This window comes from Nocardiopsis gilva YIM 90087 (assembly GCF_002263495.1).
GTDB lineage: Bacteria > Actinomycetota > Actinomycetes > Streptosporangiales > Streptosporangiaceae > Nocardiopsis_C > Nocardiopsis_C gilva.
Window position 1 is genome coordinate 4,908,757 of sequence record NZ_CP022753.1, and the last position, 57,671, is coordinate 4,966,427.

The following is a 57,671-nucleotide window of genomic DNA, read 5'->3' on the forward strand; positions in this document are numbered from 1 at the left end:
CGAGGCCATCCGCACCTTCACCTTCGGCCCCGAGTCGCTCCATCTCCACCTGTCGGTCGAGGCATGGGCCTCCGACGCCCTCCTGGCGATCTTCTTCTTCATCGTCGGCAACGAGCTCAAGCAGGAGTTCGTCCACGGCGAGCTGCGCAATCCCCGGCGCGCGATGCTGCCCATCGTCGCGGCCGTCTGCGGCATGGTGGTCCCGGCGCTGATCTACGTCGCCGTCAACATCGGCGAGGGCCCGGCGATCAAAGGCTGGGGCATCCCGATGGCCACCGACATCGCCTTCGCCGTCGCGATCCTCGCGGTGGTGGGCCGCTACCTCCCCCCGGCGCTGCGCACCTTCCTGCTGACGCTCGCCATCGTCGACGACCTCGGCGCCATCGTCGTCATCGCCATCTTCTACACGAGCGACATCTCGTTCGTGCCGCTGGTGATCGCCTTCGCCCTGCTCGCCGTCTTCGGCTACCTGCAGAACGGCCGCGGGCTCGCCCGCGCCCTGGACCGCTCGCCCCTCCCGAACTGGCTCATCTACGTCCCGCTCGCGGTCGCGATCTGGGCGCTCATGCACGCCAGCGGCGTGCACGCCACCATCGCGGGTGTCGCCATGGGCCTGCTCATGCGCACGACGCCGCTGCCGCACGAGTCGACCTCCCCCAGCGAGCGCGTGGAGCACATCATCCGCCCCTGGTCCTCCAGCCTGGTGCTGCCCTTCTTCGCGCTCATGTCGGCCGGTGTCGTCTTCACCGGGTTCGGCACGCTGTTCTCCGACTCCGCCGCGCTCGGCGTCGTCCTCGGCCTGGTCGTGGGCAAGCTGATCGGCATCTCCGGCGGCGCCTGGGTCACCACCAAGATCACCAGCGCCGAACTCAACCCGTCGCTGAGCTGGATCGACATCATCGGCATGTCGATGCTCGCCGGGATCGGGTTCACCGTCTCCCTACTCATCAGCGAGCTGTCGTTCCCCGGCGCCCCGCAGATGATGAGCGACGCCAAGGGCGGCGTGCTGTTCGCCTCACTCGCGGCCACCGTCCTGGCCTCCATCGTGCTCTCGGCGCGCAATGCCCACTACCGCAAGATCGGTCCGGAGCACGCCGAGGCAAAGGAGCCCAACGGCCAGAGCGCCCAATAACGCCATGGCGCCGCGCTCGGCGCGCCGTGGCGCGCCGAGCGCTCCCGCCCATGACAGCATCACCATTGATCACCGTTGACGACGACATAGCGGACCAACCATGCGCATGAGCCCCCTGGCTACCCTCGGCAGCATGCTTCCGCGCCTCCGCCCCCGACTCCGGAGAGAGGACGCCGCGCAGGACATCCCCCGGGCACCCTGGGGCCGCCCCGCCCGGATCTTCGTGACGCTCTTCGTCATCGTCGACCTGACCGGGGCCGGACTGCTTCTGCTCCCCGTCGCCCACGCCGACGGCGCGCGGCTCACCGTCGTCGAGGCGGTGTTCACCTCCACCACGGCGCTCGCTGTCTGCGGGCTGTCGGTCATCGGCCTGGGGTCGGAGCTCTCCCTGTTCGGCCAGCTCGTGGTCATGGTGCTGATCCAGATCGGCGGTATCGGCATCATGGTGCTGGCGTCCATGCTGGGGGCGGTGGTGATCCGCCGGTTCGGGCTGCGCATGCAGCTCAGCACGCAGGCCGAGACCCGCAGCCTCAGCGTCGGCGACGTGCGCGGCATGGTCACCCGGATCGTCGCCGCGAGCCTCACCTGCGAGGGCGTGGTCGCCGTGATCATCATCCCGCGGATGTGGTTCACCCAGGACGTCTCCGCCGCCGGGGCCGTCTACCACGGCGCCTTCCACGCGGTGTCGGCCTTCAACAACGCGGGCCTCTCGCTCTACGACGACAGCCTGACCCGCTTCTCCGGCGACCCCTTCATCCTCTTCCCCATCGCCGCCGCGACCATCCTGGGCGGGCTGGGCTTCCCCGTGCTCCTGGAGCTGCGACGGCAGTTCCGCACACCGCACACCTGGACCCTGCACGCCAAGCTCACCATCGTCACCACGGTGCTCCTGTTCGCCGCGGGGGCCGTCATCGTGACCGCGCTGGAGTGGACCAACCCCGCCACGCTGGGCCCGCTGGGCTGGCAGGGCAAGCTGGTCGACGGCACGTTCCACGGGATCATGCCGCGCAGTGGCGGGTTCAACGTCACCGACGTCGGCGCCATGGACCAGTCCACGCTGCTGGTCGTCATCATGCTGATGTTCGTCGGCGGCGGGAGCGCCGGGACGGCCGGCGGCATCAAGGTCGCCACGCTCGCGGTGCTCTTCCTGGTGGTCTGGACGGAGGTCCGCGGCCACCCCCAGGTGCACGTCTTCGGGCGGCGCCTGTCCAGCGGGGCGATCCGCCAGGCGCTGAGCCTGACGTTCCTGTCGATGACCGTGGTGGTCGTCTCCACCGTTGTCCTGCTCGTCACCACGCCGTTCCAGCTCACCGAGGTCCTGTTCGAGGTAGTGTCCGCTTCCGGGGTGGTCGGGCTGTCCACCGGAATCACCCCCGAGTTGCATCCGGCGGCACAGACGCTGCTGATCGTGCTGATGATCGCCGGCCGGATCGGACCCGTCACGTTCGCCTCGGCGCTCGCGCTGCGCGAGCGGACCCGCCGCTATGACCTGGCCGAATCGCGGCCCATCATTGGTTAAGAAGACTTTGAGGAGAAAGTAAGTGCAGCGGAGCAAGACCAATGACAAACGGGTGCTCGTCATCGGGCTGGGCCGGTTCGGCAGTTCCCTGGCCCTGGAACTGGTGGCACACGGCTGGGAGGTCCTTGGCATGGACTCCAGTCCGCGGCTGGTCCAGGCCTACGCCGACGCCCTGACCCACACCGTGGTCGCCGACGCCACCGACGACGAGGCCCTGCGGCAGATCGGCGCGCAGGAGTTCACGCGGGCCGTGGTCGCGATCGGCACCCACCTGGAGGAGAGCATCCTGGCCACCTCCCTCCTGGTCGACATGGGTGTGCCGCACATCTGGGCCAAGGCGGTCAGCCGCCGGCACGGCCGCATCCTGCAGCAGATCGGCGCCCACCACGTGGTACTGCCCGAGCACGACATGGGTGAGCGCGTGGCCCACCTGGTGTCCGGGCGGATGCTGGACTTCGTGGAGCTGGAGGAGGACTTCGCGCTCGGCAAGACGCGCGCTCCGCGCGAGCTGATCGGGCTCAAGCTGGGGGAGTCCGGGATCCGCTCCAAGCACGGCATCACCGTGGTCTGCATCAAGCGGCACGGCGAGCAGTTCACCTACGCGACCGCCGAGACCGTCCCGCAGAAGGGCGACGTCATCGTGGTCGCCGGAAAGACGAACGACGTGGAGCGGTTCGCCGAGATCAGCTGAGCCCCGCGGTCGTCCGGCCTGGGGGATCCGGGCATGCCGCTACCCCGCCTGAGATGTCCGTTACGCCCGGATAAATTGACAATCATTTTCATTTTCCTCATCATAGAGGACATGCGATCAGGGAGAGTGGCCGCGCGCGTCGCGGCGGGTGTTGCGATCAGTGCGATCGCGGCCGGATGCGGCACCGCGTCCGACAGCGGGAGCGACGGAGACGGAAGCGCGGTCAGTGTGATCACCGGCGTCTACCCGCTGGAGTGGCTGGCCACGCAGGTTGGCGGCGATCGCGTCGAGGTCACCAACCTGACCGAGCCCGGCGCCGAGCCGCACGACCTGGAGCTGAGCCCGCCCCAGATCCGCAAGATCAACGACGCGGACGTCAACTTCTACGTCCACGGCCTGCAACCCGCGATCGACGACGCCCTGGAGCAGCAGCCCAGTGAGCGCGTGTTGGACGTCGGCGACCTGGTCGAGCTCCTTCCCTCCGAGGTTGCGGCCGGGGAGGACAAGGGCCATGACCACGAGGGCGAGGACGCCGAGGAGCACGGCAACGACGAGGAGTCGGGCGACGGCCACGACCACGGCGGCACCGACCCGCACATGTGGCAGGACCCCCAGTTGATGGCCGAGGCCGCCACCGGCCTGGCCAAGCGGCTGGCCGAGGTCGACCCGGACCACGCCGACACCTACACGGCCAACGCCGAGAAGGTCGGCTCCGAGCTCGACGCGATCGACGACGAGTACTCCACCGGCCTCGCCGAGTGCACGAGCCGCGATCTGCTCACCAACCACAGCGCGTTCGGCTATCTGGCCCACCGCTACGATCTCCACCAGGTCGGTATCAGCGGACTCAACCCCGAGACCGAGCCATCCCCGGCCCGCATCGCCGAGATCTCCGACCTGGTGAAGGACGAGGGGATCACCACGGTCTTCACCGAGACCCTGGCGAGCCCCGCGGTCGCCGAGACCATCGCCTCCGAGACGGGAGCGAAAACTGCCGTGCTCGACCCCATCGAGGGCATCACCGACCAGTCGCCGGGCGACGATTACCCGTCGGTCATGCGCGCCAACCTGAAGGCGATTTCGAAGGGACTCGGCTGCTCCTGAGCCCCCACCGCCTCTGGCGTTTCCCCGGCCCCGTCGCCGCCGCGACGGGGCCGGTTTTGTGCAATCTCAGCTGCGCAATTGCACCCGCTTGCATCACGCCTACAAACCGCGAAAGAGCCCGGCGCGCTGGGTGCACGTTCGCTATCATGTTCAAAGTACGGTGCTAATGCACGTGCATAATCCAATGCATTCGCAGGCATCGCACGTCTGTCGCACATACAAGAGTGAAGGAGCTTCTACCCCCGTGACTGCTTACAACGGCATCAAGGCGTCCGAACTCACCAACGTCTCCTGGCAGAAGAGCCAGCGCAGCAACTCTCGCGGCACGTGCGTCGAGATGGCCCGGCTGACCGATGGCCGGATCGCGATGCGCAACTCCAACTTCCCCGAGGGCCCGGCCCTGGTCTACACCCAGGCCGAGATCGACGCCCTGATCATGGGCGCCAAGGACGGTGACTTCGACAACCTGCTGGGCTGAGGCGCTGACACCAGCGCATCAGCGGATCGCGCCGCACCGGTCACGGCGCGAGGGAGGGGCTCCCACCGGATGTCGGGGGGTGGGGCTCCTCCCCCTTTGTCGTGATTGCCGTGCGCCTTCCGCGCACACGTCAGCGGCCCCGGTCGAAAGCGACCGGAACTCCAACGCCGTGTCTAGAGATCGTCGATCATGCCCTTGATCAGGCTCTGCGTCTGGGACGGCGGGTCGGCGATCACGCTCAGCCGTTCCATCGCCATGGTGTAGGCGTCGATCTCACTCCGTCGGTCCAGGCACATCGAGCCGGTGAGCTGTTCGAGGTAGATGATGTCCGACAGCTCGAAGTCGGGGTAGCGCAGAATCGTGAAGGACCCCGCCTCGGCCGCGACGGCGCCCGCCGCGAACGGGATCACCTGCAACGTGATGTTCGGGTGGTCGCAGGCGTCGAGCAGGGTCTGGAGCTGTCTTCGCATGATGTCCGCGGGACCGACCGGACGGCGGAGCGCGGCCTCGTCGAGGATCGCCCACAGTCGCACGTCCGGCCCCTCGTAGATGTGGCGCTGCCGCTTCATGCGCACCTCGACGCGGTGCTCGACCTCCAGGCTGGGCGTCAGCACACCGGACGAGACCACGGCGCGGGCGTACTCTTCGGTCTGCAGCAGACCGTGGACGAACTGCGCCTCATACACGCGGATCCGGCTGGCGGCCTCTTCCAGGCCGACATAGGACTGGAACCAGTTGGGCAGCGACTCGCCGTAGTGCTGCCACCATCCCGGTTTCTTGGTATCGCGGGCGAGGTCGGTCAGAGTCCGGATGACCTGCTTGTCGGTCACCCCGTAGAGCTTGAGCAGGTCCTCGACGTCCCGCTCCTTGAACCCGACCCGGCCCAGTTCCATCCGGCTGATCTTGGATTCCGAGCCCCGGATGTGGTGCCCCGCCGCCGCTCGAGAGATGTCGCGCGCCTCTCGGTACTTGCGCAGTTCCGATCCGAGCAGCATGCGCCGCACCGTCGGACCGCTGCCCTTCTTGAGGCGAGCGATGTCCGCGGCCGCCGTCTTCCTACCCGTCGGCGCCAAGCCAGGCCCCTTCCTTACTGCCGGGGTCCTTGCTTACGCCCTGAAGCCCCTGCACATCGTCGTTACACGATATCGCTGACACTGCCACACTTCACCGGGATCCGGCTGTGACACAGGTGTCAGGTTATACATGGGACGCGACAGACGCCCGTTTGGGGGACAGGGGGACGGGAGCGGTTTCATGGGACGCGTATCAGGCGAACAGCGCCCAAACATACTTACCGCTCGGAAAGGTGGGCAGAACACCCCAGCGTCGGGCGAACGACCCGACGAGGTGCAGGCCCCGGCCACTCTCCAACATGAAGTCGGGCTCGCGCCGGGCCGGAAGTCGATCGCTTTCATCCCGGACAGCACAGATGAGTTCGCCTCCCCAGCGCACCATGCCGAGCTGAACGTCGGCACCGCAGGCGCCGACCGCCGCGGCCGGCGAACATCGGCACCCGTGCCGCAGAGCGTTGGTAATGAGTTCGGATACCACCAGCTGCACGTCTCCGGTGAGGCCCGCCATGCCCCACTCGCGCAGCACACCGCCGCAGATCTCGCGGCCGATGGCGGGCGCTCCGGATTGCGCCACCAAGCTCCAACAAAGAATGTCGAGTCCGCGGCGGTCGGAACGGCCGTCGAGCCGACCGCGGACGCCGTTTCGCAGGATCGGCACCCACCACGGCCCGTTCGGGTCACCGACCTCCGCCGCCATTTCCTCGCCGGCGGTCCTCCCTAGCGATTCCTGGGCTGGTTGTCCGGTCACCGCGATCCCCTTGCACTCGTCTCGATCGCCACCAGTACCGGACTGCGCGATGACCGGCACCCTTGAAGGACTACGCATGCGCAAGGCCCAGATGCACGTGCATCCTCCTCTTGCAGGAATCCTAGGACAAGCACGCCAGGGGTTCAGGAAAAGCTGAGAGTTCGTGAAGAAGACTTGCCATCGGATGCCGCGACGAAACGCCGGACACGGCGTGGACCAGGCAATCCTCCAATGAATCCGCGACGGTCGCGTCAGGCCGCGAGAGCTCGATACCCGGCCACGCGGTCCGGATAATCGGTGATAATCCCGTCAACACCGTCACGGATCATCCGCCGGATCGCGTGGTCATTGTTGACAGTCCACCCGAAAAGGGTCAGCCCCTGCGCGTGGGCGTGGCGGACATAGGGAGCGGTCACCCGAAGATGATGCGGGTTGATCTGGCGCGCGTAGCGGGCGATCCGGCGAAGCCCGAAACGGCCGTACGTCTTGCCCAGAACCGCCGTGTGCACCCCCGGAACGACCTCGGCGACCTGGCGCAGGGTGACCCAGTCGAAGCTTTGCAGGATGAGCCGACCATCGGCGCCCGCCGCGCGCCAGTACGGGTCGGCCCGGAGGAACATGGCCAGATCACGGCACATCTCGGGGTCGCGGCGGTGCACCTTGAGCTCGACCAGGGCGCCCAGGCCGTCCGCCCGCATCGCGTCCAGCGCCTCGGTCAGCGTCGGGACGCGTTCTCCAGTGAAGCGGTCGCCGAACCAGGAACCGGCGTCGAGGCGGCGGATCTCGGCGAGGGTGAAGTCGGAGACCCGCCACGACCGGCGGTCGGGGTACAGCTCGGCGACGTTGGTGGTGCGGCGCAGGTCGAGGTCGTGGATGACGACGAACTGGCCGTCGGCGGTCCTCCGCACGTCGATTTCGGCCATGTCGGCATGGTGGATGCGGGCCAGCCGAAGCGCGGACAGCGTGTTCTCCGGTGCGTAGGCCGAGGCACCGCGATGCGCGACGACGATCACCGGGCGCCGAGACGATCCGGTCCTGGCGCCGGCACCGCGCCGCTGCGCCCGCGCGAGGCCACTGGAACCATTGATGCCCGGCATACCACGGCCTTTCTCGGTCTGATCCGGCGGAGCACTCTCCACCATCCTCACCGGCCCTGGCCACTCCCCGATGGCGAACGGGTGAGCATCCGGTGGAGATATCGCGCCGGTGCCACCCGCTGGTTCTCTCATACCCGTTTGCCCCGCGGGCTGGTCTCGTGGCGTAACGATACCCCGCCAGAAGCCGAATTTTCGTGACTGTGCGTATTGACCAGCCCGCCCCACCGGACGTGTGGTGCCCGCACCACCCTGGCCGCCCCACCGCGTGCCCCCTGGCCGGGCAACGCCCGAAATGGGATCCTGGAGACATCAGGGACGACCTCGGGGAGTCACGATGACCGAGCCGCGCGCCGCCCGCCCGTTCATGCCCGGCTACGGTGTCCAGGGTCCCGACGCGGGCGGTGGTCTGCTGCCGTGGTCGTGGGCCGAGGAGCGGCTGCGCGAGTCCCACGACTACTGGGTGTCCAGCGTGTGGCCGGACGGCCGCCCGCACACGATGCCGGTCTGGGGCGTCTGGGACGCCCAAGAGCTCTGGTTCCGCAGTGCTCGGCGGTCGCGCAAGGTGCGCAACCTTCGCCTGGACCCGCGGATCTCCGTGGCCACCTGCGACGCGCGGCGCCCGGTCGTGGTCGAGGGACGCGCCGCGTTCGTCACCGAGGACGCCGTGCTCGACTACCTCACCGTCCTGTTCAACGCCAAGTACCGGACGCGTTTCACCGCGAGCTTTCTGGACCCGGCGGTCTGCTCGACGGTGCGCGTGCGTCCGCACTGGGTATTCGCGCTGGACATGAACGACTTCGACGGCTCGCCCACGCGCTGGAAGTTCGACACCGACTAACTTCCCCCCGCGCCCCTGGTCTACCTGGGTCCACGCCGACCGCCCTACCCACATACCACCTGGTCGGTATGGAGTGGATAGGATCGGCCGCAGTGTGCCCTGGGCCACGTCAGCGGAACCCGCACTGGACCACTCCATCGGAGGTAGAACCATGTCAGAAGCAGCGCGCGTCGCGATCGTGACCGGTGCCGCCCGCGGCATCGGAGCGGCCACCGCCCGCCGACTGGCCGCCGACGGACGCTCCGTCGCGGTCATCGACCTCAAGGAGTCCGACGCGCAGCGGACCGTCGACGAGATCACCGCCGATGGCGGCACCGCCATCGGACTCGGCGCCGACGTCAGCGACGCCGACCAGGTGGCCGCCGCCGTCGGCCAGGTCGCCGAACGCCTTGGCCCGCCCACGATCCTGGTGAACAACGCCGGCGTGCTCCGCGACAACCTGCTGTTCAAGATGTCCGAGGACGACTGGGACACGGTCATGAACGTGCACCTGCGCGGCTCGTTCCTGATGGCCCGCGCCGCCCAGCAGCACATGGTCGCCGAGAACTGGGGCCGCATCGTCAACCTCTCCAGCAGCTCCGCGCAGGGTAACCGGGGCCAGGCCAACTACTCGACGGCCAAGGCCGGGCTGCAGGGCTTCACCAAGACCCTCGCCATCGAGCTCGGCAAGTTCGGCGTCACCTGCAACGCCGTCGCCCCCGGCTTCATCGTCACCGACATGACCAAGGCCACCGCCGCACGCGTGGGCATGGACTACGAGGACTTCAAGAAGGCCGCTGCCGAAGGCATCCCCGTCCGCCGGGTCGGCCAGCCGGAGGACATCGCCAACACCGTCTCTTTCCTCACCAGCGAGGCGTCCGGCTTCGTGTCCGGCCAGGTCATCTACGTCGCGGGCGGGCCCTCGACTGACGCGCCGCCCGCCGCCCCGGGCCGCCGCCCGCACGGCGGCCCACCTGCCGTGCCGAGTCCCCCAGGGTCCCCGACACCCCCTCCGTTCACCATTCCCACACCGTCCACCGGAGGTGCCATGACAACGGCCCACGCGGGGGCGTCGCTCGACGCCGCCGCACTACGGCAGCGGGTCGCGGACGTCGTCGCCGCGAACGATCCCGCCACCACCGATCCCACCGAGTTCCTGGCCGCCCGCTTCGACGCTGGGCTGGCGTGGATCCACTTCCCCGAGGGCGAGGGCGGCCTGGGCGCGCCGCGCGCCCTGCAGGCCGTGGTCGACGAGGAGTTCGAGCGCTTCGGCGCCGCACCCGTCGATTACGGGAAGCTGGTCATCGGTCTGGGCATGGCCGCCCCGACCATTGTCGCCTTCGGCACCCCCGAGCAGCGCCTCCGCTACCTCAAGCCGCTGTACGTCGGTGAGGAGATCTGGTGCCAGCTGTTCAGCGAGCCCGGCGCCGGGTCCGACCTCGCCGCGCTGGGTACCCGCGCGGTACGCGACGGCGACGCGTGGGTGGTCAACGGACAGAAGGTGTGGACCTCGCACGCGCACCGCGCCCGCTGGGCGATCCTGGTGACCCGCACGGACCCCGACGTCCCCAAGCACCGGGGCATGACCTACTTCATCTGCGACATGCAGGCGCCGGGCGTGGAGGTGCGTCCGCTGCGCCAGTTGACCGGCGAGGCCGCGTTCAACGAGGTCTACCTGACCGACGTCCGTATCCCCGACTCCCAGCGGCTGGGCGGGGTCGGTGAGGGCTGGCGGGTCGCACAGACCACGCTGATGAACGAACGCGTGTCCATCGGGGGCAAGCCGGAGCCGCGCGAGGGCGGCCTCATCGGTTTCGCCGCGGATGTCTGGCGCTCCTCTCCGGAGCTGCGCACGCCGGGCCTGCACGACGCGCTGATGCGGCTGTGGGTGGAGGCTGAGGCCGCACGGCTGACCCAGGAGAGGCTGCGCCAGCAGCTCGCGATCGGCCAGCCGGGACCGGAAGGCTCCGCCGCCAAACTCGCCTTCGCCCGGCTCAACCAGGAGATCTCCGGCCTGGAGGTGGAACTGCTGGGCCCCGAGGGCCTCGCCTACGACGACTGGACCTTCCACCGCCCGGAGAAGATGGACCTGACAGGGCGCGGCGCCGGATACCGCTACCTGCGTAGCCGGGGCAACTCGATCGAGGGCGGGACCTCGGAGATCCTGCGCAACATCATCGCCGAGCGGGTCCTGGGCCTGCCCGGGGAGATCCGGGTCGACAAGGACGTCGCGTGGAAGGACCTGCCGAAGTGAGCACGACCGAAACCGACCTGCTGTACAGCGAGGTCGAGGAAGAGCTGCGGGACAGCGTCCGCGGACTGCTGACGGACAAGTGCCCCGCCTCGGATGTCCTGGCGCGGGTGGAGAGCGACGAGCCCACCGACACGGCACTGTGGAAGGAGCTGTGCGGGCTCGGCGTGGCCGGCCTGCCGATCCCCGAGGCCCAAGGCGGGGCCGGTGCGAGCTGGCGGGAGGCGGCCGTGGTGGCCGAGGAGCTGGGCCGGGCGGTCGCCCCGGTGCCGTTCCTCGGCAGCGCGGTGCTGGCCACCGCGGCGCTGCTGGAACTCGGCGACACCCCCGCCGCGGCCGAGGCACTCGGCCGGATGGCATCGGGCGAATCGACCGTCACGCTCGCCGTACCGCTCGCGACGCTGCCCGCAGCGGCCTTCCCGGACGCGGTACGGGAGGACGATGGTGGGCTCACGGGGACGGTCGCCAAAGTGGCCGACGCGGCGACCGCCGACGCCCTGCTGGTCCCGGCCCTCTCCCGGAGCGGCCCCGGGCTGTACCTGGTGGCGGCGACCGACACGAGGCGGACACCGCTGGTCGGGCTGGACCTGACACGGTCGCTGGCCGACATCGGTCTGGACCGCGTACCGGCCCGGTGCGTGGCCTCGGGTCCGGAGGCCGAGCGGGCGCTGCGCTCGGCTCTGGTGACCGGTGCCGCCGTGCTCGCGTCCGAGCAGCTGGGCGTGGCCCAGTGGGCGCTGGACGCGACGGTCGACTACGTCAAGACACGGACCCAGTTCGGCCGCCCGGTGGGGTCGTTCCAGGCGGTCAAGCACCGAATCGCCGACCTGTGGGTGTCGGTCTCCCAGGCCCGGGCGGTGGTCCGGAACGCCGCGAGCGCGGTGGCGGGAGCGGCCGACGACGCCGAGGGCGAGCTGAGCGCCGCGGTGGCCCAGGCGTTCGTCTCGCGTGTGGCGGTGACCGCGGCCGAGGAGGCGGTCCAGCTGCACGGAGGGATCGGCTTCACCTGGGAGCACCCGGCCCACCTGTACCTGAAGCGGGCGAAGAGCGACGCGATCGCCCTCGGCACCGCCGACCGCCACCGGCTGGCGCTGTCCCGGCTGGTCGACCTGCCCGTAAGCACGGCGTAGCGACGCGGCCCGACGCCCACCCCCGACGAGATCGGGGGTGGGCCGGGGCTCAGGGCTTGATGTGGGGGCTCTCCTGCACCGTCCACTTGTTCCCGTCGGGGTCGGTGAAGAAGAGGAACCTGTTCCACTCCTCCCCTGGCCCGTCGAGGAGTTCGCCCGTTGTCGTGTCGTAGTGGTGGACCGGGCTGACGTCCACGCCTCGGGAGACCAGCTCGGCGCGGGCGGCGTGGATGTCGCCCACGCACAGCTGGAGTCCGCTCATCGTTCCGGGCGCCATGTCGGTCATGCCCTCGCCGATCGCGACCGAGCACCCCGATCCCGGGGGCGTGAGCTGCACGACGCGCATGGTCGCCGTCACCCGCTCATCGACGTCGACGGCGCAGCCGAGCCCCTCGCTGTAGAACCGCTTGGCCCGGTCCACGTCGGAGACGGGGACGACCACCACTTCGAGCTTCCAGTCCATGGCACATCACTTCTTCTCTCTCGCGGACGCGTCGCCGCCCACCGGTGCTGTGTATGGCAGACGGGCCCCGGCGTGGTGGCTCAATCACACCACTGGCGAGTGACACTTCGAGCCTGGCGCCGCGAACACGGCAGGCGCGGGAACGACACGCCCTTATGCGGGACGCCGACAATGCGTCAGTCCAGGCCGCGCGCTGCCATCGCCTCGCCGGTCGCCTCGGCGGAGCGGATCAGGCCGACGATCACTGGCACCACGATGAGGTGCGGGCGGCCGCGCAGTCCACGGGCCGCGTAGGCCTCGCGGGACGCCCGCAGGGCGGCCTCGACCATGGGGATGGACCGGATGGTGAGGGCCAGGACCAAGGCGACCCGGTCCGGGCGGACACCGGCGAAGCGCAGGGGGCGGGCCAGGCGTTCGAAGAGGGCGAGCATCTCGCTCACCCGGGTGGTGAGCGTGACGAGCGCGGCCAGCAGGACCGCGGTGGTGAGCTGGGCGCACACGCGGGCCGCTGTCGGCCAGTCGCCCACGATCCCCTGGAACACGGCGATGAGCACCAGGAAGGGGAGAACAGGGCGGAACATCCGCCAGACGTAGCGCGGGGCGAGACCGCCCAGCGGGTAGGCCAGGGCGGCGACAAGCGCGGACCCGAGAGCGACCCACAGGTTCCCGATGGCGATCACCGCCGTCACCGTCACGAGCAGGACGAGCAGCTTCGCCCCGGCCGGAACGCGATGGAGCAGCGAGTCGCCGGGGATATAGAGCCCGATGATGTTCACCGGCCGGACTCCAGGGGCGCTCGCTCGCCGGCTCGCCGCACAGAAGCCCCCATCGCGCTCCCCTCCTCACTCGACTCCACCGCCCCCGCGACCCGGCCTCCGGCCATCGGCGGCGACGCCTCCGCTCGCTCGTCGGCTCGCCGCACAGAAGCCCCATCGCGCTCCCCTCCTCACTCGACTCCACCGCCCCGCGAACCGGCCTCCGGCCATCGGCGGCGACGCCTCCCCTCGCTCGTCGGCTCGCCGCACAGAAGCCCCCATCGCGCTCCCCTCCTCACTCGACTCCACCGCCCCCGCGAACCGGCCTCCGGCCATCGGCGGCGACGCCTCCGCTCGCTCGTCGGCTCGCCGCTCCATCAATCCCGTGTAGTGCGCGACCGCCTCCCCCGGCTCTCCGTCGAAGACGACCCGGCCGTCGTCCATCACCAGGACGCGGTCGAAGTCGGCGAGCGAGTCCAGGTGATGGGTCAGCAGGATGATCCGCTGCGGGAGTTCGCGCAGGGTCCGTTCGATGACCTTGACGTTGTGCAGGTCCAGCAGCGTGGTGGGTTCGTCGCAGACGAGGAACTCCGGTTCGGTGACCAGCACCGAGGCCAGCGCCAGCATCTGCTTCTGGCCGCCGGAGAGCAGGTGGGCCGGGTGGTCGCGGTGTCCGGCCAGGCCGTGTCGTTCCAGGATGGCGTCGACCCGGGCGTCGATCTCGGCCGCCGACAGTCCGCTGCCGCGCAGCCCGATCGCCACGTCCTCCGCGACCGTGGGCATGAGGATCTGGGTCGTGGCGTCCGAGAAGACGAACCCCACCCGCCGCCGGATCTCCCGGGCGTGTTTGCGGGTGTCGCGGCCATCCACGAGTACGCGGCCGGAGTCGGGCACGATCAGCCCGTTGAGCGTCCGAGCGAGCGTGGACTTGCCCGAGCCGTTCGCGCCGATCAGGCCGATCCGGCGCTCGGTGAGCCGCAGGGAGACATCGCGGAGCACCACGCGCCCGTCGTAGGCGTGTGTCACGTTCTCCAGCTGCAGCATGGGCTTGTGCGCTCCTCGGAATGGTGTCCGGACGACGGGGGGCGGTTAGGGGACGGGTGGGGTACCGCGGTCAGGCGCCGTTGTCGGCCTCGACGGTGACCTTGGTCCCCGCCGGTGGAATGGGATAGGCGCGGTAGACGGCGGTGGCGATCGCGGCGGCGAGCGCGGCCTTGACCAGGTCGCCCGGGAGGAAGACGACGGCGGCGTAGGCCGTGGCGAGCAGGCCGTCACCGACGACGACGGCGGTCCACGGCACGCCGACGAGGTAGATGACGCCCATGCCGCCGATGATGTTGGCGCCGAAACCGGCCCAGAAGCGGTAGCGGGGCATCATGCGCTGCGCGATCAGCCCGATCACCAGCGCGCCGACGACCCAGCCGAGCAGGTAGCCGCCCGTGGGGCCGAGGAAGGGTGCGACACCGCCGCGGCCGCAGGGCAGCAGCGGGAGTCCGGCGAGCGTGAGGGCCAGGAAGGTGAGGATCGCGAGGGTGCCGCGCTTGGCGCCGAGCAAGCTCGGGGCGAGCATGACGCCGAGCGTCTGCAGGGTGATGGGCACGGGCCCGACGGGGATGGAGAACGGCATGCTCAGCACGGCGAGCAGTGCGGCGAACATGCCGATGAGGGCGATGTCGCGCGCGGTGAGGCCGCGGTACCGCACGCGGGGGGCGGGGGCGTCGGGCATGGCTCTTCCTGTCCTGGTCATGGTCGGAACATGGACCCCGGAGGTCGGGGCATTCGTTATCGATTGTCACCTATGACCACTTCAGGACAGGTTGTCGGGGTGCGACGGTGTTCCCGGCGAAACCTTGTAGGGACGCGTCAGGCGGGCAGCACGCACACGGGATCGGGCAGTGCCAGACGGTGGCCGGTCGTGTGCGGAACCCCGGTGTCAGGGTCCACGCGCAGCACGGTCAGGTCACCGGAGTTCTGGTTGGCGCTCACCAGGAACACGCCGTCGACCAGCGCGAAGTGCCGGGGCCAGGCGCCGCCCGTGGGCGTCTCCGCGCTGCGGTGCAAAGAGGCGCCGTCCGACGCGACCTCGAAGGTGGCGATGGTGTCGGCTCCTCGATTGGACACGTACAGGCGGGTGCCGTCCGCAGCGAGCACGGCCTCCGCCGGATAGTTGCGACCACCCTTCCCGGCCGTCGTACCCGCCGCATCGGTGGCCGGGACATCGCCCACCGGCACCGCAGTCGCCGTCGCACTCTCCCAGCGCAGGATGTGGATCCGGGAGTCCAGCTCGCCGGTCACGTAGAGGTGGCCGTTGGGGTGGACAGCGACGTGACGCGGCCCGCTGCCCGGGGCGAGCCGGGCGGCGATCGCGGCAGCGCTCGGCCGACCGGACGCCACCGCGTCCAGTTCGTAGCAGCGCAGCTCGTCCGTGCCGAGATCGGTGATCAGCAGGTGCCGTCCGTCCGGAGCGAGAGACACCTGGTGCGCGTGCGGGCCGGCCTGGCGGGCTGCCTCCGGGCCGCTCCCCGTGTGCCTCAGCAGCACGGAGGCGGCGCGCGGCGCGCCGTCGTCCCCGATGGCGTGGACGGCACCGCTGCCGTCGGCATAGTTCGCCACGACGACGTGGTGGCCTGAGGGATGAACGGAGATGTGACACGGCGACGCTCCGCCGGTCGCCACGGTGCCCAGGTGGGTGAGTGCCCCCTCCGTCCCGACAGAGAACCCGCTGAGGCCGCCCTCAGCGCACTCGTTCACCGCGTAGATCAGATCGCCTCTCGGGTGGGCGGCCAGAAACGACGGCCCCGCTGTCCGCGCCACGACACCGCCATCAGTGAGCGCCCCGGTGGCGCGGTCCAGCCACACCCGGTGAATCCCCGCCCCCGCACCGGCCGGATCCGAGTCAGGGGTGTAGGTCCCGATCCACAACGCCCGCTGCCCTGCCATGTGTCCTTCCTCAGTCCCGCTACCGACGTTCCCCCAACGGTGTCTCCGCTCCACCCGTTGATCTCGGAGATATTGGGGGAAAAATCGACGCTGAGACCCCACTATCTCCGAGATCAACGGAACGGGCGCGGAGGAAACCGGCCGCTTGGGTGAGCGGCTCAGGTGGCGGTCGCGCGGAGTTCCGCGAGGATCGTCTCCTGGCCCTCAGGGCCGGGGAAGTGCCCACCCGGGAGGGTGGCCGTGTGGAACCGCTCGGCGGTGTGCCGCTTCCACTCATGGACACCCGCGTCGGTGACCATGGGATCGTCGGCCCCCGCGAACGCGGTGATCGGGATGTCGAGCGGCGCTGCCGACCGCCAGCGGTAAGCGGCGTAGAGCGTGTAGTCGCGCATCAGCTCCTCCCCCACGACGCGGAGCGTTTCGGGGTCGTCGAGCAGCTCGGCCGGGATCGCGCCGTAGCGATCGGCGACGCGCCGCGCCAGCTCCACCGGGTCGTCCGGCACCACCACCCGGTGCCCGATGTGCGGTGCCTCCCGACCGCTGACGACCAGACGGCGCACGGGACGCCCCTCGGCTCGCAGGGCCCGGGCCGTCTCATAGGCGAGCAGGGCGCCCATGCTGTGGCCGTACAGCGTGAGCTCGCCCGGTAGTCGCTCCAGCTCCGCCACGTACGTGGCGACGACGCCGGTCCACAGGTCGGCGGCGGAGGGGCCGCCGTTCGGACGGCGGATGGCCACCCACATTCGGTACCGGTCGGTGAGCTTGGCCCGCCAGGGGAGGAAGGTCATCTCCGAGCCGCCCGCGTGCGGAAAGCAGACCAGGTGGGCGTCCGACCCTTCGGGGCCGCCGATGGGGACGACCGCAGCCCCGGGCGCTGCGGACGGGTGGCCGGGTCCGTCGTCTGCGGTTCTCGCGGGCATTGCACCATCCACGGGTCAGGGGAGACACGACCGGGGCCGGTGTCACCATGCCCGGATGTCCGACGACCCCGACCGGTTGGCACCGACGTCTTCACGGCGCCCCACCGTAATGGACGCCTTGCTCGCGGGCGCGACCGCCCCCCGACTCTGTCGGCCGTATCAGGCGATCAGTTCGGCCTCCTTGGGCCGCTGGAGCGTGTACTCCAGCAGGCGGCGGAGCACGTGGCCGGAGTCACGGCGTTCACGCGCGTCGAAGTCGACGATGGGGACGCTGCGGTCGATTTCCAGCGCCTCGCGGATCTGCTCGATGGTGTAGTCGAGCTGGCCGTCGAACCGGTTGAGCGCGATGATGTAGGGGATCGTCTGGTTGCGTTCGAAGTAGTCGACCGCGTCGAAGCAGTCGGCCAGGCGGCGGCTGTCGACCACGACGACCGCGCCGACCGCCCCGCGCACGATGTCGTCCCACATGAACCAGAAGCGCGCCTGGCCCGGCGTGCCGAACAGGTACATGATCAGCTCGTCTTCGAGCGTGAGGCGGCCGAAGTCCATGGCGACGGTGGTGGTCGTCTTGCCGGGGATGGCCGTCAGATCGTCGTGGCCCATGCTGGCCTCGGTCATCACGGCCTCGGTGGTCACCGGGGGAATCTCGGAGACTGAGCCGACGAGAGTGGTCTTGCCCGCGCCGAACCCGCCGGCGACGACGATCTTGGTGGACACCAGCGAGCCGGAGCCCGCAGTGTCATTGGAAGAGACGTTCGAGTCCACGGAGAGCCCTCTCCAGAACTTGGTTTTCCGACGGACTGTGTCCGGTGATGGTCGGGTGGATGAAAACGTGCCCTTGGTCCGCTAGGTCACTGATCAGGACTTGGGCCACGCCGATGGGGATCCGCAGCTCCGCGCCGATCTCGGCGACCGAGCGTGGTTCCCGGCACAAACGGTGGATGTTCTGCGACTCCGGCAGCAGATTCGACGGGGCCGCAGCATCCGGATCGGAGACCGACACAAGGGTCTGCACCATCAGGGGGTGGCGCGACCTTGTCCTGCCGCCGGTGAAGGTGTAGGGGCGGATCCTGGCGCCCCGCTTCCTGCGAAAGCTCATTGTGCTGGCATCCTCTTCGTATTCCGGTGCCGGGTCCGGTCGGAAGTCGGCAGGATCGGCACGGTCACGGCGTGATGACCTCACGCAGCTGGGAGCGCAGCTGGGGAGTGAGGACGTGCCCCGCGCTCTCCACGAGCAGCGCCATCTTATAGGCGACGATTTTCATATCGGCGCTACTCGACGTCAGGACCGCCAGCGTCGATCCGTCGCTGATGGACATCACGAACAGATGCCCGTGCTCCATCCGGAGGATGAGCTGCTCCGAAGTTCCCTTGCCGAAGAGCCGCGCCGTGCCATCGGACAGGCTCTGCATGCCGCTCGCGATGGCGGCGAGCTGTTCGGCGTGCTCCTCGGGAAAGCCCTCGGAGGCGGTCAGCAGCAGTCCATCGGAGGAGACGACCACGGCATGCTCCACCCGGCATTTCGGAGACGAAGTTGGAAATGAGCCAGGTGAAATTCTCCGCGTTTTCGCTCAAGCGGTTGTCCATGTGCGTCCAGATCCTCGGTGGGTTTCCATAGCGGGATTGCTGGGGGTGTGGGGACGGTCCGGCCACCTTCCCGCGGCCGGGGCGACCGCCGGTAACGCCTCATTCCCCCTTGGCGGAACCGGAGCGGGGCGGTCGCTGACCATGGCTATTCGTCGGAATCGGCGCCCGCGGCCTCCTGGCCTTCGATGAAGCCTTCCAGGTCGGCCCGGATCCGCTCGGCCTTGCTGGCAGGTGCGTGGCTCCTGTTGCTCGCCGCACCGTTCTCCGTGCCGTCCCCCGATGTCTCCGGGTCGGCCATCGGCAGAGGAGCGGTGTTCCTGTGGGCGCTGCGGCGCGGCAGCCCGGCCGCGGTCACCGATGACTCCATGGCGCGGTTGTTCTCCTGCGCTTCCGAACCGGTAACGGATGGTGTTGGGCGGCGTGGCAAGGACCCGTCGGAGGGCGCCAGCGACATCGAGGAGGTGACCGGTCGCACGGCGGGACGCGCGGACCTGCCGATAGGCGGCTCGACCGGACGGGGTCCGGTGGTTCCGAACAGCGAGGGCGGCACGACAACGTGGGCACTGATGCCGCGGAAGGCGCGTCCTTCGAGTTGCACCTGCAGGCCGTGTCTATGCGCGATGCGGCTGACGACGTAGAAGCCCATGTGCCGGATGACCTCCTCATCCAGGACGGGCGCGCCGCGCAGCCGGGAGTTGTACGCCTTCAGCCGATCAGGCGGGATACCGATCCCCTCGTCCTCGACCGTGATGAGCAGCTTGTCCTCACCCATCGCCTGGGCGCTGATGACGACCTGGGCGTGGTCGGGCGACTTCTCCGTCGCGTTGTCCATCAGCTCGGCGATGAGGTGGCTGATGTCGTCGGCGGCGGCGCCGGAGAGGAACAGGTCGGGCAGGTGCCCGAGGCGGACGCGCTGGTACTCGCTGATCTCGGAGATCGCGGCGCGTGCGACATCGAGCAGGGGGACCGGCTCGGTGGACGTGTCACCGGAGTCCTGTCCGGCGAGGACCAGCAGGTTCTCGCCATTGCGGCGCATCCGGGTGGCCAGGTTGTCGATCCTGAAGAGCTTGTCGAGCAGCGTGGGGTCCTCACTGCTGTCCTCCAGCTCCTCCACGACCTCGATGAGCGAGTCCACCAGGGCGAGGTCGCGCATGGCCAGACCGGCCAGGGTGCCGGTCAGCAGGTCAGCGCGGTCCGGTACGGGCACCGGGCCGGAGGCGGGCACCTCACGCGGTGTCTCGGGGGCGGGGCCGCCGACGCGGGCGACGCGTGCGGTGCTGCCTGCGGCGGGGCCGCAGGGGTGGGCGCGGCGGGTGCTGCCCGCGCCGGGTGCCGACTGCGGCGGCTGGGGCTGCGGGCGGGGGAGCCATCTGCGGCTGGGCGCCGTAGGGCGGGACGGGCTGCGGCCCGCTGCCGGGGCGGGGTGGGACGGGGACGGTGGCTGGTGCAGGGGTAGCCCGGCCGCACACCGGGGTGGGCGAAGCGGACGGCTGCGCCTTCCGGCGGACGCCGATGCGGCGCAGGAAGCGTCGCCACCCGGAGTCCGAAGGCGGTGGGGCGGCGGCCTCCACCCGCATCATGTGCGAGAGAGGATGGTCCCCGTTCTGGGACGGCTGAGGGGGCAGGGGTTGGTCTCCCCGCCCGGCCGGCGACGGTGGCTGTGCCACGGCACATCTCCTCGTATGCAAGGGGAACCGGACGGCGGTATGGGGTCGGAGAACGCGGAATGCCGACGGATCGCACGTGGGAGCCGTGTTCGGGTTCGCGTGACCTACCGCGAACGGCACATCCCAGCAGCGCCGCCCACCAATGACGGAGGTGGCACCGCTCGCATCGCGCACTTGACCCCGCGGTCGGTCAACCGCCGGGATATCGCCTCATGATCAACGAATCGTCGGCAACGCTAGCACCGACCAATCCTCTTATGCAGCAGGGTTTCGCGACCTTCTGACGTTCTCTTGACGAATGCGGACCGGCCGCATTCGGTGACTCTCCGACTACCTGGGCGGACACGCGTAGGAGTGATCACGATGTGATGAGAACCACCCACCGGATCATCAGACCCTTTTTCGTCCGCTATCCGACCTTTGCCGCCTCGATCGCCTTGAGAATCCTTTTCTCCGAAACCGGGTGGGCGGTGCCCAATTCCTGGGCGAAGAAACTGACCCGGAGCTCCTCCAGCATCCACCGGATCTCCCGCACCCCCGATTCGTCGGCCCTGCCCGGACCCAGCCCGGCGAGCAGCTTCTCCCACGCCTGCCGCATCTGCTCGACCTTGGCCATGTTGACCTGGTCGCGGCGCGGGTTCTCGGAGAGCTTGGCGAGCCGGTACTCCACGGCCCGCAGGTAGCGGTGCAGGTCGGCCAATCGCCCCCGACCGGTTTCGGTCACGAAACCGGAATGGATCAGCCCGGCCAGCTGCCCCTGGATGTCGTTGAGGGACGGCAGGACGGCGAGGCTCGTGCTGCCCTTCAACTTGCGCTGCACCTCGTGGGCCTTGCCCAGGACCCGGGCGGTGGCCGCCACGACCTCGGCCAGGGTGTCGCCGAGTTCGGCGCGCACGTGCTCGCGTAGCCGGTGGAAGGCGTCGCCGTCCCACACCGGCCCCCCGGCCTCGGCCATCAGCGCGTCGACGGCGCAGCGCAGGCAGTCGTCGAACAGCGCGTTGATACCGCCGTGCGGGTTGTGGCTCAGGGCGAGCTTGGCCGTGTTGTCCAGGCCACGCTGGACCACCGCCGCCGGCGAGGGGATCTGCAGCAGGAGCAGCCGCCGCACACCGGCCCACATGGCCGCGCGCTGTTCGGCCTCGGTGTCGAAGATCCTGATGGCCACGCTGTCGCCCTCGTCGACCAGGGCCGGGTAGCCCCGGACCGCCGGACCGGCCGACTTCCGCTCGAAGGTCCTGCTCAGCGGTCCGAAGTCCCAGGAGGTCAGCCCCGTCTTCTCGATGCCCTTGGCCTCGGCGGAGATCGCCTTCTGCAGCCGGGGCTTGAGCTGGGCCCGCAGGGCGGCCAGGTCCTTGTCCTCGGCCAGCTTGCGGCCCTTGCCGTCCACCGCGCGGAAGGTGATCCGCAGGTGGTCGGGGACCTTGTCCAGCTGCCAGTCGTCGGCGCCGATGCGCTCCCCGCTCACCCGGCCGAGCTCGCGGCTCAGCGCCTCGACCAGCGGCTCGGTGTAGGGGGTGAGCCGCCCGAGGACGGCCTCGGCATGGTCTGGAACGGGCACGAAGTTGCGCCGCAGCGGCTTGGGCAGGGACCGGATCAGCGCGGTGACCAGCTCACGGCGCAGGCCCGGGATCTGCCAGTCGAAGCCCGCCTCCTCGACCTGGTTGAGCACCTTGAGCGGGATGTGCGCGGTGACGCCGTCGGCGTCGGCGCCCGGCTCGAACTGGTACGAGAGCGGGAAGGTGAGGGAGCCCTGGCGCCAGGTGTCGGGGTAGTCCTCCTCCCGGACCTCATCGGCCTCCTCGTTGATGAGCATCGACTTCTCGAAGCCGAGCAGGTCGGGGTCGGTGCGGCGGGCTCGCTTCCACCAGGAGTCGAAGTGGGCGGCCGAGACCACCTCGGCGCCGATGCGCTCGTCGTAGAACTGGAACAGCGTCTCGTCGTCGACCAGGATGTCGCGGCGGCGCGCGCGGTGCTCCAGGTCCTCGACCTCCTCCAGTAGCCGCCGGTTCTCGTGGAAGAACTTGTGGTGGGTCTCCCAGTCGCCCTCGACCAGGGCGTGCCGGATGAACAGCTCGCGGGAGAGCTCCGGGTCGATCTTGCCGTAGCCGACCTTGCGCTGCACGACGATGGGCACGCCGTACAGCGTGACCCGCTCGTAGGCCATGACCGCGCCGCGGTTCTTCTCCCAGTGCGGTTCGCTGTAGGTGCGCTTGACGATGTGGCCGCCGAGTTCTTCGGCCCATTCCGGTTCGATCCGGGCGTTCATCCGCCCCCACAGCCGGGAGGTCTCCACCAGCTCGGCGGACATCACGAACCGGGGCTGCTTCTTGAACAGCGAGGATCCGGGGAAGATCGCGAAGCGGGCGCCGCGCCCGCCGAGGTACTCGTGCTTCTCCGGGTCCTTCAGGCCGATGTGCGAGAGCAGGCCGGACAGCAGCGAGATGTGCACCTGGCGCGGGTCGGGCCGGGCGGAGTTGAGGGTGATCCCCATGCCCTTGGCGACCTGCTTGAGCTGGCTGTAGATGTCCTGCCACTCGCGGACGCGCAGGTAGTTGAGGAACTCGGTGCGGCACAGCTTGCGGAACTGGTTGCCGGACAGCGCCCGCTGCTGCTCCTGCAGGTAGGACCACAGGTTGAGGTAGGCGAGGAAGTCCGACTCCTTGTCGGTGAAGCGGGCGTGCTTCTCCTGGGCGGCCTGCTGCTTGTCGGCGGGGCGTTCGCGCGGGTCCTGGATGGACAGCGCGGCAGTGATGATCATGACCTCGCGGACGCACCCGTTGCGTTCGGCCTCCAGGACCATGCGGCCCAGCCGCGGGTCGACCGGCAGCTGCGCGAGTTTGCGGCCGAGCTGCGTGAGGCGCTTGCGGGCGTCGGTGGCCTGCGGGTCCAGTGCGCCCAGCTCCTGGAGCAGATGGACGCCGTCCTTGATCTGCCGGTGGTCGGGGCCCTCGACGAAGGGGAAGGCGGCGATGTCGCCCAGCCCCAGCGAGGCCATCTGCAGGATGACCGAGGCGAGGTTGGTGCGCAGGATCTCGGGGTCGGTGAACTCGGGACGGGAGCAGAAGTCCTCCTCCGAGTACAGCCGGATGCAGACGCCTTCGGACACGCGGCCGCAGCGGCCCTTGCGCTGGTTGGCCGAGGCCTGGGAGATGGGCTCGATGGGCAGCCGCTGCACCTTGGTGCGGTGGCTGTAGCGGGAGATGCGGGCCGTGCCCGGGTCGATGACGTACTTGATGCCGGGCACGGTCAGCGACGTCTCGGCGACGTTGGTGGCCAGCACGATGCGCCGCCCCCGGTGCGGGGTGAACACGCGGTGCTGCTCGGCCGAGGACAGGCGGGCGTACAGCGGGAGGATCTCGGTGTCGCGGAGCTTGAGCTTCTCCAGAGCGTCGGCGGTGTCGCGGATCTCCCGCTCGCCGCTGAGGAAGACCAGGACGTCGCCGGGAGCCTCGCGGCCCAGCTCCTCGACGGCGTCGCAGATGGCCTGGACCTGGTCGCGCTCGGTGTCCTCGGCTTCCTCGGCGATGGGCCGGTAGCGCACCTCGACGGGGTAGGTCCGGCCGGAGACCTCGACGATCGGCGCGCTGTCGAAGTGCCGGGAGAACCGCTCGGGGTCGATGGTCGCCGAGGTGATGATGACCTTGAGGTCGGGGCGGCGCGGCAGCAGCTGCTTGAGGTAGCCGAGCAGGAAGTCGATGTTGAGGCTGCGCTCGTGGGCCTCGTCGATGATGAGGGTGTCGTAGCGGCGCAGCATCCGGTCCTGCTGGATCTCGGCCAGCAGGATGCCGTCGGTCATGACCCGTACGAGGGTGTCGTCGCCGGAGTGGTCGGTGAACCGGACCTTGTACCCGACGGTCTGGCCCAGGGGGGAGTCGAGCTCCTCGGCGATGCGCTCGGCCACGGTGCGCGCGGCGATGCGCCGCGGCTGGGTGTGGCCGATGCTGCCCTGCACGCCGCGGCCCAGTTCCAGGCAGATCTTGGGCAGCTGGGTGGTCTTCCCGGAACCGGTCTCACCGGCGACGATGACGACCTGGTGGTCGCGGATCGCCTCGGCGATGTCGTCCTTCTTCTGGCTGACCGGGAGAGCTGTGGGGTAGCTGACCTGGGGGACGGCGGCCTTGCGCTGCTCCAGGCGCAGTTCCGCCAGGTCGATCTCGGTGGCCAGTTCGGCGGCGATGGCGTCGCGCTTGCGTTCGTCGCTCACCTTGTGCAGGCCGTCGATACGGCGGCGCAGCCGATGGCGGTCGGCGGGCATCAGCTGGCCGAGGCGGGCGCGGAGTTCCGGGTAGGGCGCGGGGGAACCCGTGGAATTCCGGGAACGCGGGGATCTGGCTGGCGAGGTTCTCATACCGCAGTCAAGGATATGAGCGCTCGCAAGGGGTTTTCTCCGCAAACGACCGACCGTTCGGGAGATAGAAGCCCTGAAACGCGTTCCATGTCACACAGAGTTGGGTAGCGTCACACACGGCACATGTGACGAGTATGCATGCCCCCGAGTACTCACCCCCCGGATCATGGCCCTGGAGAGGACCAGCGAGTATGCGACGACCCTGGCTCGGATTGACCGCGCTTCCACTGAGCCTGATTCTGTTGACCTCCTGCACCCAGCCCGCCGAGCGCGGCAGCTTCGAGAGCCTCTCCATCGCGAGCGGCACCACGGGCGGGGTCTACTACCCCATCGCCGGGGCGATCTCCCAGATCGTCGGTTCGGAGATCGAGGGTGTCGGCGCCACGCCCGAGGCCACCGCCGCCTCGGTGGAGAACCTGCGCCTCCTCGGCGCCGGGGCCAGCGAACTCGCGGTCGTGCAGGGTGACTCGGCCTACCAGGCGGACAGCGGCGAGGGCGAGTTCGCCGAAAAGCCGGTCGAGAACCGCGCGCTGCTGGTCCTGTACCCGAACGTGTACCACAACGTGTCCCTGCGATCGATCGACGACCGGCTCGACCTCGACTGCTTCTCCGACGTCAAGGGCCACCGGTTCTCGGTGGGCGCTCCGGGCAGCGGCAACGAGCTGACCACCAGCCTGGTGTTCGCGGACCTGGGCATGGACTTCGACGACATCGACGTACAGCGCTACGCCTACGCCGAGACCGCCCGGGCGCTGCGCGAGGGCCAGCTGGACGCCGGGTCGTGGGTGGTCGGCGAGGGACACGGCAGCCTGCGCGAGCTGGAGGCCACCGACCCGCTGCACCTGATCCCGCTGTGCGGGGACGAGGTGGACGCCGTGGTCGAGGACCACCCCTTCTACACCTCGCACATCATCGAGGGGGGCACCTACTCCACGGTCTCCGATGACGTGCGCACCGTGGCGGTGTGGAACATCCTCACCGTCCGGCCCGAGTTCCCGGACAAGCTCGCCTACCGGATGGTGAAGGCGGTCTACGAGAACGCCGATGCGGTGAACCGCGTGTACCAGCCGGGCACCGAGTACCTGGTCCCCGAATCGCTGCGGAAGAGCCCGGTGCCGCTGCATCCCGGGGCGCTGCGGTACGCCGAGGAGGCCGGGGTGGACATCCCCCTCAAGCTGCGCGGCTGAGCGGCCATCGCGATGCGCCGCCGAAGACCCGGCACCGGCCGGGCCGTAGCCGCCGGGATCGCCGGACTCGCCGTCCTGGTCGCCCTGCTGTGGCCGGTCTGGCCGGCACTGACGCTGGAGGGTCCGGCCGGGCCCATCGGGGATCTGCCGCTCGATGTACGCCGACGCTTCGGACTCACCTTCGTGCACTCCGTCGACGGCCTGCCGGTCGAGGACCGCTACCGGGTCCGCTCCGGACGGATCGTGCAGGAGTCGACCCTGCTGATGCAGTTCGGCGCCGGGACGGGACACATCCCCGGGGTCGGCACCGGCCGCGCGGTCGGTGAGCGGTGGGAGGTCAGCGGGCTCGACCGGGACATCGGCGAGCTGCGGATCCGCGTCGGTTCCCCGCCCGCCGACCACCGGCTGGTGCACCCCGGCGGCGAGCTCGCCCTGTCGGACTGCTGGGCCGGCGAGGGCGTGGTGGTCCGAGCTGCCCGGATCTCGACCCTGCGACGCGTCATCGCGGCGATCGCTCCGGCCGATTGCCCACCCCCGGAGACGTGAGGAGCCGACAGCCGACATGAGCGACGAGCACCTGGACGGGACGGACGGAACGGTGGAGCCCGGGGACTCCGAGAGGGTGTCCCCCGACAGATCCGCCCAGCCGCTGCGATCGGTGGCAGGAGGGGAGGCGGACCGCCACACCGGGCCGCCGCTATGGCGGCGGCTGGCGGCCGAGCGGTGGGGCGAGGGGCCGGTCGCCGACGCGATGGCGGCGGTGATCCTGACACTGGCGATCGCCCTCGGCGGATACCAGATCTACACGGCGCTCGTCCTCGACCTGGACGCCTACCTGCAGCGCGTGCTGCACCTGATGTTCGTGCTGGTCCTGGTCTTCCTGGTGTGCCCGGCCGGGAAGGGCCGATGGGAGCGGGCGGTGCCGATGGCCCGCGTCGACCTGGTGTTCGTCGTGTTGGCGGCGATGGTCGGCCTCTATCCGGTGCTGTTCTACGGCGACATCGTGGCGCGCATCGGTGCACCGAGCGCCGCGGATCTGACCATGGGGATCGTGGCGATCCTGCTCCTACTGGAAGCGTGCCGACGCGTCATCGGCCTGTTCATGTCGGTGCTGGCGATGGCGTTCCTGGCCTATGCGTGGCTCGGCCCGCTGCTGCCGGACGCGATCGCCCACCGCGGCTACACCTACCAGCGCATCGTGTACCACACCTACCTGTTCCAGGAGGGGATCTACGGGCTGGCCCTGGGTATCGCCGCCACCTTCGTGTTCATCTTCATCCTGTTCGGGGCGATGCTGCTGAAGACGGGCGGCGGAGACTTCTTCGTCGGCCTGGCCTACTGTCTGACCGGCCGGTACGCGGGCGGTCCGGCCAAGGGGGCGGTGGTGGGCAGCGCGCTCATGGGGTCGGTCTCCGGCAGCGCCATCGCCAACACCGTGACAACGGGCGCGTTCACCATCCCACTGATGAGACGCGTGGGGTACCGGCGGCACGAGGCCGCGGGCGTCGAGGCGGCGGCGTCGACGGGAGGTCAGCTCCTCCCGCCGATCATGGGCGCCGGGGCGTTCGTGATGGCGGAGCTGGCGCGGGTGCCCTACGTCGACATCCTCAAGGTGGCGCTCATCCCGGCGCTGATGTACTTCGGGGTGCTCTTCCTCTTCGTGCACATCCTGGCCCGCAAGCACGGGATCGGCGGGCTCCCGCCGGACGAGATGCCGCGGCTGGGCACGGTACTGGTGTCCGGCTACCACTTCCTCGCCCCGCTCCTGCTGTTGATCACCCTGCTGCTGATGTATGTCACCCCGCTGCAGGCGGGGCTGTACGCGACCGCCGCGCTGTTCCTCGTGGCGAGCGTGCGGGCGAGCAGCAGACTGGGGCTGAGCGACCTCGCCGAGGTGTTCGTGATCGCGGCCCGCAACGCCCTGGGGGTATCGGTCGCGACGGCCGTCGCCGGAATCATCGTCGGCGTCGTCGGGCTCACCGGACTGGGCCTGAAGCTGTCCGCCCTCATGCTCGACGCGGCCGACGGACGGCTGCTGCTGACCCTGGTGATGGTGGCGCTGGCCTCGCTGGTCCTCGGCCTGGGACTGCCGGTGACCGCGTCCTACATCGTGCTGATCGTGCTGGCCGGCCCGGCCCTGATCGAGCTGGGCCTCCCGCTGATCGTCGCGCACATGATCGTCTACTGGTACAGCCAGGACTCCAACGTCACGCCCCCGGTCGCACTGGCGGCGTTCTCGGCGGCGGGCATCGCGGAAGCCGACCCCATGCGCACCGGCCTGACCGCCTGGAAGTTCGCCAAGGGCATCTACCTGATCCCACTGCTCATGGCCTACTCTCCGCTCCTGCTCAACGGCACGCCGACCGAAGTGGCGATGGCCGTCCTCAGCGGATCCTTCGCCCTCGTCGCGGCCGCCGTGGCCCTGGAGGGCTTCCTCGTCCGCCGCACCCTCCTCGCCGAACGCCTCGCGCTGCTGGCGGCGACGGTGCTGATCCTCTTCCCCGGCCTGTGGCCGGACCTGGCCGGAATGGCGCTGGTCGCGGCGGTGGTCGTCACCCAGCTGCTGCTACGAAAGAACGAGCGGCCCACTCTTGCGACGCCGCCGGGGTAGTGGCATGCAGGCGATCGCGCCGACCATAGTCCCGACGCTGCCCTTCCCCAGCGCCGCACCGATCGGGCACTGGGGTCTGCTGGGCGGCCTTGCCGGTGCTCATCCTGCCCGGTGTTCTTGGGTGAAAAGCGGCACCGAGGGCAGAGGGGGTTGGCGGCGCCTGTTCCCTCGGGGCGCGGCGGTATGAGGCCAGCGTCGGCGGCCCGCCCCGCCGGGCACCTCCCCGGTGGACCGGCGGGGCGGCACCGACGGCGGGTGAGCAGTGGCGGCGCCCCGGTCGGCTCCCAGGCGGGGCGGGCGGGCCGGAACGCGGGGTGGGTTCTAGTTTGTGTTGCAACACAAACTAGAACCCACCCCGCTTGACATCAAGCGGATAACGGGCCACCCGGCGCCGGTTATGCCCGGTTTGCCACAAGTTCCGCCGTGATCACCGCTAGAAGGGACCTCCGGCGGGGCGCCAAGACGGAAAGGGCAGGTGCTTTGTCCTGTTTGCCATGGTCAGTGCGGGGTGGATCCGTTGATCTCGGGGATATCGACGGAATCCCCGCCGAAATTCGGTCGATATCCCCGAGATCAACGGAGGCGCGGACATAACGGGCACACAGAGAGCGCTTTCCCTCCCTGGGCCACCCGCCCCGCCCCGCCAGGGAGCGCCGCGAAGCGTATGGCCCGACGCCGCCCCCACCCCGCCCCGCCCGGCGGGGGACCGGCGCCCCCAACCCCCACCCGCCCTCGGCGCCGCTTTTCACCACAGAGCGTCAGAAGGGATACAGGCAGACAAGGCCGCCCAGCAGACCCCAGTGCCTGTCCCCTGCCCCGACGATCAGGGGCAGGGGCCTCGATCCTGTCTGTGCTGCCCGGCCCGTCCCGGTGATCACCGCGGGGCACCTGTGGCAGCCCGAGCGCCGGGGTCCGCCCACGTGGGTGTCAGCCCACGCGAACCAGCATCTTGCCGACGTTGGCGCCACGCAGCATGTCCAGGAAGGCGTCGCGCGTCTGCTCGATGCCGTCGACGACGGTCTCGTCGTAGACGAAGTCGCCCTTGGACAGCCACTCGCCGACTTCGGCGGCGAAGGCGTCGAAGCGGTGGTAGTAGCCGCCGACCGTGAATCCGCGCAGGGTGAGGCCCTTCTTGATGGTCTCGAAGAGATTGCGCGGGGCAGGCTGCGGCTCGGTCGCGTTGTAGACGGAGATCATGCCGCACAGCGCGGCGCGGCCATCGTTGTTGAAGGCCTTCAGCGCCGCCTCCAGGTGGTCGCCGCCGACGTTGTCGAAGTAGACGTCGATGCCCTCGGGTGCGGCCTGGGCGAGCTGCTCTCTGACGTCGCCGTCCTTGTAGTTGAACGCGGCGTCGAATCCGTACTTGCCGGTCAGCAGGTCGACCTTCTCCTGCGACCCGGCCGAGCCGATGACCCGCTTGGCTCCCTTGAGGCGGGCGATCTGGCCGACGACGGATCCCACGGCACCGGCGGCGCCGGAGACGAAGACCGTGTCGCCCTCCTTGAACTCGGCGATGTCGAGCAGGCCGACGTAGGCGGTCAGCCCGGTCATGCCGAGGACGTGCAGGAAGACCGATTCCGGCAGGCCGGGGACCTTGGACACCTTGCGGTAGTTCTTGGCCGGGCCCTGGGCGAGGGTGCGCCAGCCGTCGAAGTGCAGCACCGTGTCGCCGACCGCCAGGTCATCTGAGCGGGAGGCGACGACCTCGCCGACCGCGCCGCCGGTCATCGCCTCGTCCAGCTGGAACGGCGGGATGTAGGACTTGACGTCGTTCATCCGCCCCCGCATGTAGGGGTCCACGGAGATGTAGGTGTTGCGCACCCGCACCTCGCCGGGCTGCAGGTCGGGCAGCTCGCGCTCGACGAAGCGGAAGTCGTCGTTCTTCGGCCAGCCCACGGGGCGGGCGGCGAGCTGCCACTCCCGGGTGGTGGATGCGGGCGATTCTGCGTTCGTGGACATGTGTCCTCCAGGTTCGTGATCGGGCGGCGGGCCCGGCGGCCCGGCGCTGGCACTGGCGCCATGCCAACGCTGAGCGGACGGGATCATCCGGCATCAACATCGATGCTCGGACGAGCATTCCCGAATGCCATTAGATTTTTATTGAGCATGATTCAACATGCCTGGTTAGACTGGTCCCGATGAACGAGCAGACCGGGCGGCGGCGCCGTCCCAGCAAGGGCGATCAGCGCGAGGAGGCGATCCTCGCCAGCGCGCGGACGCTGTTGTGCGAGCGCCCGATGAGCAAGATCACCGTCGCGCAGATCGCCGAGGGCGCCGGGATCACCGCCCCGACCTTCTACTTCTATTTCGCCACCAAGACCGATGTGCTGGCCGCCCTGCTGGACCGGGTGGCCGAGCGGGTGCGCGGCGAGCTGTCGGGCTGGCTGGAGAACGAGGACGGGACGGCGGCCGGGGCCGAGGAGGCGCTGCGCCAGGCGCTGACCACCAACGCCTGTCTCTGGGCCGAGCAGGGGGCGCTGCTCCGCGAGGTCTTCGTCTGCCCGGACACCGACCCGCGGCTGTCCGACTTCCGGGATCGGATGGGCGAGCACCTGGTCACGGCGGTCGGGCGGCGGATCGAGCGGGATCGGGAGGCGGGCCGTGCCCTTCCCGGGCCGCCGGAGGCGTCCGACCTGGCGCGCACGCTGGTGGAGATGACGTTCGCGGCGTTCTCCGCCGCCTCGCGCCGCGACGACCCCGCCCTGCGCGACGGCCGCCTGGTGGAGACGCTCGCGGTGGTCGTCATGCGCTCGGTGTACGGTTCGGCACCGAGCTCCGGGGCCTGATTCCACCGGGATGCGGAGCACCGGAGCCGACGGCCGGCCCCCGCGCTGACCGACCGCGTCGTGCTCCCCTGCCCCCCGTGGCGGGATGCCGGTACTCATCTCAGCGGACTTCGTCGACGTCGTTTGCCAGGCCGTACTCGGCGACGTAGGCGTCGAGGGAGCCGTCGCGCAGAGCGCCGAAGACGTCCCGCTTCACCTCGTCGTCCAGGTAGGCGATGTTCTTCCCGTCGATCCAGTCGGTACCGCTGATGGGCAGGCTGACGAACGTCATCCCCTCGGGGCCGATCTCCAGCAGGCGCATCCCCATGGAGCGCATCGTGGTCATGCCCACGCCCTCGTCCACGGCCAGCGACTCGCTGGCGGCCTCCAGGAAGGCGTCGAGCCGGAGGGGGTCGGTACGCAGCTCGGCGCTGGTCACCTTGGTGGCCATCGCCTTGAGGAAGGCCTGCTGGCGCTTGATCCGGTCCTGGTCACCACTGGGCAGCCCTTTGCGCTCGCGCACGAAGCGCAGCGCCTCCTCCCCGTTCATCCGGTTCGTTCCGGCTGGCCAGGACCAGCCGTTGCTCGGGTCGACGACCGGTTCGACGAGGCGCACCTCGACGCCGCCGAGGGTGTCGGTCATCCGCTCGAACCCCTGGAAGTCGATCACGGCGACGTGATCGATGACCGCCGCTGTCTCCCGCTCGACCGTCTCCACGAGCAGTCGGGCGCCGCCTTCCCGGAAGGCGTGGGAGATCCGGTCGGGTCCGTGGCCGGGGATGTCCACCCAGGCGTCACGGGGGATGGAGATGAGGTGGACGCGGTCGGCGCCCTCGGGAGCGTGCAGCACGATGATCGTGTCGGCGTGGGCCTCGCCGACCCGCCAGTTGTCTGCTGTGGAGGCGCCGCGCAGGTCCGACCCGACCAGGAGCCAGGTGTCCCCCGGAGCGGCGTTCCCGGCCGCGCGGCCGGAGGGGAGCGCGTCCTGGATCCGGTCGATGTTGCCGTCGTAGGTGAGCACCCGCCAGAGCCCCACCGCCACCGCCGCTCCACCGAGCAGGGCGATCGTGGCCAGGGCCGCCACGACGATACGTAACCCTCGCTTCCGCAGCCTCTCCATACGGACTCCCCGATCCGCGTGACGTGCGGTTGCCCTTCCCAATTACGGGGTTTTCTCACATCCGTCCCGGTTTCCGACCGAGGGCCAAACGTACGTATATCGCCACGTAGCGTCTATACCCACCCCACTCCACCCCCATCACCCGCACACGCCCCTGCCGTCACACAACCGCTGGGGCACATGCGCAAATTGTCCACATTCGGCCAATTGTTTGAACTATGACTTTTGTCAGTTCCACCGTTCCTGTCGGGATTCCTAGGGTCGTCGCCGTTATGCCGAATTCGGCCCGCTGTCCCCCCTATTGCCAGCGGGTCTCCCCCACCCCGAAAGGCAGCCCGTGAACCTAGGCAGAACACGAAGCGGTCGCATCCGTGCCGCTGTGGGCATGATCGGCGCCGCCGCCCTCACCGGCGTCCTCGTCTCAGCGCCGCCCGCCGCGGCCGACACGGCCGATACGGTCGCCCCCGACCTCCAGAGCTTCTATGACCAGGAGCCCTCCTGGAAGCCGTGCGGCGGCGGGCTCGACGGCCTGGAGTGCGCCAAGATCGTGGTCCCCATGGACTACGACAACCCCAAGGGCGAGAAGATCCGCGTCGCCATCTCGCGGCACAAGGCCACCGACCGCGACCACCGCCGCGGCGTCCTGCTCATCAATCCCGGCGGCCCCGGCGGCACTGGCCTGGGGATGGCCCAGTACCTCAGCGACCAGAGGATCGCCGAGGTCTACGACCTCATCGGCTTCGACCCGCGCGGTGTCGGCAAGTCGACCCAGCTCCGGTGCACCGAGCCCGACCTCGACGACCTCGAACTCTCCAGCCGCCCGACCAACGCCGAGCTGCACAACTTCACCGAAGCGGCACGCCGGACCGAGGAGGGCTGCGACCGGACGGCCGGTTCGCTGCGCCCCCACATCACCACCGCCAACACCGCCCGCGACATGGACGTGATCCGCGGCGTGCTCGGCGAGGAGAAGACCAACTACCTCGGCTACTCCTACGGCACCTACCTCGGCGCCGTCTACGGCAGCCTCTTCCCCGACCGCATGGACCGCAGCGTCCTCGACTCCTCGATCCACCCCGACCGCGTCTGGCGCGACACCTGGCTCGCGATGTCCCGCGCCCACACCGAGAACGTCGAGCGCTTCACCGAGTGGGCCGCGGAGAACGACGCCGAGCTCGGCCTTGGTGACAGCCCCGAGGCCGTGTTCCAGACCATGGAGGACGTGGCCCAACAGCTCCACGAGAACCCGGTCGACGGCTTCGACCGCACCTCCTTCGACCAGACCGTCTTCGGGCTCAACCGGGACCAGGGGCGCTGGGACGTCCTGGCGTCCTTCATCTCCAGCTTCCGCGACGGCGACAGCGCCGCGGCCCGGGAAGCGGCCAAGGCGGGATCGCTGCGCATCGCCGCCGACCGCGAGCGGCTGGCCGACGGCGGCCCCTCCACCTTCACCACCATCCGGTGCGAGGCCGACTGGCCGAAGGGGACCGGCGGATACTACGCCGACATGCGCGAGTACACCGACAAGTACGCCTACGGGCTGGGCGCCATGCTGTCCGCCCCCGACGCGTGCACCTTCCGCTCCTACACCCCCGATGAGAAGCCGGTGGAGCTGAAGCGCGACGGCTACCCGACCGGCATCGTCGTCCAGGGCCACTACGACACCCAGACCGCCTGGGCGGGCGGCCCGGCCATGGCCAAGCGGCTGCGTGACAGCCTCATCATCGTCGAGAACGACAGCAACCACGGCTACTACGGCGGCCCGGACTACGACTGCGTCACCGAGCAGATCGATGACTACCTCATCGACGGCATCCTGCCCGGCAGCGCCACCACCTGCCCAGGCCAGCCCATGCCCAACCTGAAGTCGGCCGACACCGCCGACGAGGACAACCTCACCGAAAAGGTGCAGGAGCAGATCGACGAGGAGGAAGAGCAGCCCGCTCCGCCGGTCCCCGCTCCGATTCCCGCCGCTTAGCGATCACCGGCGCGGGCGGCGGGGTGCCACACGTCGCCGCCCGCGTTGCCAGTGCGGCGTATCAGCCAGTACGCGGCGCCCGCAGCGTCACGATTTCGAAGGGGCGCAGCGCGAGCCGGACCCCCGTGCCGGTCTCCTCCGGTTCCGGGGCGTCCGGCAGGCGTCGCTCCAGCAGGTCGACGCGGGTGGCCCGGCCCGTGTCGAAGCCGAAGGCGACCTCGGCGCGGGCGCGGGTCCCCCGGGACTCGTACATCCGCACCACCACGTCGCCGGAGCGGTCCTCGGCCAGCTTCACCGCCTCCACCACCACGCCCGGATGGTCCACGGTGACCAGCGGCGGCACCTCGCCGTCTCCCGGCACCACGCGCTCGGGAAGGTTGATCCGGTATCCCTCGCGCACGGCATCGCCCACCTCGGCGCCGGGCACCAGCGCATAGGAGAAGCGGTGCACGCCGTGGTCGGTCCTCGGGTCCGGGAACCGCGGCGCGCGCAGCAGCGACAGCCGGACAGTGGTGGTCGTCCCGCCATCGGGCCGAACGTCGCGGGTCACGTCGTGGCCGTAGGTGGAGTCGTTGACCACCCCGTGGCCGTACCCCGGCTCGCCCACGTGGATCCAGCGGTGCGCGCACGTCTCGAACTTCGCGGCGTCCCACGACGTGTTGGTGTGCGTCGGGCGGCGCACATGCCCGAACTGGATCTCCGAGGCCGCGTCATCGGCACGCACGTCCAACGGGAATGCCGCCTTGAGGAACTTCTCGGTCTCCCTCCAGTCCACCTCGGTGGCGATGTCGAGCCGCTTCGTCCCGGGCCGCAGCGTCAGCGTCTGGGTGACCGCTGACGAACCGAACGTCCGGCGTACCCGCACCTCAACGCCGCCGTCCGCGGCCCGGCCCGCCGTCACGTCGTCGGCGTCGACCAGGTCCACGACGGTGTTCCGGTAGAAGGAGTCGACGTCCCAGGCGTCCCACATATTGGGGAAGTCCGGGTGGAGCTGGAGCAGGTTGCCCCGCGCGCCCGGCGCCAGGGCCTCCCTCCCCTCCCGCAGGTCGAGAACGGACGTCACCAGGCCGTCGGCGTCGACGGCGAGCCGGATCAGGCCGTTGTTCAGCACATGGGTCCCGCCCTCGCGGATATGCCGCACCTCTCCCGAGGCAGGGGTCGCGGCCCCGGCGCCGAGGGCGGGGACCCCGTTGCGCGCGTGCGGGGCGGCGTTGAACACGATGCCGGGTCCTTCCGCGTCCCTATCCGCGTCCCCAGCGGTCGGCAGCGCCCCGGACAAGGCGCGCTGGGCGGTGTCGATGAGCTCGGTGAGCTCGGCTGCCACGGCGGCATAGGTGGCCGCCGCCTCGCGGTGCACCCAGGCGATCGACGTGCCCGGGAGGATGTCGTGGAACTGGTGCAGCAGGACCGTGCGCCACACGCGGTCCAGCCGCTCATAGGGGTAGTCGAGGCCGGTGCGGAGCGCCGCCGTCGCCGCCCACAGCTCGGCCTCCCGCAGCAGGTGCTCACTGCGCCGGTTGCCCTGCTTGGTGGCGGCCTGGCTGGTGTAGGTGGCGCGGTGCAGCTCCAGGTAGAGCTCGCCGAGCCACACCGGCGCGTCGGCGTACTCCTGGCGCGCCTTGGCGAAGAAGTCGGCCGGACGCTCGATCTCCACCTTCGGCGACCCTTCGAGGTCGCGCAGGCGCTCGGCGCGGGCCAGCATCTCGCGGGTCGGGCCGCCCCCGCCGTCGCCCCAGCCGAAGGGGGCCAGCGACCGGGTGCCCGCACCCTTCTCGCGGTAGTTGCGCGCGGCGTGCGCCATTTCCCGGCCGGACAGCTCGGAGTTGTAAGTGTCGACGGGCGGGAAGTGGGTGAAGACGCGGGTGCCGTCGATGCCCTCCCACCAGAAGGTGTGGTGCGGGAAGGGGTTCTTCTGGTTCCAGGAGATCTTCTGGGTGAGGAACCACTCCGACCCCGACAGCTTCACGATCTGCGGCAGGGCGGCGGAGTAGCCGAAGCTGTCGGGCAGCCACACCTCGCGGGTGTCGGTCCCGAACTCCTCGGCGAAGAACCGCTGGCCGTAGACGAACTGCCGGGCCAGGGCCTCGGCCCCGGGCATGTTGGTGTCGGCCTCCACCCACATGCCACCGACGGGCACGAACTTCCCCTCTGACGCCTTCTTCTTGACGCGCTCATAGACCTCGGGGCGGTGCTCCTTGATCCACGCCAGCTGCTGGGCCTGGGACATCGCGAACAGGAACTCGGGGTGGTCGTCCATCAGAGCGGCGACGTTGGCGGTGGTACGCGCCACCTTGCGCACCGTCTCGCGCAGCGGCCACAGCCAGGCCGAGTCGATGTGCGCGTGCCCGATGGCCGAGATCCGGTGCGCGCTGGTGTGCGCGGGCGCGGCCAGGGCGGGGGCCAGCTCCTCCCGCGCGCGGGCGGCCGTCGCGTTGACGTCGGCCAGGTCGACGGCGTCGAGCGCGCGCTCCAGCGCCCGCAGCAGCTCCCAGCGGCGCGGCGAGTCGACAGGCAGCTCGCGCATGAGCTGGTCGAGCACGTCCATGTCCTGGACCAGCTCCCACACGGTCGCGTCGAAGACCGCGAGGTCCACGCCGCGCACCACGTACAGCGGGCGGTCGTGGGCGGTCTCCCGGTCGCCGAGCTCGGTGGGCTGGAAGGGGGGGACGCCCAGGACGACCGGGTTGGCGGCGGCTTCGACGTAGTACTCGACCCGCTGCCCGCCGGTCGCCGGGGAGCCGACGCGCAGCCAGCGGTTGCGCGGGCTGAGCCCCTTCACCACGGCGCCGTCGGCCGTGTAGGCCAGGCCCTCGCACTGGAAGCCGGGCATGCGCTCGTCGAAGCCGAGGTCGATGACGGCCTCGACGGTGCTCCCCGACCACTCGGGAGGCACCTCGCCGCGCACCCGGAACCAGGTGGTGCCCCAGGGCGGCCCCCACGCGTCGCCCACCGACGCGGCCGTGTAGGGCGCGAAGAGCCCGGCCGCGACCGGCACCGGCTCGCCCGCGACGTCCCAGCGAGCGATCTCCATCGGAACCGTCTCCGGGTAGACGGCGGGGCGGATGCGTTCGTTGAGGACTCGGGTGACGCGGTCCTCGACCAGCGTGCGGTCGTCGTGCATGTCCACCTCTCTTCGGGGTCGTCGATGCCGGTGGCCGGCCGGCGCGCCGCGCTCACCAGGTGTGCCGCAGCACCGCCGGAGCGGATCGCCGGTAGTCGTCGCCGATGGCGTGGATCTCCAGCCGCGCCGCCCGCTCCCCGGGGTAGCGGCGCGCCCCGGTCAGGTAGTGGGCGGTGGTGGCGGTGGCGCCGAGCAGGGTCGGGCCGTCGGGTGTGGCCTGGAGGACCTCGTAGTGGCGGGCACTGCCCCCGGCGTACCAGCGCACCCGCAGCGCGGCGGAGCTGTCGGCGTCGGTGTGCGCGGCCTCGATTCGCGGGGCGCGGGGCCGTCCGGGCGGCTGTCCGGTGCGCGGGGCCAGGCGCAGCCGACCGAGCCGCCACCGCACGCCCTCGGCCCGGCCCCGCCCTCGCTGTTCGACCGCAGCCGGACCCCCAGCGCGCGCAGGGTGCGGCCGTGCCCGCCCGGGAGCGGGAAGGTGCTGCGGGACCAGGACGTCCCGGGATCGGTTCGACGGGGGCGCTGAGGTACTCATACGGTGGCGCCTCGCCCGGCCGCGCGGGGGCCGTCCAGGCGACGGCCAGTTCCACCGTCGTCCCCGGGTCGCCGCTGTGCACGAGTTCCACAACCGTGTCCGTACCCGCCGCGATGGCCGATCGGACGGGATAGAGGTCGATTTCCACGGGTGTCGCGGTGATCCCGCCGCAGAGCAGGGAGTTCCCGCCGTGGAAGGGCGCATCGAAGTCGAAGTCGACCGTGACGCCGCCGTCGCCGCCGCGGCGGACCCAGCGCCGGGGCGGAAGGACGTCCTGCACGCCCAGGTGGTGCCATTCCCGGTCGGAGACGATCCGCCCCTCGATCGCGTAGCGGAGTCCGTGCCCGGTGTTGAAGACGGTGCCGAAGGGTGCCGCCACGACGGCGCAGCGGTCGGCCACGTGGGCGGAGACCCCAGGCCACCGGGCGGAGGGGGCGGGGGCGGCCGGGTCGCCGGAGGGGCCGGTCCAGAACCGGTCGTCGCGTCGGTGGAACTCCCCCGGCGGCGCGGATTCGGGCGTCGAAGTGTGCGTCCACTCCGGCCGGTAGAAGCCGATCGAGGTGACCCCGGCCGGGTCGGCGGCGAACAGCGCGTCCCAGTCGACCGGTGTGCCGTAACCGCGCGCTTCGACGTCGACGCCGGCCCACAGCTCGTGCGGATCGCGGTCGAGGCGGGTGGCGCGGGCGGCGGAGTCGGCGAGTCCGTCGGCGGTCCAGTCGAAGTTGAGGAACATGGTGTGGGCGACCGGCGTCCCGGCGTCGTGGAAGAACGGTTCGTTGGCGTCGTTCAGCCGGTTCTGCCAGGCGATGGCCCCGCTGGTGGTCATGGAGTCGTACCAGCAGACGCGGAGCGCCGAGGTGGTGCGCAGGTGACGCAGGAATCCGCGCATGGCGTCGGCCAGGGCGGTGCCGCCCCCGGCGGTCTCGGCGTTGATGAACCAGCCGTCGAAACCGTAGGCCTGCGCCACCTCGGCGAGCTTGTCGGCGACGGGGTAGCGGCCGGTGGCGTCGTCGAGCCGCACAAGGTCGCGGGTCCAGCGCAGGTCGCCGCCGTAGGCGATGGGCGGGAGGAACACGGTTCCCAGCACCCGGACCCCATTGCGGTGCGCGGCGTCGACCACGGGAGCGTTGGGTGCCAGGATCAGCCCCTCGGCAGAGGAGCCACCCCAGAACACCAGCTCCTCCAGATACGACCAGTAGGTGAGCGCGTAGTAGAACGAGGCGCTTCGCGCCCCCCATTCTCCTTGGCTGGGGTTGCCCGAGGTGGGGGCGAAGGACACCAGCGACTGCACCCGCGCACCTCCGGCGGGCGCGCCGGGGTGGGGTCCCACGGGCGCGACGCGGACGGCCAGCGGAACCGTGGCGGTGTTGTAGGGCAGGTCGGGATCGTCCTGCGGGCGGTAGTCGAGCAGGCTCCGCCAGACGACACCCTCCTCGGGCTGCCCGTCGGGCACGGAGTCGGGGAACCAGTAGGCGGCCTCGGGTCGCGCGGCGCGCCCGGGCCCGGTGCGCGACGGGGCGTCGGCCGGTAGGGCCCCCGCTGCCGGGCGGGGGCCGATGGTCGTGGCCAGCGCGGTCAGGGTGCCGGCGGTGATCACGCCGCGGCGGGTGGGGCGGACGGGGTCATGGGGGATGTCCACGGTGGGTTCCTCCTGTGCTCAGAGCAGGACCTCATCGGGGTGACCACCTCGGTGATGCCGCGTGCGTTCAGGTGGTCGGCATCAGCGGCGCGGTCGGCGCGGACCAGGGCGGCGCGGATGCCGGTGTCGGCCAGCCGCGCCCACGCCTCGAAGACCGGGCCGCCGGGAGCGCAGGTGGAGCGGCGCGGCGCGGTCGCCGGGTCGCCGGGGTCGAAGGCCAGGGCGAGGCGGCGCGGTGCGGGGGTCGGCGGGTGGGCGCGCAGCTCGTCCACGAGCCGCGCCAGTCGGCGCCCGGCCGGTTTGACCTCGCGGTCGACGGTGAGCAGGCCGAGGTCGTACTCCAGCTCGGGGAAGTCGGCCAGTGCGCGGTCGACGTCATGGGAGCACCACCAGGTCACCCCCCACACGTTGGCGCAGGTGGCAACGTTGCGCACGGTGGTCTCGGCGAAGTCGGCGGCCGACCGGGGCGGGATGTGCGGCCGGGGCGCGCCCACCTCCTGGAGCCAGACCGGCCGTCGCGGGTCCGACGCCCAGGCGGTGGCCAGCTCCACCAGGTATTCGGCGTGGTGGAGGGTGGCCGCGCCGGTGGGGCCGTGCTTCTGGGCCGTCCCGTTGAACACCCACGAGTGCACGGTGGTCGCGGCGCCAAGACACACGGCGTGCTCGGGGGTGAAGGGGTGGCCGTCCAGGTACCAGACCTTGTCGTCCTCCGCGTGCAGGTGGAGGCGGTGCGGGGCGCCGTCCTCGCACGCCTTGAGCATCCGGTCCAGCCAGGCCGCGGCGCCGGTGGGGTCCACGCGGTCCGGGTCGGGGTGGGGGTCCCCGGAGAACTGGTTGACCTCGTTGCCCAGCGTCATGCCGAGGAAGTTGGGGCGGTCGGCCAGGGCCGCGGCGAGGGTGCACAGGTACGCCTCGACACCGCTGACCGCGTCGGGGTCGGTGAAGAGGTTGCGGCGCTGCCAGGTGCGAATCCAGGTGGGGAGGAAGTCGAATCCGGACAGGTGCCCCTGCACACCGTCGACGGCGACGTCGAGCCCGCACGCGGCGGCGGTGTCGACCAGGCACAGCAGCTGCTCCACGGCGCGCGGGCGGATGAGCGTCCGGCTGGGCTGGAACACCGGCCACAGGGGGAAGACGCGGACGTGGTCGAGGCCCAGCCCGGCGATCGATTCCAGGTCGGCGCGGACCTCGTCGATGTCGAAGTCGAGCCAGTGGTGGAACCAGCCGCGGGTGGGCGTGTAGTTGGCCCCGAACCGGAGGAGCCGGGAGGCGTGACCGGGCTGGGTCGGCTCTTGGGTCGGCTCTGTGGTCGCGTCCGTCATCCTTTGATGGCCCCTTCATTGACGCCGCGGAAGAAGTAGCGCTGCAGGGTGAGGAAGAGCAGGATCAGCGGGGCGACGGCGATGATGGTGCCCGCGGCGATGAGCCGCTGGTCGCCGACGAACGTCCCCTTGAGGTAGTTCAGGCCGATGGTGAGCGTGTAGTAGTCCGGGTCGCTGAGCACGATCAGCGGCCACAGGAAATCATCCCAGGCCCCCATGAACGCGAAGATCGCGACGACCGCGATCGTGCCCTTGACCGAGGGCAGCGCGACCCGGGTGAAGCGCTGCCAAGCGTTGGCGCCGTCGATCATCGCGGCCTCGTCGATCTGCGTGGACTGCGCGAGGAAGGCGTTGTACATGAGCAGCACGTTCAACGCGCCGACCATGCCGGGCAGGACGACCGCGACGAGGGTGTCGTTGAGGTGTACCGACCGCATCATGAGGAACTGCGCGACCATGATGGCCTCACCGGGGACCAGCAGCGCCAGGATGAACACGCCGAGGGCGGCCCGGCGGCCGCGGAACCGCAGCCGGGCCAGGGCGTACCCGGCCAGCGAGGCGCCGACGACGTTGAGCACGACGGTGGCCAGCGCGACGCGCACGGAGTTCCACACATAGCCCCACACCGGCAGGACCTCGCCGACGCGGACGAAGTTGCCCAGCGTGGGGTCGGCGGGTACGAAGCGCGGCGGGCTGGCGTAGATGTCCTCGCCGATGCCCTTCAGCGCGGTCGACAGCTGCCACAGGAAGGGGCCGACGCTGATCGCCATGATGAGCAGGAGCAGGGCATAGCGCAGGACGGTGCGAGTGCGGCGCCCCACGCGCCGCTTGGCCACCGGGCGGGCCGGACGCGGCGCGGGCGGAGAGGACGACGAGGGGGTCCCAGGGTCGGTTCGGGTGCCGGTCATCGCGGGTCCTTCCGGCCGGTCTGCAGGCGCAGCACGGACAGCAGCAGGCCCAGGGTGAGGCCGAACAGCACCAGGCTGAGCGCCGCCCCGTAGCCGACGTGGCCGTTGAGCCCGGCGCTGACCTCACGGATCAGCATGACCAGGGTGACGTCGCGCCCGCCCGGTCCGGCGGTGTCGCCGGACAGGATGAAGATCTCGGTGAAGACGCGGAACGCCGCGACGGCGCTGAGCGCCGAGATCAGCGTCATCGTGGTGCGCATCGCGGGCAGGGTGACGACGAAGAAGCGCCGGACGGCCCCGGCGCCGTCGACCTGGGCGGCCTCGTGCAGTTCCTCCGGGACCCGGCCGAGGGTGGCGAGGTAGATGATCATGTAGTAGCCGAGCCCCTTCCAGATGGTGACGACCATGGCGCTGGCCAGCAGCAGCCACTCGTCGGTGAGGAAGGGGATGGGGTCCTTCAGCACGCCCAGGGCCTCCAGGGTGCCGTTGACCAGGCCGCGGCTGTCCAGCAGCCAGGTCCAGATCAGACCCACCACCACGGCCGAGGCGATCACCGGCGTGTAGAAGACGGTCCGGAAGAACCCGATGCCCGGCCCCTTGTCGCGCACCAGCAGGGCTAGCAGCAGCGGCAGGAACACCAGCGGCGGCACGACGCCGATCACGTACAGCGCCCCGTTGCGCAGGGCCAGCCAGAACCGGGGGTCGTCGGCCATGCGGGCGAAGTTGTCCAGGCCGGTGAAGGTGCCGGGGCTGATGGTGCGGGCGTCGGTAAACGCCAGGAGGAAGGTGTTGAGGAAGGGGTAGATGTTGAAGATCAGGCAGGCGGCGAGCCCGGGCAGGAGGAACAGCCAGGGCGTGGCCGCCCCCTGCATCCGCGGCCCGGAGCGTCGCTCCGGGGATCCGCCGCGGACCCCGGCGGTCGTGCTCTCCGACCGCCGGTCCCGGAGAAGGACGTGCGCACTCATGCGGCCCCACCTTCGTGTTCGTGACCTGGCCAGCGGCGGTCATGGGGGCGTGCGGGCGAGAGGGACGCTCCCTCGGCGGTGATCACGGGATGGGGCAGGAGGTCTGCTGGGTCGGCCCGGTCCGCTCCTCCGGTGTTCTGTGGGAAATGCGGCGCCGAGGGCGGAGGGGGCTGGGCGCGCCGGTCGCGTCGGGGATGCGGCCGGGCGGGGCAGCGGTGTCGGCCCGCACCGCCGGGCGCCTCCCGATGGAGTCGCGAGGGCAGCGACGGCGGAGGAGGTGGGGCGCCCCTCATCGACTCCCGGGCGGGACATGCGGGCGGCCCGGAAGTCGGATTGCGGGCCGCCAGGCGCCGGGTATGCCCGGTTTGCCACAAGTTCCCCGCGATGATCACGGCAATTGTTCCGGCAAACCGGACAGAACCGAGGACTTCTGCCGTGATCATCGGCGAGAAAGCCCCGAACTCGCGCATGGCGCACGTGCTCCCACACGAAGCGAAACATCGGCATTCCGGATAGGCCTGGCGGCGCCAACCGGACCGGCCGGATCCGGCCTCCCACGCCCCCAGAGACCAGAGAGCGCTTTCCCACCCCCGGCGCGCCCCAAGCCCACCCCAACCCCGACCGCCGCCTCGGCGGCTGGCGCCGCCGACGGCGTCGGGCCGCGGGGACGCGGGGGCGGACGGGGGCAGCGTCGGCATCGTCGTTCACTCCGTGTCGAGGAGGCTGTTGCACTCGTCGACGGCGGCATCTAGTGCCTGCCGGGGTGTCTTGTCGCCGCGCATCGCCAGGGCGATCTCGTTGCGCAGGATGTTCTGCATCTGGTCGCTGAAGCGCACCGGCGTGTAGTTGGTGGCGGTGGCGAGCTGGGTGGCCGCCGCGACGCGGACCCGGCCCTCGTCGGTGCCGTCCTCCTCGGTGAAGTAGGGGTCGTCGAGCGACCCGACCGTGCTGGGGAAGATCTGCACCTCGTGGGCGAACGCCTCCTGGTTCTCGGCGTTGGTGACGAACTCGGCGAAGGCGGTGGCGGTCGCGGGGTGGGACGTCCGCGCGGAGACGGCGAGCCCCTGCAGGTACATGTGCGCCTGGCCGGTGTTGGTGAGGACCTCGGTGATGCCGACGTTCTTGTAGAGGCTGGGCGCGTTGGTGCGGAAATTGTCCAGGTCGTAGGCGCTTCCCGGGGCCCAGGCGATCGCCTCGCTCATGAACTGCTCGCCGCTGCCCGTGTAGTCCTGGGTGAGCGACTCGGGCACAAGCGCGCCCGCGTCGTACATCTCCTTGTAGCGCTGGATCATCTCCACCGCGGCGGCGTCGTTGAAGGTGAACGCGGTGCCGTCCTCGTTCATCAGCTGGGAGCCGTACAGGCCGAGGTCCACGATGCCGGGGGTCTGGCCGAGCATGGCGATCTCGCCGTCGGTCGCCTCGGCCATGGTGATCGCTTGGTCGAACAGCTCGTCGTAGCTGGTGGGCGGTGCGTCCGGGTCGAGCCCGGCCTGCTCGAACAGCGCGCGGTTGTAGAAGATCGGGCCGGTGTTGAGGTACCAGGGGTAGGCGTACGTGCCGGACCGGCCCGGCATGGCGAACCCCGACCACGCGTCGGGCAGGTACGCCTTGGACGCCTCGGGGCGGGCTTCGTCGATGTCGAGTACCAGCTCCGCCTTGGCCAGCGGGTAGACGAGGTCGGGGGCGACGTTCACGACGTCGGGCAGTTCTCCTGCCGCCGCGTCGACGCTGAGTTTCTCCGCGTACCCTTCCGCCGGCTGGTCCAGCCATTTCACCGTGGCTCCGGGGTGCTCCTTCTCGAACGCCGCGATGACGCCGTTGAAGTACTCGCTGTAGTCGGCCTTGAGATTCCAGGTCTGGAAGGTGATCTCACCGGTGACCTCTCCGGTGATCTCGCCCTGGGGCGCCGCGGTCCCGGTGTTGCCACCGATCCCGCAGCCGGACACCGCCAGGGCGGCGGCGGTCACCAGGGCGCCGATGCTCGCGTGTGGGCGGATGCGCATGGCACGGCCTCCTCGGTTCTCGGAGCGCGGTCACCCACGCGGCCGACGCGGCGGTAGCGCGAGCCCAGAGGCCCGCCACCTTGCGCACCAGGGGATAAACCGCTTAAGTTCCACGCTCAACGACGAACATGACCCATCGAACGCAGACTCGTCAATACGGGTACTCGATATTTCTGACCGGACGTCCGGGCAGGTGTCCGCGATCGTGTGGAGCGATGCGGAGATCACCGTGCGGGTAGACTTCCCATGGCGTAGAGAACTACTGAACGATCAGTTACTGAACCGGTTAATAAATCCATTCCGAAGTCGCTCCGCCGCCATTGTTCGCGCGGCGGAGCCGCCTCCCGCGAAGGAGCCCGCACCGTGCGACGCCCGACCATCGCCGACATCGCGCGGCGCGCCGGCGTCTCCTCCGCTGCCGTCTCGTTCGCGCTCAACGGCCGACCGGGCGTCTCGGAGCACACGCGTCAGCGCATCCTCGCCGCCGCCGATGCGCTGGGCTGGCAGCCCAACACGGCCGCCCGGGCGCTGTCGGCGAAGCGTGCCGGAGCCGTGGGCCTGGCCGTCGCCCGCCCGGCGCGCACGCTGGGCGTGGAGCCGTTCTTCATGCAGCTGATCTCGGGCATCCAGGCCGAGCTGTCGGAGCGCGCGAACGCGCTTCTGTTCCACCTGGTCGAGGACGTCGACGCCGAGATCGGGCTGTACCGGAAGTGGTGGGCCGAGCGCCGCGTGGACGGCGTGCTCGTGGTCGACCCGCGTACCGCCGACCCCCGCCCGGCCGCGCTGCGCGCCCTCGGGATGCCGGCCGTGCTGGCGGGAGGCCCCGACCCCGCGGGGATCCTGCCGGGCGTGTGGATCGACGACGCCCGCGCCATGGCCCGCATCGTCGCCCACCTGCGCGAGCTGGGACACGTGCGCGTCGCGCACGTGTCCGGCCCGTCGGGGCTGCTGCACACCGAGCGGCGCTCGGCCGCCCTCCACGAGGCCACCCGGCCGGGCGCCACCGGCACCACCGGCCCGACCACCGTGACCACCGACTTCAGCGACACCGAAGGGGCCCGCGCCACCCGCTCCCTGCTGTCGGCGGCCGACCGCCCGACCGCGATCGTCTACGACAACGACGTCATGGCCGTGGCGGGGATGTCGGTGGCGCGCCAGGCGGGGCTGGCGGTCCCCGCTGACGTCTCGATCGTGGCCTGGGAGGATTCCACCCTGTGCCGGGTGACCCACCCGACGCTGACCACGCTGTCGCGCGACGCGTCCCGGTTCGGCGCCACCGCGGCGGGGCGGCTGCTGGCCCTGCTCGACGGTGAACCGCCGGCCGACGTCGAGTTCGACGTGCCCGAACTGATCGTCCGCGAGAGCACCGCCCCGCCGCCCGCCTGAGCGGTACCCCTGACCGCGTCGACCCCAGTTGATGAATGGAGCTCACCGACCATGCGCCACTCTTGGCCCGACCTGCCGTTCCACCAGGCGTGGCTGCGCGCCGAAGCGCGGCGGCTGCTGTCGTTCGCCGCCGACGCCGAGCGGCCGGAGAACGGATTCGGCTGGCTCGACGACCGCGGTGCCCTCCTGCCCGCCCACGGCACCCCCACCTGGATCACCTGCCGGATGACCCACGTGTTCGCCCTCGCCGACATGATGGGCGTCCCCGGTTCCGGACCTATCGCCGACCACGGCGTGGGGGCGCTGCTCGGTCCGCTGCGCGACGCCGATCACGGCGGCTGGTACGCCGGACTCGGGACCGACGGGCAACCCGAGGGAACCGTCAAGTCCGCCTATGACCACGCGTTCGTGCTTCTCGCGGCAGCCTCGGCGACCGCGGCCGGGCGCGAGGGCGCCCCAGAGCTGCTCAAGGCGGCGACCTCCGTCATCGAGGAGCGGTTCACCGACGGCGACACCGGCCGCTACCTGGAGAGCTGGGACCGCGCCTGGACGCAGCCGGAGGACTACCGCGGCGCCAACAGCCACATGCACCTGGTCGAGGCGTTCCTCGCCACCGCCGCCGCCACCGGGCGCCGCGTGTGGCTCGACCGTGCGCTGGGCATCGCCCAATTCGTCGTGCACGAGGTCACCGCCGCCCACGACTGGCGGATGCCCGAGCACTTCACCCCCGGTTGGGAGCCAGTTCTCGACTACAACACCGACAACCGTGCCCACCCCTTCCGGCCCTACGGGGTGACCGTCGGCCACCTGCTCGAATGGGCGCGGCTGCTGGTGCAGATCGAAATCGCCCTCGGCTCGGCTGCGCCCGCGTGGCTGCTGGACGACGCCGCCTCGCTGTTCGACGCCGCCGTGCGGCGCGGCTGGGACGTCGACGGCGCCCCCGGCTTCATCTACACCCACGACTGGGACGACACCCCGGTGGTACGGGAACGCATGCACTGGGTCGCCACCGAGGCGATCGCCGCCGCGGCCACCCTGTACCGACGCACCGGGGACGCCCGCTACGAACGCTGGTACCGCACCTGGTGGGACTATGCCGCCCGGCACCTCATCGACCGGCGGAACGGCAGCTGGCACCACGAACTCGACCCGGACAACCGCCCCGCCGCCACGGTCTGGGACGGCAAGCCCGACATCTACCATGCCTTCCAGGCCGCGATCCTGCCCTGCCTCCCGCCCGCCGCGGCGTTCGTCTCGGCGGTCGGCGGCGGTTCCGACGACAACATCCCGCACCAGCGGGAACGACCCGAGGAGACCCCGTGAGCGCACCCCACACCCCGCAGCCGGAGCCCGGCGCTCCCCGACTGGCGGTCCTCGGGGAGAACGTCATGGACCTGATCCCGCGCGGGGACGAACCCGGCGTCTACCGGGCCGTGCCGGGTGGCGGCCCCGCCAACATCGCGGTCGCCGCGGCCCGGCTGGGGACGCCCACCGCGTTCCTGGCCCGGTTCGGCTCCGACGGATTCGGCGCGACGATGCGCGAGCGGCTCGCGGCGGAGGGGATCGGTCTGGACCTGGCGGTCACGGCGCCCGAACCCTCGGCCCTCGCCCTCACCACGCTGGGCGCGGACGGCCAGGCCCGCTACGACTTCTGGATGGACGGGGCCGCCGACTGGCAGTGGAGCGACGCCGAACTGGCCGCGCCGCTGCCGGACTCGCTGCGGCTGCTGAGCGTCGGGTCGGTCGCGGCCTTCCGCGGCCCCGGCGCGGAGGCGATCGAGCGGCTGCTGGCCCGGGAACGCGATCGCGGCCGGTTGATCCTGGGGTTCGACCCGAACGTGCGCCCGGCGGTGATCGGCGATCCGGACTGGGCGCGCGCCCGCTACCTCGGCCTGGCCGGGCTGAGCCACGTGGTCAAGGCCAGCGACGAGGACCTGCGGATGCTGCACCCGGGCGTCGACGAGGAGGCGGCGGCCCGGCAGCTGCTCGGCGAGGGCGCCGCGCTGGTCGTGGTGACCGCCGGAGCCAAGGGGTCCCGCGCCTTCACCCGCCACCGCGACCTCGCCGTCCCCGCCCCGGCCGTGGACGTCCAGGACACCATCGGCGCGGGCGACACGTTCATGGGCGCGCTCCTGCACACGCTCGCCCGTCTCGACGTCGCGCCCGACGCCGTCGGCGACCTCGGCGAGCCGGATCTGCGCACGCTCCTGACCACCGCCGGTGCGGCCGCCGCCGTGACCTGCACACGCTCCGGCGCCCAACCGCCGACGGAGGCGGATCTGGCCCCCTACCTCCGTTGATCTCGGAGATATTGGGGCCTCAGCGCTGATTTTTCCCCCAGTATCTCCGAGATCAACGGAGAGGGGACGGGATCAGTGGTCGGCCGCGGAGCTGTCGACGGGTTCACGCATGAGCTCGTCGGCTTCCCGGCAGACCTCGCGGGCGGCCTGCCCCTGGCCGCTGGCCTCATAGGCCCGGCCCAGGGTGCGCAGCGCGGGGGCGAGGAAGGAGTGCCACCCGCGGGTACGCCAGATCCGCACCGCCTCTTCCAGGGTGGTGACGGCCTCGGTCGTGCTGCCGTCGGCCAGCTGGATCTCGCCGAGCAGGGTGAGGGCGTCGGCCAGGTGGTGGTCCATGCCCTTGCTGCGGCTGTGCTCGGCGGCCGTCGACGCCGTGGTCAGGGCCTCGGGGTCGCCGAGCGCGATGTACAGCCGGGTGAGGTAGAGGAGCGAGAACACCTCGGAGTACCGGTCCTCCAGCGCTCGCGCCATGTCGAGGGAGCGCAGCAGATTACCGCGCCCGTTGACCACGTCACCAGTCAGGCACTGGGCGGCGCCGAGGAACTGCATCGCGGTGACCTCGAAGCGGGGGTTGCCGAGCAGCCGCGCGAGTTCGAGAGCCTTGTTCAGGTGGGTGACGGCGTCGTGGTTCCGGTTCTCCTCGTGGTCGACGACGGCCATCACGTGGTAGGCGCGTGCCGTCCCGCCGAGGTAGCCGACGGCATCGGCCAGATCCAGCGCCGCCTCGGCCGACGCCCTCGCCTCGCGCGACGCCCCTTGGGAGACCAGGCCCCAGGTCCGCATCACCAGGGCGTCGGACATCCCGCGCCGGTCACCGATCTCCTGGAAGAGGTCCAGCATCTGCTGGGAGTGCTCGTACATCCCGGCCATGGCGTCGTCGCTGTGCTGGGCGGTGGACCACGTGTGCAGGTCGGTGAGCCCGCGCCAGAGTACGGCCTCGCCGCGCTTGTCGCCGACCCTGCGGCACAGCTCGATGGCGGCCTCGTGCGTGCGCCGCCAGTCGTCGAACCTGCCCCGGACGTCGAAGTACTTCCCCAGACACCCGGCCAGGTCCCACGCGAACTCGGCCTCCTCCATCCCGCACGCCTGGAGGACGACCGCCGACATCGCCGCCCATTCGGAGTCGTACCACCCCATGGGGTCGCTGAGCAGCTCGGCGGCCTCGTCGGACGGCAGCGGCCAGCGGGGCGCCGCCCCGTGCATCGTGGCGTAGCAGGGACCGGGGACGTACTCGGTGGCCTGTTCGGCCAGCCACAGCCAGGCGCCGAACGCGCGACGCTGGGCGGCGGTCCGCTCCTCGGCCTGGTCCTCGGCCTCGGCCCGCTCCCGGCCGAAGAGGCGGACGAGATCATGCATGCGGTAGCGCAACCGCCCGGTGACGTCGGTCCCGGCGATCGTCAGGAGCTGGGCGTCCACCAGGGTCTCGATGTGGGTCTCGGCCCGGTCCAGGGAGGCGTCGAGCAGCGCGGCGACCGCCCACGCCGTGAAGTCGGGCACCTCCAGGGTGCTCATCAGGCGGAAGGCGCGCCGGGTCTCGTCGGCCAGCCCGGCGTAGCTGAGGGCGAAGCTGGCCCGGACCGCCAGGTCGCCGGTGGCGAGCTCGTCCAGGCGGCGCTGTTCGTCGCAGAGCAGGCGCGCCATGCGGGCCAGGGTCCACTGCGGGCGTCCGGCCAGCCGCGCCCCGGCGATGCGCACCGCCAACGGCGTGTAGGCGCACAGACGGACGATCTCCTCGGCGGCCACGGGCTCGGCCGCCACCCGGTCGGCTCCGGCGATGGCGGCCAGGAGGTCGATGGCCTGCTGGGGTTCGAACACATCGAGGTCGATGAGCCGGGCACCCTCCAGTCCGGTGAGCCGTGCCCGACTGGTGATGAGCACGGCGCATCCGGGCGTGCCGGGGAGCAGCGGGCGCACCTGCCGCTCGGAGGCCGCGTTGTCCAGGACGACCAGCACCCGGCGGTCGGCCAGCCGGCTGCGGTACAGCGCGGAGCGCTCCTCCAACCCGTCCGGCACTGCGCCGCCCTCCAGTCCGAGCGCGTGCAGGAACCGGGAGAGCACCTGTGCCGGGTCGACGGGGGCTTCCTCGGCGCCGCGCAGGTTGACATAGAGCTGGCCGTCGGGGAAGTGGCGGGCCTGCTCGTGGGCCACGTGCACCGCGAGCGCCGTCTTGCCGATCCCGCCCATTCCGGCGACCGCCGAGATCACCATGGGGGACGAGGGGAGCGGGTCCGCGCTGTCGTCGGCCCCGGTCTCCGAGGGCTCGTCGGCGAGCCCGCAGCCGAGCTGCGCCACCTGGGGGCGGCGCCCGGTGAAGTCGGCGATGTCGGGCGGAAGCTGGGCTGGGACCGGCGTGGACGAGCGTTCCGGGACACCGTGACCGCCGACGGAGGACCCGCCGGCGTCGGCGGACTCCGAGGCCGGATCGAGGCGGCGCGCCCGCGGCGGCCGGTCGGGGAGATCCAGGGAGGTGTCGTTGACGAGGATCGCCTGCTCCAGCCGGACCAGCTCGCGGCCGGGCTCCAGGCCGAGTTCGTCGACGAGGAGGGAACGGCCCTCGCGGTAGACCTCCAGCGCCTCGGTCGAGCGGCCCATCCGGTAGAGCGCGATCATCAGCTGGGCGCGCAGACGCTCGCGGTAGGGGAACTCGGCCACCAGAGCGGTGAGTTCGGCGGCGACCTCGCGGTGTCGGCCGAGGGACAGCTCGGCCTCGATCCGGTCCTCGGCCACGACCTGACGCATCTCGTTGAGCCGAGCCGCCTCCTCCCGGACGAGGGGCATCGTGTCATGGCCCGCGAAGGCCGGACCGCGCCACAGCTCCAGCCCCTGACGCAGCAGATCGCCGCCGCGCTCCGGATCCCCATCGGCTATGGCGAGCCGCCCCTGGTCCACGAACTCCTGGAAGCGGACCGCGTCGACCTCCCCCGGCGCCGTCACCAGCCGGTACCCCACCGGCCCGCGCCCGACGCGGCCCGACTCGCCCAGGGCCTGGCGGAGGTGGTGGACGTAGACCTGCAGACTCTTGACCGCCGACTTGGGCGGCGCGTCCTCCCACAGCGCCTCGATCAGCCGCGCCTCGGAGATCATGACATTGGGTCGGCACAGCAGAGCGGAGAGCAGCCCGGCGATTTTGGGCGACAGCCGCACGCCACCGCCGTGGCCGCGCACCTCGAGCGTTCCGAGAACCTCGAACTCCATGCCAACTCCTTGACGACGGATGTCGTGCTCATCGGCCGGGTTCCCCAACCGGTCGCCAACTCTCCCCCGACGGTCCCGCGAGCACGACGCTACCGGGTCGCCTTCGGACGGCGCTGACCAGGATGGAGGAGCGTCCAACCGGATGTCCAACCGTGCTCCATCCGGATTCCAGCCACGGCCGCACAGGATGGGGGATAAGAAGCTCCGGAGCCAGTCGGCTCCTGGGGCGGACGTCTCCTTTAGGGGCGTGTTCCGCCACGTGCGGCCACGCCACGCATGGGGGCGGGGAGACACCCTCATAACCTCCAAGGACGGCAGCCGGTCCCATGCCGGTTGGGAGGGATGAGGCGCAGGAGCCAGACGGCCGCATCATGATTTCCGGGCATGACGAGGGGGCATCATGGTGTGGCCGTCGGCGTTCTTCCCGCGGGCCTCCCATGTGCCCCCACGGGCCACGTCATTCCCGGTCCCCTCGTTGCCCTTCCTCTTCTTTCTTCCCCTCCACTGCATCTGCGCCGCATCGGCCGCGTGCACCACAGCGGACAGCTGGGGCGGCCTGTCAGAAGGACCGTAGAATCGGGCGCGCCGTGTCGCAGCCCCCGCGACCCGGTGGTCCCAACCCTTCACCGGGTTTCCTTCGAGGATGCCCCCGGCTTGAGCCGGGGGAGGAATCGAATCCCTGCGGAGCAGGGCAAGAACGGGATTTCGCTCCTAGGGCGACAGACCGCCCGCATGATCGGGTATTCGGGCAATATGTATCGCGTGCGTTGCGAGAACCAAGCGCGTACACCGTGCCGGTCGAGAACCAAGACGGCACAGAACAACCCAGCTTTGCTGTACCAAACCGGGCAGGTTTCATCCCGGCTGGTGTTAAGGGAGTAAGACCTTTCAGGTCGCTAACCTGTAGGGCTTCCTGAGCCAGGAATCCCCCTGCTTCAGCTGGGGGAGGGTTCAACGCAGTGAAAGAGAATGACGTGACCCCGCGGTCCGGAGATCGGTTGGGCCCCGCTGCACGACGTGGATGAGCGCGATCCCGTCGTCGGTCCGCTCGCCGCGGCGCCCGGGGTGCTGCACTGGCACGGCGACCGCATCGTGCCCGACGCGGCGACGCCCGTGCTGGCACCGAGACGACGCCGTGTCAGGCGTTCCGCGCCGGATCGGCTGCCGGGGGCACTTGCGTTCCCTGATGCTGGACCGCGTCGCAGGAGCTGCCCCGTGTTCGGTCGACTGACTGAGCGGGGACCGCGCCAGAACAGCACAGCGAGATACAAAGGGCGCGGCCCCGGGGACATCGCTCGTCCCGGGCCGCGCCTCTTGGCGTACGCCGATCCGGCCGCAGCCCGGCCGGGCTCAGTGACCGCCGCTGAGTGTGCCGGTGAGCTCCTTGTGCAGCTCCTCGCTGGGCACGTTGAGGCCGGTGATCTCGACGTCGATGCCATGCTTGGCGAACTTGTCGCTGGCGTGGTCCAGCGCCGCCACCGCCGAGGAGTCCCACATGTGGGCGTTGGACAGGTCGACGACGACCTTGCTCACGCCCTCCTCGTTGTAGTCGAACTCGCCGACCAGCTCGTTGCTGGACGCGAAGAACAGGTCGCCGCGCACCGAGTAGACGCGGACACCGCCCTCGGGGTCGAGCACGCTGGTGACGTTGGACAGGCGCGCCACCCCGCGGGCGAAGATGACGATCGAGGTGAGCGACCCGACGACCACGCCGATGGCGAGGTTGTGGGTGCCGACGACCACCGCGACGGTCACCGCCATGACGATGGTCTCGCTCCAGGGCATCCGCTTGATCGTGCCCGGCGCGATGCTGTGCCAGTCCAGGGTCGCGATCGACACGAAGATCATCACCGCGACGAGCGCCGCCATGGGGATTATCGCCACGACGTCGCCCAGCACGACCACCAGGATCAGCAGGAACACACCGGCGAGGAAGGTCGACAGCCGAGTGCGGGCGCCAGACTTCACGTTGATCATGGTCTGGCCGATCATCGCGCAGGAAGCCATCCCGCCGAAGAACCCGGTGATGATGTTGGCCCAGCCCTGGCCGCGCGCCTCGCGGCCCTTGGCGGACCGGGTGTCGGTGATGTCGTCGACGACCTTGGCGGTCATCAGCGACTCCATCAGGCCCACCAGCGCGAGGGTGAGCGAGTAGGGCGCGATGACCTCCAGCGTCTCCAGGCTGAGCGGCACGTTGGGCAGGAACGGGATGGGCATGCTGTCGGGCAGCGAGCCCATGTCGCCGACCGTGGGCACCTTCACCCCGGAGGCGATAGCGACGCCGGTCAGCACCACGATGGCCACCAGCGGAGCCGGGACGGCCTTGGTGAAGCGGGGCAGCAGGAAGATGATGGCCAGGCCCGCGGCGACGAGCGCGTAGACCCCCCAGCCCTTGCCCCAGAAGTGCGGGATCTGCGCCATGAAGATCAGGATGGCCAGCGCGTTGATGAACCCGGTCATGACGCTGGGCGGCACGAACCGCATGAGCTTGGCGACGCCGAGCAGCCCCAGGACCACCTGGAACACACCCGCGAGGATGGTGGCGGCGAGCAGGTAGTCGACGCCGTGGTCCTTGACGAGGTCCACCACGACCAGCGCCATGGCACCGGTGGCCGCGGAGATCATCGCCGGACGGCCGCCGAGGAACGCGATCGACACGGCCATGACGAAGGAGGCGAACAGCCCGACGCGCGGGTCGACGCCGGCGATGATCGAGAACGAGATCGCTTCGGGGATCAGAGCGAGGGCGACCACAAGGCCCGCCAACGCCTCGGTGCGCATCACCGAAAAGGTCGGGAAAGTGGGTCTCAGACGCTTGGCCGTCTTCTGCGAGGTCGTCATGGATCCAATCTCACGGAGCGCAGCGCAGGGCTACGGGTGCGGGCAGTTCGGGCCGGGTCGGCGCTTCGCGCCCTGCCAGGGGGTCGGCGTTCGCACCAGGCGATTACCGCGCGAGCAGGGCATGCTCCGATCGGGCGCGTGTTCACGCACGCGGCGACGCTGCCGCGAGTCCGGCCGAAGGGCGGCCGGAACAACCAACAACGGAAAGGAGATGGAGCAGGAAAAGGCGCACTAGCCCCATAAGGGACAACCGCCCTCAACCTTACCGTCACGTTAGGGTCAGGACCCCCTGCGAACGCGTGAGAGTACCCTCACACCCTCACCCCGCTCGGCCCGGGATACCTGCGCATCTCCACGAACACAGCCTGACCGCCGTCGACGACGGCACTGTTGCGGACGGGCTAACAGGTCGTGAGGACCGGTGGCGCGTTCGAAAGCCGACGACACTTCCCCCGAACCGGCCGCCCCAGCGCGACACGCGCCCGCTGATACGCGATTCCGCCCACGTCGGGGCCCGGTCTTCGCTACCGTCAGTGGCGAGTGGAACACCACCCTCAGCGGCGCGGCACTCCGTACCGCCCCTTGGGCGTGGCCACCTGTTCGCCTCGGGTTGTCCGTTTCTTCCCTAACGTAAGGGTAGAGTGCTGTCGGCGCCGAAGCGCGCCCTGCGCCTCTGCGCTCCTCCCCGCCTCTCGCGCGGGGCCATGACTCCACGGATCGCCGGGGTGCCTTCCGCTCGCTTTCACTCTTGACGCACCACGGAGACGAACCAATGGCGACGTATCGCGTCCGCATGACCGACGGAACCCTGCGCACCGAGCAGGCGCTGCGTGTCCGCACCGACGCGCACAACCTCTACCTCGAAGAACGGGCCGCCGGAGCCTGGCGCCCCGTTCTCGACGTCCGACTGGACCAGGTCGACCAGATCCAGCGCCGCTTCACCGAGAACGACGGCCGCTGGGTCTGGCTGACCGAGACGCTTCCCGCGCCCGCGGGCGTCCGCGCCTGGAACTAGCCCGCGGGTAGCCGACCACGCCGCCGACTTCGGGTGCGTGCATACCGGCGATCACGGCCGACTCGGGATACGTTGGCTGTGGCCTATTCTTCGCCGGGTAAAGGTGCCGCATGCTGAACGATGAGCGTGATCCGTCGTCCGAGTCGCATGGTCCTGTGGCGCGATCATCTGGAGCCCACACGCACCCCTGGACGCATCGTGCGGACAACGCGGAGGATCACGACACAACGGACTCCCGCAAGGGAGAAGAGCAGGGCGGGAAAGAGAAGGAGAAGGACGGGAAGAAGCAGCGGTCGTTCTGGAAAGAGCTGCCCGTCCTCCTGGTCATCGGCCTGCTCCTGGCGTTCGTCATCAAGACGTGGGTGGTCGAGCCGTACTACGTGCCGTCGGGGTCGATGGAGAACACGCTGCTGATCGGTGACCGCGTCTTCGTCAACAAGCTGGCCTACGCAACCCGGGACATCGAGCGCGGTGAGGTCATCGTGTTCGACGGACGAGAATCCTGGGACGCCGTTGAGGGCGCGGAGACCTCTTCTGGCTTCCTCACCTCGGTGGCGGACTTCGCCGGGATGTCCCCCAATCGCAAGGACTACACCAAGCGGGTGATCGGGCTTCCGGGTGACACGGTGGAGTGCTGCGACGAGAAGGGCCGCATCAGCATCAATGGCGAACCCATCGACGAGCCGTACCTGTTTCCGGAAAGTCGCGAAAGCCATGAGAAGTTCGGGCCGGTGACCGTCGGCAAGGGGCGTTTGTGGGTGATGGGAGATCACCGCGCCATCTCACTCGATTCCCGGGGCCACGCGGAGCCCGGGGAGGACGGCACCATCCCGATCAGTTCCGTGGCAGGACCCGCGTTCCTCATCCATTGGCCCCTGGACCGCATCTCCACGCTCTCGACACCCAAGAACGCATTCGCAAACGTTCCGGCGCCGTGAGGGACACCCTGACGCGGCATGTTTCATGCCCGATTCGCGAAACGGCTGCGCGGCGACCCATATCTCATTAGCTTGGGAAGGCAGCACGAGAAAACGACGGCAGGGTCCAGACCTCACCCGCAGCCGACCGATGAGCGGAAGGCGGGATCGATATGCGCGAACTCCACGTGGACGTCCGGTACGACGACGACCGGACGACCTTGCGGGTGCGCGGTGAGCTCGATATCGCCAGCATGCCCGGCCTGGAGCACTCGGCCGCCCAGGCCGAGGCCGAGCACCCCAGTCGGCGCGTGACCGTCGACCTCACCGAGCTGGACTTCATCGACTCCTGCGGGCTCAACGCCCTCACCCGCATGCACCGGCGCCTCCTACGCGGCGGCCGGAGCCTGACCGTCATCGTTCCGCAGGGCAGGATCGACAAGGTCTTCCAGTACAGCGGCCTGAAGCAGTGCATGGACATCCAAGTCTCGGCCACCGCGCCCGACCGCCCGTCGCTGTGCGGGCATGACCACGGCGACTCCCAGATCCCCCGCCCCGCCGCACCCGCCGACGACGGCTCGGACGACGGCGGCCCTCCGGCGGCCTGACCGCTTGGGCCTCCGCCACCGGTTCCACCGCCACGACGTCCGACCTGGCTCCCCGCGGCAGCGGAGGCCGACGCTGGCCCTAGCGTAGAGGTCGTGATGTCGATCTGGGAGCGCGCGCAGAGCGTCATGGTGGCAGCCTGCGCCGCGGTGGGGCTGATCGTCGGCACGGCACTTCCGGTCGGCGAGGTCGCACAATACGTCGTACTGCCCGCGCTCATGCTGATGCTGGTGGCGGTGTTCGCGCAGGTGGACGCCGCCCAGGTGGGTGCGGCGCGACGGGCACGCACCGTGGTGGCGGCCAGCCTGGTGCTCAACTTCGTGTGGACGCCCGCTCTCGCGTGGGCCTTGGGCGCCGGGCTGCTGGGCTCCGCGCCCGACCTCCGTATCGGCCTGCTCCTGCTGTTGGTCACGCCGTGCACCGACTGGTATCTGGTCTTCACCGGCCTGGCCCGTGGCCACCTGGGCATCGCCGCGGCCGTCCTCCCGATCAATCTCGTGCTGCAGCTCCTGCTCCTCCCGGTGTACGTGCTGCTCCTGG

General features: G+C 70.3%; 42 protein-coding genes and 4 pseudogenes (2 of these 46 only partly in view). 21 read left to right on the forward strand and 25 right to left on the reverse strand.

What is annotated here, in order from left to right; genetic code table 11:
- The 5 genes from nhaA to CDO52_RS21925 all read left to right on the forward strand — a co-directional run.
- Positions 1-1,132 carry the 3' portion of a Na+/H+ antiporter NhaA gene (gene nhaA / locus CDO52_RS21905; RefSeq protein ID WP_017620443.1) on the forward strand. Its footprint begins 119 nt before the window's first position, so the window shows 1,132 of its 1,251 coding nt (coding positions 120-1,251); the start codon falls outside the window, past its left edge; it ends in the stop codon at positions 1,130-1,132.
- A gap of 133 nt (positions 1,133-1,265) precedes the next feature.
- A complete protein-coding gene (locus CDO52_RS21910) occupies positions 1,266-2,651 on the forward strand; it encodes a TrkH family potassium uptake protein (RefSeq protein WP_051060866.1) in 1,386 nt (461 codons plus the stop codon).
- Positions 2,652-2,673: 22 nt separating this feature from the next.
- The gene (locus tag CDO52_RS21915; protein WP_017620441.1) at positions 2,674-3,342 is read left to right on the forward strand and encodes a potassium channel family protein; all 669 of its coding nucleotides are present in this window, start codon (positions 2,674-2,676) and stop codon (positions 3,340-3,342) included.
- 111 nt (positions 3,343-3,453) lie between these two features.
- A complete protein-coding gene (locus tag CDO52_RS21920) occupies positions 3,454-4,446 on the forward strand; it encodes a metal ABC transporter substrate-binding protein (RefSeq protein ID WP_026126122.1) in 993 nt (330 codons plus the stop codon).
- Between the two features lie 244 nt (positions 4,447-4,690).
- The gene (locus tag CDO52_RS21925) at positions 4,691-4,924 is read left to right on the forward strand and encodes a DUF397 domain-containing protein (protein WP_017620439.1); all 234 of its coding nucleotides are present in this window, start codon (positions 4,691-4,693) and stop codon (positions 4,922-4,924) included.
- A gap of 173 nt (positions 4,925-5,097) precedes the next feature.
- On the opposite strand, the gene CDO52_RS21930 is transcribed toward CDO52_RS21925, so the two are convergent.
- The 3 genes from CDO52_RS21930 to CDO52_RS21940 form a co-directional block, all read right to left on the reverse strand.
- The gene (locus tag CDO52_RS21930; protein ID WP_051060865.1) at positions 5,098-5,919 is read right to left on the reverse strand and encodes a helix-turn-helix domain-containing protein; all 822 of its coding nucleotides are present in this window, start codon (positions 5,917-5,919) and stop codon (positions 5,098-5,100) included.
- Positions 5,920-6,190: 271 nt separating this feature from the next.
- The gene (locus tag CDO52_RS21935; RefSeq protein WP_232524285.1) at positions 6,191-6,745 is read right to left on the reverse strand and encodes an ATP-binding protein; all 555 of its coding nucleotides are present in this window, start codon (positions 6,743-6,745) and stop codon (positions 6,191-6,193) included.
- A 251-nt stretch (positions 6,746-6,996) separates the two neighbouring features.
- Positions 6,997-7,842, reverse strand: a complete 846-nt coding sequence (locus CDO52_RS21940) for a glycerophosphodiester phosphodiesterase (protein WP_232524286.1) — start codon at positions 7,840-7,842, stop codon at positions 6,997-6,999.
- Between the two features lie 334 nt (positions 7,843-8,176).
- On the opposite strand from CDO52_RS21940, the gene CDO52_RS21945 reads away from it, so the two are divergent.
- From CDO52_RS21945 to CDO52_RS21955, 4 genes and pseudogenes are all read left to right on the forward strand, one after another.
- A complete protein-coding gene (locus CDO52_RS21945) occupies positions 8,177-8,680 on the forward strand; it encodes a pyridoxamine 5'-phosphate oxidase family protein (protein WP_017620435.1) in 504 nt (167 codons plus the stop codon).
- 151 nt (positions 8,681-8,831) lie between these two features.
- A pseudogene (gene fabG, locus CDO52_RS28290) lies at positions 8,832-9,581 on the forward strand (3-oxoacyl-ACP reductase FabG); the annotation flags it as partial.
- A 126-nt stretch (positions 9,582-9,707) separates the two neighbouring features.
- Complete coding sequence (locus CDO52_RS28295) at positions 9,708-10,913, forward strand: acyl-CoA dehydrogenase family protein (RefSeq protein ID WP_017620433.1); 1,206 nt, start codon at positions 9,708-9,710, stop codon at positions 10,911-10,913.
- The gene (locus CDO52_RS21955; protein WP_017620432.1) at positions 10,910-12,040 is read left to right on the forward strand and encodes an acyl-CoA dehydrogenase family protein; all 1,131 of its coding nucleotides are present in this window, start codon (positions 10,910-10,912) and stop codon (positions 12,038-12,040) included. The genes CDO52_RS28295 and CDO52_RS21955 overlap by 4 nt, the downstream gene beginning before the upstream one ends.
- A gap of 49 nt (positions 12,041-12,089) precedes the next feature.
- Here the strand turns inward: CDO52_RS21955 and CDO52_RS21960 are convergent, their stop codons facing one another.
- From CDO52_RS21960 to hrpA, 11 genes and pseudogenes are all read right to left on the reverse strand, one after another.
- A complete protein-coding gene (locus tag CDO52_RS21960) occupies positions 12,090-12,503 on the reverse strand; it encodes a VOC family protein (protein WP_017620431.1) in 414 nt (137 codons plus the stop codon).
- Positions 12,504-12,679: 176 nt separating this feature from the next.
- Positions 12,680-13,279 carry an energy-coupling factor transporter transmembrane component T family protein gene (locus CDO52_RS21965; RefSeq protein WP_017620430.1) on the reverse strand — a complete coding sequence of 200 codons (600 nt, stop codon included), beginning with the start codon at positions 13,277-13,279 and terminating at the stop codon, positions 12,680-12,682.
- Positions 13,280-13,603: 324 nt separating this feature from the next.
- Positions 13,604-14,302: pseudogene (locus CDO52_RS21970) on the reverse strand (energy-coupling factor ABC transporter ATP-binding protein); the annotation flags it as partial.
- A gap of 70 nt (positions 14,303-14,372) precedes the next feature.
- Complete coding sequence (locus tag CDO52_RS21975) at positions 14,373-14,984, reverse strand: biotin transporter BioY (RefSeq protein ID WP_017620428.1); 612 nt, start codon at positions 14,982-14,984, stop codon at positions 14,373-14,375.
- A 137-nt stretch (positions 14,985-15,121) separates the two neighbouring features.
- Complete coding sequence (locus CDO52_RS21980) at positions 15,122-16,198, reverse strand: lactonase family protein (protein WP_017620427.1); 1,077 nt, start codon at positions 16,196-16,198, stop codon at positions 15,122-15,124.
- A gap of 158 nt (positions 16,199-16,356) precedes the next feature.
- Positions 16,357-17,118, reverse strand: coding sequence for a thioesterase II family protein (locus CDO52_RS21985; protein WP_017620426.1), 762 nt, complete (start codon positions 17,116-17,118; stop codon positions 16,357-16,359).
- A gap of 159 nt (positions 17,119-17,277) precedes the next feature.
- Positions 17,278-17,835 (reverse strand): GTP-binding protein, encoded by a 558-nt coding sequence (locus CDO52_RS21990; protein WP_017620425.1) that lies wholly within the window; start codon positions 17,833-17,835, stop codon positions 17,278-17,280.
- A gap of 22 nt (positions 17,836-17,857) precedes the next feature.
- Positions 17,858-18,217, reverse strand: coding sequence for a DUF742 domain-containing protein (locus CDO52_RS21995; protein ID WP_017620424.1), 360 nt, complete (start codon positions 18,215-18,217; stop codon positions 17,858-17,860).
- A 64-nt stretch (positions 18,218-18,281) separates the two neighbouring features.
- A pseudogene (locus CDO52_RS22000) lies at positions 18,282-18,705 on the reverse strand (roadblock/LC7 domain-containing protein).
- Between the two features lie 145 nt (positions 18,706-18,850).
- Positions 18,851-19,930 (reverse strand): sensor histidine kinase, encoded by a 1,080-nt coding sequence (locus tag CDO52_RS22005; RefSeq protein WP_094932657.1) that lies wholly within the window; start codon positions 19,928-19,930, stop codon positions 18,851-18,853.
- 851 nt (positions 19,931-20,781) lie between these two features.
- On the reverse strand, positions 20,782-24,720 hold the full coding sequence (hrpA, locus tag CDO52_RS22010; RefSeq protein ID WP_094932658.1) for an ATP-dependent RNA helicase HrpA: 3,939 nt from the start codon (positions 24,718-24,720) through the stop codon (positions 20,782-20,784).
- 191 nt (positions 24,721-24,911) lie between these two features.
- On the opposite strand from hrpA, the gene CDO52_RS22015 reads away from it, so the two are divergent.
- Genes CDO52_RS22015 through CDO52_RS22025 form a run of 3 tightly spaced genes read left to right on the forward strand, consistent with a single transcriptional unit; the run spans position 24,912 to position 28,518 of the window.
- The gene (locus CDO52_RS22015; protein WP_033301350.1) at positions 24,912-25,907 is read left to right on the forward strand and encodes a TAXI family TRAP transporter solute-binding subunit; all 996 of its coding nucleotides are present in this window, start codon (positions 24,912-24,914) and stop codon (positions 25,905-25,907) included.
- Positions 25,908-25,919: 12 nt separating this feature from the next.
- Complete coding sequence (locus tag CDO52_RS22020) at positions 25,920-26,453, forward strand: DUF1850 domain-containing protein (RefSeq protein WP_017620419.1); 534 nt, start codon at positions 25,920-25,922, stop codon at positions 26,451-26,453.
- A 16-nt stretch (positions 26,454-26,469) separates the two neighbouring features.
- Positions 26,470-28,518, forward strand: a complete 2,049-nt coding sequence (locus tag CDO52_RS22025; protein WP_157745679.1) for a TRAP transporter permease — start codon at positions 26,470-26,472, stop codon at positions 28,516-28,518.
- A gap of 927 nt (positions 28,519-29,445) precedes the next feature.
- Here CDO52_RS22025 and CDO52_RS22030 read toward each other — a convergent pair.
- On the reverse strand, positions 29,446-30,477 hold the full coding sequence (locus tag CDO52_RS22030; RefSeq protein ID WP_017620417.1) for an NADP-dependent oxidoreductase: 1,032 nt from the start codon (positions 30,475-30,477) through the stop codon (positions 29,446-29,448).
- 179 nt (positions 30,478-30,656) lie between these two features.
- Here CDO52_RS22030 and CDO52_RS22035 point away from each other — a divergent pair, with 179 nt between their 5' ends.
- Positions 30,657-31,304 carry a TetR/AcrR family transcriptional regulator gene (locus CDO52_RS22035; RefSeq protein WP_017620416.1) on the forward strand — a complete coding sequence of 216 codons (648 nt, stop codon included), beginning with the start codon at positions 30,657-30,659 and terminating at the stop codon, positions 31,302-31,304.
- A gap of 100 nt (positions 31,305-31,404) precedes the next feature.
- On the opposite strand, the gene CDO52_RS22040 is transcribed toward CDO52_RS22035, so the two are convergent.
- Positions 31,405-32,403 (reverse strand): LCP family protein, encoded by a 999-nt coding sequence (locus tag CDO52_RS22040; RefSeq protein ID WP_026126118.1) that lies wholly within the window; start codon positions 32,401-32,403, stop codon positions 31,405-31,407.
- 385 nt (positions 32,404-32,788) lie between these two features.
- On the opposite strand from CDO52_RS22040, the gene CDO52_RS22045 reads away from it, so the two are divergent.
- On the forward strand, positions 32,789-34,381 hold the full coding sequence (locus CDO52_RS22045; RefSeq protein WP_094932659.1) for an alpha/beta fold hydrolase: 1,593 nt from the start codon (positions 32,789-32,791) through the stop codon (positions 34,379-34,381).
- 61 nt (positions 34,382-34,442) lie between these two features.
- Here the strand turns inward: CDO52_RS22045 and CDO52_RS22050 are convergent, their stop codons facing one another.
- From CDO52_RS22050 to CDO52_RS22075, 7 genes and pseudogenes are all read right to left on the reverse strand, one after another.
- Positions 34,443-37,502, reverse strand: a complete 3,060-nt coding sequence (locus CDO52_RS22050) for an alpha-mannosidase (RefSeq protein WP_094932868.1) — start codon at positions 37,500-37,502, stop codon at positions 34,443-34,445.
- Between the two features lie 52 nt (positions 37,503-37,554).
- Positions 37,555-38,238, reverse strand: coding sequence for a GH85 family endohexosaminidase C-terminal domain-containing protein (locus tag CDO52_RS29585; RefSeq protein WP_394340797.1), 684 nt, complete (start codon positions 38,236-38,238; stop codon positions 37,555-37,557).
- A gap of 139 nt (positions 38,239-38,377) precedes the next feature.
- Positions 38,378-39,673: pseudogene (locus tag CDO52_RS28915) on the reverse strand (endo-beta-N-acetylglucosaminidase); the annotation flags it as partial.
- Entirely contained in the window at positions 39,628-40,995 is a 1,368-nt protein-coding gene (locus CDO52_RS22060) for a glycoside hydrolase 5 family protein (RefSeq protein WP_232524287.1), read from the reverse strand. The gene CDO52_RS22060 and the pseudogene CDO52_RS28915, both read right to left, overlap by 46 nt.
- Positions 40,992-41,903 carry a carbohydrate ABC transporter permease gene (locus CDO52_RS22065; protein WP_017620408.1) on the reverse strand — a complete coding sequence of 304 codons (912 nt, stop codon included), beginning with the start codon at positions 41,901-41,903 and terminating at the stop codon, positions 40,992-40,994. Before CDO52_RS22065 ends, CDO52_RS22060 begins: the two co-directional genes overlap by 4 nt.
- A complete protein-coding gene (locus tag CDO52_RS22070; RefSeq protein ID WP_198345775.1) occupies positions 41,900-42,868 on the reverse strand; it encodes a carbohydrate ABC transporter permease in 969 nt (322 codons plus the stop codon). The genes CDO52_RS22065 and CDO52_RS22070 overlap by 4 nt, the downstream gene beginning before the upstream one ends.
- A gap of 704 nt (positions 42,869-43,572) precedes the next feature.
- On the reverse strand, positions 43,573-44,871 hold the full coding sequence (locus tag CDO52_RS22075) for an ABC transporter substrate-binding protein (RefSeq protein WP_017620406.1): 1,299 nt from the start codon (positions 44,869-44,871) through the stop codon (positions 43,573-43,575).
- A 363-nt stretch (positions 44,872-45,234) separates the two neighbouring features.
- On the opposite strand from CDO52_RS22075, the gene CDO52_RS22080 reads away from it, so the two are divergent.
- Genes CDO52_RS22080 through CDO52_RS22090 form a run of 3 tightly spaced genes read left to right on the forward strand, consistent with a single transcriptional unit; the run spans position 45,235 to position 48,557 of the window.
- Positions 45,235-46,257 carry a LacI family DNA-binding transcriptional regulator gene (locus CDO52_RS22080; protein WP_094932660.1) on the forward strand — a complete coding sequence of 341 codons (1,023 nt, stop codon included), beginning with the start codon at positions 45,235-45,237 and terminating at the stop codon, positions 46,255-46,257.
- 51 nt (positions 46,258-46,308) lie between these two features.
- Positions 46,309-47,580 (forward strand): AGE family epimerase/isomerase, encoded by a 1,272-nt coding sequence (locus CDO52_RS22085; protein WP_017620404.1) that lies wholly within the window; start codon positions 46,309-46,311, stop codon positions 47,578-47,580.
- Positions 47,577-48,557 carry a carbohydrate kinase family protein gene (locus CDO52_RS22090; RefSeq protein WP_269769155.1) on the forward strand — a complete coding sequence of 327 codons (981 nt, stop codon included), beginning with the start codon at positions 47,577-47,579 and terminating at the stop codon, positions 48,555-48,557. Before CDO52_RS22085 ends, CDO52_RS22090 begins: the two co-directional genes overlap by 4 nt.
- Before the next feature lie 72 nt (positions 48,558-48,629).
- Here CDO52_RS22090 and CDO52_RS22095 read toward each other — a convergent pair whose 3' ends face one another.
- Both CDO52_RS22095 and CDO52_RS22100 read right to left on the reverse strand, forming a co-directional pair.
- Entirely contained in the window at positions 48,630-51,752 is a 3,123-nt protein-coding gene (locus CDO52_RS22095) for an AfsR/SARP family transcriptional regulator (RefSeq protein WP_017620402.1), read from the reverse strand.
- A 1,350-nt stretch (positions 51,753-53,102) separates the two neighbouring features.
- Positions 53,103-54,593, reverse strand: a complete 1,491-nt coding sequence (locus CDO52_RS22100) for a SulP family inorganic anion transporter (protein ID WP_017620401.1) — start codon at positions 54,591-54,593, stop codon at positions 53,103-53,105.
- Between the two features lie 772 nt (positions 54,594-55,365).
- On the opposite strand from CDO52_RS22100, the gene CDO52_RS22105 reads away from it, so the two are divergent.
- The 4 genes from CDO52_RS22105 to CDO52_RS22120 all read left to right on the forward strand — a co-directional run.
- The gene (locus CDO52_RS22105; protein ID WP_017620400.1) at positions 55,366-55,608 is read left to right on the forward strand and encodes a hypothetical protein; all 243 of its coding nucleotides are present in this window, start codon (positions 55,366-55,368) and stop codon (positions 55,606-55,608) included.
- Between the two features lie 155 nt (positions 55,609-55,763).
- Entirely contained in the window at positions 55,764-56,546 is a 783-nt protein-coding gene (gene lepB / locus CDO52_RS22110) for a signal peptidase I (protein WP_232524288.1), read from the forward strand.
- A gap of 152 nt (positions 56,547-56,698) precedes the next feature.
- A complete protein-coding gene (locus CDO52_RS22115) occupies positions 56,699-57,133 on the forward strand; it encodes an STAS domain-containing protein (protein ID WP_094932661.1) in 435 nt (144 codons plus the stop codon).
- 96 nt (positions 57,134-57,229) lie between these two features.
- Positions 57,230-57,671, forward strand: partial view of an arsenic resistance protein gene (locus CDO52_RS22120; protein WP_017620397.1) — the 5' end (the start) only. Its footprint extends 536 nt past the window's final position; the window shows 442 of its 978 coding nt (coding positions 1-442); it begins with the start codon at positions 57,230-57,232; its stop codon lies off the right edge, out of view.

Bases quoted from the DNA above. Each gene is read 5' to 3' on its own strand.
- CDO52_RS21910 (WP_051060866.1), top strand. From the start codon at position 1,266: ATGCTTCCGCGCCTCCGCCCCCGACTCCGGAGAGAGGACGCCGCGCAG.
- CDO52_RS21920 (WP_026126122.1), top strand. From the start codon at position 3,454: ATGCGATCAGGGAGAGTGGCCGCGCGCGTCGCGGCGGGTGTTGCGATC.
- CDO52_RS21930 (WP_051060865.1), bottom strand. From the start codon at position 5,919: ATGCTGCTCGGATCGGAACTGCGCAAGTACCGAGAGGCGCGCGACATC.
- CDO52_RS21940 (WP_232524286.1), bottom strand. From the start codon at position 7,842: ATGCCGGGCATCAATGGTTCCAGTGGCCTCGCGCGGGCGCAGCGGCGC.
- CDO52_RS21945 (WP_017620435.1), top strand. From the start codon at position 8,177: ATGACCGAGCCGCGCGCCGCCCGCCCGTTCATGCCCGGCTACGGTGTC.
- CDO52_RS28295 (WP_017620433.1), top strand. From the start codon at position 9,708: ATGACAACGGCCCACGCGGGGGCGTCGCTCGACGCCGCCGCACTACGG.
- CDO52_RS21960 (WP_017620431.1), bottom strand. From the start codon at position 12,503: ATGGACTGGAAGCTCGAAGTGGTGGTCGTCCCCGTCTCCGACGTGGAC.
- CDO52_RS21975 (WP_017620428.1), bottom strand. From the start codon at position 14,984: ATGCCCGACGCCCCCGCCCCCCGCGTGCGGTACCGCGGCCTCACCGCG.
- CDO52_RS21980 (WP_017620427.1), bottom strand. From the start codon at position 16,198: ATGGCAGGGCAGCGGGCGTTGTGGATCGGGACCTACACCCCTGACTCG.
- CDO52_RS21985 (WP_017620426.1), bottom strand. From the start codon at position 17,118: ATGCCCGCGAGAACCGCAGACGACGGACCCGGCCACCCGTCCGCAGCG.
- CDO52_RS21995 (WP_017620424.1), bottom strand. From the start codon at position 18,217: ATGAGCTTTCGCAGGAAGCGGGGCGCCAGGATCCGCCCCTACACCTTC.
- hrpA (WP_094932658.1), bottom strand. From the start codon at position 24,720: ATGAGAACCTCGCCAGCCAGATCCCCGCGTTCCCGGAATTCCACGGGT.
- CDO52_RS22015 (WP_033301350.1), top strand. From the start codon at position 24,912: ATGCGACGACCCTGGCTCGGATTGACCGCGCTTCCACTGAGCCTGATT.
- CDO52_RS22020 (WP_017620419.1), top strand. From the start codon at position 25,920: ATGCGCCGCCGAAGACCCGGCACCGGCCGGGCCGTAGCCGCCGGGATC.
- CDO52_RS22025 (WP_157745679.1), top strand. From the start codon at position 26,470: ATGAGCGACGAGCACCTGGACGGGACGGACGGAACGGTGGAGCCCGGG.
- CDO52_RS22030 (WP_017620417.1), bottom strand. From the start codon at position 30,477: ATGTCCACGAACGCAGAATCGCCCGCATCCACCACCCGGGAGTGGCAG.
- CDO52_RS22035 (WP_017620416.1), top strand. From the start codon at position 30,657: ATGAACGAGCAGACCGGGCGGCGGCGCCGTCCCAGCAAGGGCGATCAG.
- CDO52_RS22040 (WP_026126118.1), bottom strand. From the start codon at position 32,403: ATGGAGAGGCTGCGGAAGCGAGGGTTACGTATCGTCGTGGCGGCCCTG.
- CDO52_RS22045 (WP_094932659.1), top strand. From the start codon at position 32,789: ATGATCGGCGCCGCCGCCCTCACCGGCGTCCTCGTCTCAGCGCCGCCC.
- CDO52_RS22050 (WP_094932868.1), bottom strand. From the start codon at position 37,502: ATGCACGACGACCGCACGCTGGTCGAGGACCGCGTCACCCGAGTCCTC.
- CDO52_RS29585 (WP_394340797.1), bottom strand. From the start codon at position 38,238: ATGCGCCCTTCCACGGCGGGAACTCCCTGCTCTGCGGCGGGATCACCG.
- CDO52_RS22060 (WP_232524287.1), bottom strand. From the start codon at position 40,995: ATGACGGACGCGACCACAGAGCCGACCCAAGAGCCGACCCAGCCCGGT.
- CDO52_RS22065 (WP_017620408.1), bottom strand. From the start codon at position 41,903: ATGACCGGCACCCGAACCGACCCTGGGACCCCCTCGTCGTCCTCTCCG.
- CDO52_RS22070 (WP_198345775.1), bottom strand. From the start codon at position 42,868: ATGAGTGCGCACGTCCTTCTCCGGGACCGGCGGTCGGAGAGCACGACC.
- CDO52_RS22075 (WP_017620406.1), bottom strand. From the start codon at position 44,871: ATGCGCATCCGCCCACACGCGAGCATCGGCGCCCTGGTGACCGCCGCC.
- CDO52_RS22085 (WP_017620404.1), top strand. From the start codon at position 46,309: ATGCGCCACTCTTGGCCCGACCTGCCGTTCCACCAGGCGTGGCTGCGC.
- CDO52_RS22095 (WP_017620402.1), bottom strand. From the start codon at position 51,752: ATGGAGTTCGAGGTTCTCGGAACGCTCGAGGTGCGCGGCCACGGCGGT.
- CDO52_RS22100 (WP_017620401.1), bottom strand. From the start codon at position 54,593: ATGACGACCTCGCAGAAGACGGCCAAGCGTCTGAGACCCACTTTCCCG.
- CDO52_RS22105 (WP_017620400.1), top strand. From the start codon at position 55,366: ATGGCGACGTATCGCGTCCGCATGACCGACGGAACCCTGCGCACCGAG.
- CDO52_RS22115 (WP_094932661.1), top strand. From the start codon at position 56,699: ATGCGCGAACTCCACGTGGACGTCCGGTACGACGACGACCGGACGACC.